The organism is Citrobacter sp. C13, from assembly GCF_014596815.2.
Lineage (GTDB): Bacteria > Pseudomonadota > Gammaproteobacteria > Enterobacterales > Enterobacteriaceae > Citrobacter > Citrobacter portucalensis.
The window spans coordinates 1146812-1204482 of the sequence record NZ_CP115024.1; the positions used below are offsets into that span (position 1 = coordinate 1146812).

Sequence of the window (57671 nt, forward strand, 5' to 3'; positions counted from 1 at the left end):
GGGCAGATGCAAAGCAAAGGCCAGCGGCAGCAGGATCGCCACGCCGTTGATCGGCCCAAGGCCGGGCAGCAAACCCACAATGGTGCCGACAAAACAGCCTATCAAGGCGATGACCAGGTTTTCCGGTGTCATTGCCACCGCGAAACCCTGAGAAAGATAAATCCAGGTATCCATCGTTTCTCCGTTAACCCAGCCAGGCGCCGAGTGGTAAGGTGACGTCAAGCAGTCGGTCAAAGGCATACCACAGCAGAATGCCGAGCACCGCGCCGGAAATACCCGCAGCCGGGATGGTTGCACCGAACAGCATGCCAATCACCACGGTGAGAATGGCGGTGGCGATGGGAAAACCGAGCCACTCAAAACCCCAGGCGTACATCAACAGAACAATGACCATCGTCAGCAGCTTTTGCAGCACGTGGCGACGGGGCCAACTGATGGTGTCCGGATGGCGCAACAGCAGCGCCACGGCACAGACCAACATCAGACCGATAATGCCAAGCGGGAAGGGACGCGGCCCTACGGGTTCATAGCTGTATTCGCTGCTGATTTGCCAGGCCACGAACAGCCCGGCTATGCAGAGCAACAGCCAGATACCTGCAAAAATACGATCACTCATCATCTTTGCCTCTGCGTTTACTTCGCCAGACCGAAGGCTTTCGCCTGCTCACGATAATCCGTGACCTGCTTTTTCACGTAGTCGTCGAGCTGTTTGCCACTCATGTTGAATTCAAACAGACCGCGCAGATCACGCTGCTTTTTAAACTCATCGGTCTGCTGGAGTTTGTTAAAGGCATCAACCCACCACTGATACTCGGCGTCGCTGACTTTTGGCCCAACGTAGAAGCCACGAATGATAGGCCACACGAGGTCATAACCCTGCTCTTTGGCGGTTGGCACGTTGGCTAACTGGCCCGGCAGGCGTTCATCAGAGAACACCGCGAGCACGCGGATTTTGTCGCCGCTGAGGTAAGGCACCATCTCACTGAGATCGCCGGAAACCACCTGCACGTGATTGCCCATCAGTGCGGTAACCGGCTCGCCACCGCCTTCAAAGGCCACATAGCGCATCTTGTGTGGATCGACATTGGCTTTTTGCGCCAGCAGCGCCGACTTCATCCAGTCCTGGCTACCGATAGAGGCACCTGCACCAATGACCACGCTGTTAGGGTCTTTTTCCATTGCCGTCAGCAGATCTTTCAGCGTTTTCCACGGTGAGTCCTGGCGCACGGCAATCATGCCGTAGTCGGTACCCACACTTGCCAGCCAGCGGACATCATCCACGCCGTAGCGACCAAACTTGCCCTGTGACAGGTTCAGCAGTGAGCCGCCGGAGAAGGCCACTACGGTTCCCGCTTCAGCCGGGCGTTGAGCGACGATCGCGTTATAGGCCACGGCACCAACGCCACCGGGCATGTAGGTGACGCGCATCGGTTTTTCGATAGCGCCGGTTTCCATCATGCTCACCTGAATCAACTTACAGGTGAGATCGAAACCGCCGCCGGGTTTAGCAGGGGCGATACATTCAGTGCGCGATGGCGCTTGTTCCGCCAGTACAGAGGTACTCATCAATAAAATGCTTGCAGTAAGGGTACGAAGTAACTGTTTTTTCATTGTTTATCCTCACGCCGGAAAACCGGATTTTCGGGTACGGAAGAAGATTTTTGTGATTATGTGAGCCGATGTGTAGCAGTTCGGTTGCGTGATTGTTAAAACATTAACCTTTCAATTCCCTTTCAATGCGGCAGAAACTTTACAGGATGTGATATGCGTCTCTTATTAGCGGAAGATAACCGTGAGTTAGCTCACTGGCTGGAGAAAGCGCTGGTGCAAAACGGTTTTGCCGTTGACTGCGTGTTTGATGGCCTGGCAGCCGACCATCTTTTACATAGCGAAACGTATGCGCTGGCGGTGCTGGACATCAATATGCCGGGGCTGGATGGTCTGGAAGTCGTTCAGCGGCTGCGCAAACGCGGGCAGACGCTTCCTGTCCTGCTGCTGACGGCGCGTAGCGCGGTGGCCGATAGGGTGAAAGGGTTGAACGTCGGAGCCGATGATTATCTGGCAAAGCCGTTTGAAATCGAGGAACTGGATGCCCGGCTGCGGGCCTTGCTGCGTCGCAGTGCGGGACAGGTGCAAGGCATACAGCAACTGGGGGAGCTGGCGTTTCACGATGAAGGCTATTTTCTGTTGCAGGGGCAGCCGTTGGCGCTCACACCACGTGAACAGGCGCTGTTGACGGTGCTGATGTACCGTCGGTTGCGGCCGGTTTCACGTCAGCAGTTGTTTGAGCAGGTCTTCAGCCTGAGTGATGAGGTTAGTCCCGAAAGCATTGAGCTGTATATCCATCGTTTGCGCAAAAAGCTACAGGGAAGCGATGTGCGTATTGCTACGCTGCGTGGTCTGGGCTATGTGCTGGAGCGTAGCGATGAAGTGGGTTAAACCCCAATCGTTGTACCTGCAACTGCTGATGTTTCTGGGCTTGCCGCTAATGTTGCTGTGGGGTCTGTCGGCATTTAACAGCTATGTCAGTGCGCTACAGGCGGCGACCCAGGCGTATGACCGCACGCTCCTTTCATCCGCCAGGACCGTTTCCGAGCGGCTGGTGGTGCGCAATAAACAGCTGGAAGTGAACGTGCCATGGGTGGTGCTGGACAGCTTTGAATTGAATATGAATGACCGACTGTACTACAAAGTGGTTGATCCGGCGGGGAAGGTTATCTCTGGTTATGACGATTTACCGGCGATGCCGCCAGCTACCTCGCGCACGCGGCTTTATCCGGCGCTGGCATGGTTTTATCACACTGAATATCGCGGTGAGGCAATCCGCGTGGCGCGTCTGCTGCAGCCCGTCAACGAAGGCGGCATTGTCGGCATGGCGGAGATTTATGTTGCCGAAACGCTGCAATCGCGGCGCTATCTGGCGCGACAGCTGCTGTTTTCCTCGTGGGTTTCGCAAGGGCTACTGGTGCTGCTGACGCTGGTGCTGGTTGGCTGGCTGCTGCGCCGGGTGCTGCGCCCGATGCGCCAGCTTTCATCGCTGATGGTGCGTCGTGAGCCAGGCCTGCTGACGCCGCTGCCGGAACTGCTGCCATGGTCGGAAACCCGTCTGCTGATTGTGGCTTTCAACCGTTATCTGGACCGACTTCGCGGTCTGATCTCTCGTCAGGAGCGCTTCAGCGCGGATGCTTCCCATCAGCTCAAAACGCCGTTGGCGGTACTGAAAACTCAGGCATCGGTGGCTCTCGCCAGCACCGAACCGCGGCAATGGTATGAGAGTTTACAAGCCATGAGTAGCACGCTCGATAATACCATTCAACTGACGGAGAGGCTGTTGCAGTTGTCTGCGGTGAAGCGCAAGGAGCAGGGGGAAAGGCATTTCTCGCCGGTTAATCTGTATGAGGTGGTGCAAACCAGCTGTTTTACCCGACTGGCGCAGTCGCGTAGTAAAGGGATCGATCTGGGCTATGAAGGGGAACAGGACGCGGTGTGGGTCGAGGGAGATGAAGTGCTGCTCGGTGAACTGTGTGGGAATCTGCTGGATAACGCACTGAAATACACGCCGTCACAGGGGATGGTGACCGCCCGACTGCAACGAGAAGGAGAGGCCGTGGTGCTGGTGGTCGAAGATAGCGGACCGGGCATAGATGAGCAGATGGTTCATCAGGCTCTGCTACCGTTTCATCGTCTTGATAACGTAGGCAATGTCCCAGGCGCCGGGATCGGCCTGGCGCTGGTCAATGATATTGCTCGCCTGCATCGCACGCATCCTCAGCTAACGCGTAGTGAGACATTAGGTGGGCTGAGGGTTCAGGTACGCTTTTTAAGCGTTACCGTATGAGGTATTCATGGTGATGATATTTGTTGTTTAATTATAATAAAAAGTAATTAATTGTATTATTAATATCATTTGAAATGTTGTCTTAAGGCAGCTGTTTTTATTTTAATTACTGTATTAAACAGTAATGCTAAAGTGATTCAACGTCACTGAAACAATACTTTTGTGCAATTTATCATACATAAAACACTTTTTCATAGACCATGAGATGTTATCTGTCAATAGCGATAATGTTGTTAAAGGTTATCTTTTTTGCTGAGGTAGATAAAACTTCCATTGATATCAACTGCATTAAAATCATATAGATACGATTTCACTGGAGAGGGTTGTCACAGTAATGAGTATTATTTTTTACATTTACTGACAATGTGCCATTGCGTTTTTTAGACTTGTGATATAATTAGCAACATGAAATGAGAAAAAAACAATTAAAGATCAATAAATAATGGGCTGAGATATGCTTAAAAAATCGCTAAAGATTAGCAGCCAGGGATATCCAGTCTTTTTAAAACTGGTCGATTTCATTGTTATCAATGTGACGTTAATTTTTAGCGCCCATCTGCTGGGTTTGATGCCCTTTAACACCATTGCCATTTTGAGTCTTCTCTTCTCCATCTTTTTCTTGCTGTTTGCTGAATACATTAAAATGTACCAGCAAAAGATTAAGACGATCGGTTTACGTAATCAAAAGCGCTTGGTTTTTTGTACGCTGCTGGCGATTTTTTTTAACGAACTGGTCAGTATGACGGTGGCTGAACCTGAGTCACTGGGCTACTTAGACAGACTGCCTTCCCCTTTTTATTCAGCCATTATTTACTGGTACTTCATTCCATTACCTTTTCTTTACTACATTCGTTTTTTTATTTTTAAGTATTCAACGAAAAAGAGTATACGGGTGGCGATTATTGGTCTGACCGACAATGGTCTGGCCGCAGAAACCGCGCTAATGAATGAATACGCCAATATCACATTAGATCTGGCCTTTTATGATGAGCGCGCCTTATCTCGTTGTGGCGATGTCGTTGATAAGGTTAAAAGTCCCTTTCGTGGTCCGGTTATCAATCTGGTCGAGGAAGCCAAGAAGGGAAACATAGACGAAATCTATATTGCTTTACCGATGGTTGCTTTACATCGCATTCGTCACTTTTTGGCCATGATGTCAGACACCACCGTAGATACCTATATTGTCCCTGACTTTTATACCTACAGTAACAACATGTCCAAGTTACGATCCATCCACAATCTGCAAACGGCTTTGTTGAATAAATCAGATTTCGGGTAAGTCTCCCCCGTAGCGGGTTGTGTTTTCAGGCAATACGCACGCTTTCAGGCATACCTGCTTTCGTCATTTTGTTCAGCGCTCGTACCAGGGCCATAGCCTCCGCAACCTGACCATCGTAGTCACGCAGCGTCAGTGACCCCCCGAACAGCTGTTTTACCCGGTACATCGCCGTTTCCGCTATCGAGCGACGGTTGTAATCTGTTGTCCATTTCCACCGCGCATTACTCCCGGTCATTCGCTGATTAGCCACTGCACGGTTACGGTCTGCATATTCACCGGGCCAGTAACCCGCACCTTTTCGGGGAGGGATAAGCGCGCTGATTTTCTTACGCCGCAGTTCATCGTGACAGAGCCGGGTGTCGTAAGCGCCGTCTGCCGATGCTGCCCTGATTTTTCTGTGAGTCTGCCGGATAAGACCCGGGAAGGCTTCTGAGTCCGTCACATTGTTCAGCGACAGGTCTGCACAGATGATTTCATGTGTTTTGCTGTCAACTGCCAGATGCAACTTTCGCCATATACGACGGCGTTCTTTGCCGTGTTTTTTGACTTTCCATTCGCCTTCACCAAAGACCTTCAGCCCGGTGGAATCAATCACCAGATGCGCGATTTCACCCCGGGTGAACGTTTTGAAACTGACATTAACCGACTTTGCGCGCTTGCTGACACTGGTGTAATCCGGGCAGCGCAACGGAACATTCATCAGTGTAAAAATGGAATCAATAAAACCCTGTGCAGCCCGCAGGGTCAACCTGAACACGCGTTTAATGACCAGAACGGTGGTGATGGCGAGATCAGAATAGCGCTGAGGTCTTCCCCGTGATGAAGGCGTTGCCGACTCATACCAGGCCTGAATAGCTTCATCATCCAGCCAGAAAGTTATAGAGCCACGGTTGATGAGGGCTTTATTGTAGGTGGGCCAGTTGGTGATTTTGAACTTTTGCTTTGCCACGGAACGGTCTGCGTTGTCGGGAAGATGCGTGATCTGATCCTTCAACTCAGCAAAAGTTCGATTTATTCAACAAAGTCTCTGCAAACTATCGGTATCTTTAGTTCACCTTTTGAGGGGGCTGGCTCGTTTATTAAGCGGGCGGAAGATTTGGTTCTTGGCAGCGTCATTATGGTGATGATTTCCTCCCTGATGCTGGCGATTGCCATTGGTATCAAACTCACGTCCCGTGGGCCTGTTTTTTTCAAACAGGACCGCTATGGCTTGAGCGGGCAAAAAATTAAGGTCTGGAAGTTTCGTTCTATGCGCGTCATGGAGAATTCCGATACGGTTATTCAGGCCACTAAAAACGATCCACGGGTAACCAAATTCGGGAGCTTTTTGCGCCGCACTTCGCTGGATGAACTTCCGCAATTTATTAATGTTTTGCAGGGAAGTATGTCGATTGTCGGTCCCAGACCTCATGCGGTTACGCATAATGAGCAGTACCGCAAACAGGTCGAAAATTACATGATTCGCCATAAAGTTAAGCCAGGGATCACTGGGCTTGCGCAGATCAACGGGTTCCGCGGGGAAATCGATGCGCTTTATAAGATGGAAAAAAGGGTTCAGTACGATATTGAGTACATTCAAAACTGGTCGTTATGGCTGGATATAAAAATTATTATTAAAACTATTTTCAAAGGATTTGTCGGTAAGAATGCATACTAAATTACTCGTTATTACCGGAATCGTGATATCGCAGTCCGCATGGGCTGATTTAACACCGAAATCACACATTGGCTTTGCGGGGATAGACTTCCAGGGCAAGGTCGCTGTGGACTATGGTTATAATGATAACGTGTCTTATCAGCCACATAGCAGCGATGCTATCGGTTCCTCGTTTCAGAGTGCTGCGCCCGTTCTGAGTATGATTGGAGAGCGTGGTCAGGATAAGTATTTGCTGATGTACTCTGGGGATTATCGTAACTACTCAAGCGATTCTGCTGATAACTACAACGATCATTTTTTCCGTTTTAACGGTGCCTGGCGTTATGGGCTCATGCATGGCTTAACCCTCAATCTGGAGGATTCGCTTGGGCATGAATCCCGCGGCCGTGATATCACCGAGGGTTTTCTACCGAGTCAGTTTGAGCAGTATGGGATTAAATCTCCGCTTACGACGAATTTTATCAATAGTGAATTGCGCTACAGCTACGGTGCGCCTGATGGTCGCGGCAAAGCGGAACTGGCGTTGTTATACAAAAAACTGACTTTCGGTAACACCTCTGATGTTCGGGACAGCAGTGAGGACTTCTACAATTATATTCAGGAACAGGAATGGCATGAAAATAGCCTGATAGCGGAAGTTTTTGACCAATACTCATCCAGAACGCGCTTTCGCTATAGCTTTATTACTAACCAGCGTCGCTATGATAACAACTCAGATAAAGACACTAATGAGTATTATTTGCTGTATGGCCTGAAGTCGCAGTTGACGGGGAAAACCAATGTCGACATGAATATTTCATGGCTGTATAAAACATTTGAAAACAACGCAAACTCGCATGATTTTAATGGTCTAAACTGGGACATAAAAGCGGAGTGGAAGCCGTTACAGCAGTCTGTTTTCACGGCCCATTCTGCGCAAAGCATTAAAGACCCATCGGAAGTTGGGGGATATATTTTAGTGACCCAGTATGGCCTTTCTTACCAGCATTTCTGGTTAGGTACTCGTTTTTCTACTTTATTGGACTACTCATTCACTTCGGAAGACTATAAAAAACAGAACAAGGATCGGCATGATAAAGATGGCGTGTTTAGCGTCACCATGAGCTATGACTACACGCCGTCGGTTAATTTTGAGATTAAATATCAGATAGATACATTAAATTCGAATAAGGATACTGACTCGTTTTATATCGGTCCCAACGACAATCAGGAAGTCATTAGAACGTTGGGTTATGATAATTCTATGATTATGCTTAAAGCTAAGGTTCAGATCTAAAATGAAAATAATAGAACTGTGCGCGGTTTTGCTATTCAGTATCCTGTTGGTCGGATGCACAGCGTCCAGCCCGCGATTAATGGACGATCCTGCTACTGTTCAGCAGGATTACCAGCTTGGGGCGGGGGATACGGTCAATATCGCTGTTCATGGTCAACCCGATATGACGATGCGGTTTATTTTGGATAAGAGCGGGGAAATTAATTTCCCGTTTGTTGGTGCTCTTAAATTACAAGATAAAACCGTTGATCAAGTGACTAAAGAATTAACTCAACGCCTGACCGGAGATTATTTTACATCTCCGATGGTGACGGTGAGTATTGCCGAGTTCCGCAAATACTATGTTTCAGGTGAGGTAAAAAGTCCAAATGGCTTCGCCTATGAGCCAGGGCTTACCGTCGAGAAATCTATTGCGCAGGCGGGTGGATTTACAGATCGTGCTGACCGAAAAGATATCAACATTCGCCTGTCAGGGAGCAATCAGCTGCTTGAGAATGTCGATTTAACGCACTCTGTTCATCCTGGGGATGTCGTGATTATTGGCATGGGGTTCTTCTGACGATGAAACTATCAATAGTGGAAAACGGCAAAAAACGAGAAAGCAGTGTCGAATTCTCCCGCTTTGCCAAAGAGCTGAAAAAGAACGCCTGGAAAATCGCGCTGGCCGGTATCGTTGCCGGGGTCGTCGCGTATCCGTTAATCAGCATGATGTCTTCAAAGTATGTTTCAACGGCGACGGTGCTGATTAAGGCGCAGGCTGATAACGTTTCTCCGTTTCCACAGGTTGATGGTTTCGATTCAACGCGCAGTGGTTACTACGAAACACAATATGCGTTGATGCATTCACGTATTGTGCTGGAGCAAGCCGTACGTGATATGAAGCTGGATGAAAACCCGGAGTTTACCGGGGAAAAAGCCGGTGCTCAGGGGGCTGATAGCAATGAAAGTCGACAACTGAGAATGGAGCAAGCGCTGAAAACGCTGGCGAAAAATCTGAATGTCATTGGTATTCGTACGACGAACCTGGCGTCTATTACCTATGAATCAACGTCCCCTCAGGTTGCGGCTGACATTGCGAATGGCGTCGCGCAGGCTTTCATCAACTACACGGTGGAGCAGAAACGCCTGAAGGTGGAGAAAGCTCGCGAACTGAATTTTGAAAAAATGGAAGAGATTCAGAAGTCGATAGCTAAGCAAAAAGACGAGATGGACAGCTATCTGAAAAATGCCGGGCTGCTGACCTTCCGCGGTATCGATGGTTTTGAAACCGAGCAGTTAAGTATCGTAACCAATCGCCTGGCCGATGCGACCCAGCGTCGGGTTGCCGCTGAATCCGTCTATAACGAGGTGAACGGGGGAGGTAAGTCCATTGAGAGCGTTATCTCGCTGCCTTCGGTCTCTAACCACGCTCAGATCCAGGATTTGCGCATTGCGTTGATTCAGGCGCAACGAACGTTGTCCGAACAGCGTAAAGTCTATGGGCCAAAAAATCCTGCCATTTTAAAAGCAGAAGCCGATGTTCAGTCGATCCAAAGCCAGACCGGACGAGTGTTGGGCGAGCTGAAAGTCGGTTTACGTCAGCAACATCTGGCGGCGCTGGCGGACGAAAAAAACTATCAACAACAGGTGGATGAGCAGAAAGAGATCTTCCAGAAAATGGCGTCAAAGCGGGATGCCTGGAACAGTCAAAAGCTGTCGTTAGATAAAATGGAAGACCTGTATAAATCGCTTTATCAACGTACTCAGGAGCTGTCGCTGTCCGGCGTGAATGCCGATGCGGTGTTATACGACCCTGCAGTACCCGCGTTAAAACCGGCGAAACCGAATAAATCTTTATTGTTGCTGATGGTGGTCATGCTGGTGGTGGTGTTCAGCATCATGTATTTCATTGTCAAAGCGGCAATGGATAACTCAATCGGTACCCTCAGTCGCATGAAAAAACGGCTCAATGTTGTTCCGCTGGGTGAAATTCGTCGTTTTAGCGGAACCTCAGGGCGTGCGCAGGTGCGGGACATGATCATGAAGAACCCGCTGAATGCCGATATTGTGCACGGTATCCGTACCCGGATTATGCTGGATAGTCGACCTTTACAGACGTTCGCCGTGGCGTCGACGGAGCACGGCGATGGGCGTTCTTTGTTGGCGAATCTGTTAGCGAACTCTTTTAGTTTCGACCAGAAAACACTGCTTATTGATGCAGATTTCTTTAACACTGGTGGGCTCACATCCGAGCTGGCGTCAGCTACATCCGCAGGCTTAGCGGAACTGCTGCGCGGGGAGATAGAGCTTGAACAGGCGAGGATCAAACTCAGTGATAATCTCGACTTTATTCCACACGGCAAGAACACCATCTCATCTTTACTGATGCTGTCGCCGGAGCACGTTGAACCCATAATGCGAGAGCTGAAATCGCATTATCAGCGCATCATTATTGATGTTGCTGCCGTGAATCAGAGCCTGGATGTTCAACTGATCAAACGTGCCGTCGATGGCGTTGTTTTCATTGTGAAAGCCGGGGTGGGGTCGGCGGGACAAATCGCCAACGCGCTGGATAAGATCGAGGAAAATAACGGCGTGGTGATTGGTGCGGTGCTCAATGCAGTTGAAGAAAAGGATCTTGAGACGCAAGAGGGTCTGCGATCACTGAACTTCAGTACCGATCAACTGATGGCAACGCCAGGCCGCGTATGAGCCTACTGAAGAGCGCTTCCACGATAGCCGGTTCATCAGTCATCTCGCAGTTGATTGGTGCACTGTCTATTTGGTTGATTTCACACAAGTACGATATGGCTGAAGTGGGGCTTTATGCGCTCAACTACAGCATCGCCGTGGTGGGCGCTCAGGTGTGTACCTTTGCATCACAGCTGTTAATTCCTAAACAGCAGGATGACGAACTGGTGCAGAATGTCGTGTTTTGCTTAATACAAAGCACGATCATTGCCTTACCGTACGCCGTACTCACCGCGTGGCTGTTTCACCAGAACATCCTGTTTCTCTATTTGCTGACGCTGGCAACGGCGTGGGTTTTAATCTCGGAAAACCTGTCGCTACGCACGGCCAACTTTCGTTTTCTGATTTTCCAGCGTATTTCTGTTTCTGTGGTCGTTGTACTTTCCGTCCTTCTTACGCACCATGTACAACTATTTTATTGGTCGTGGGCCTGCGCGACGATGGTGCTGACCATAAGCTGTATTTTGCATTCGTTTGATATTCGTTCGGTGGCGGCCAGACATCTGCGACCCGCCAGTAATTGGCATTTTTTCAAACAGAATATTCATCACATTACCAAAGTGGGCAGCGCGGAAGTGTTGGCGATGGCCAGCAGCAATTTGCCTATTATGCTGATTAACTTTTGGTTCTCGGCGCTGACGGCGGGTTATTTTTCCGTGGTTAGCCGCTTTTGCCTGGCTCCGGTGGTGATCATCGGGAATGCGGTGCGCAATACTATTTTTTCCAAATGGTCTATCGACTTCAGAAATAATACCTTTAACTATCAGGAGTATACTAAGGTACGTATGCTATTGCTGGTATTAGGGGTTATCTGTACCCTTGGGGTTTTTATTTTCTATCCGATTGTGATGCGCCTCGGTTTTGGCGAAGACTGGATTAACTCCATTGAGACGTCACGCTACATGTTGCCCTATTTGTTCCCGGCGCTGGCGATAAGCCCTCTGACGGTGATAGAGCTTATTTTTGGTTCCCATCGCTATTTTCTGCGCATCCAACTGGAACAGCTGGCGATTGTACTCTTCGCTTTTGTTGTGACGCCCTATTTTTATAAAGATTATGCAACGTCGGTCATCTTGTTTTCTTCACTGACATTTATTCGCTACGCCTTCATTTATCTAAAAATGAATAAGCGAGCCAATCTCCTGAAAGACAAGCCGGTGATACTATGACGCTTAATACCGGATACTATTTACAGGTTTATACCTTTGTCACGCTGATCCTGTGTGGCCTGGTGCAATACTTTACCGGCATGCAGTCAGTGCTGTGGATACCTTTTTTCCTCACCTTATTGATGGTGGGATTATTGGTGATGCAGACGCGTGATGGCTCCTTACATCTGGATGCCCAGGAGACGATTGTCCTGGCATTGTACTTTTCGTTTCTGGTGCTGGCTGGAGCATCGACGCTGATTCAGGGCGGGATCACCGTAGCGATTGTGGCATTTAAAAACGAAATTGCGCTGTCGCTGGTGATGATCTGTTTGCTGCTGGGCTTTTGCCGGGAATCACAGATTTACCGCGCAACGCGCTATCTGTATTGGGTGTTTTACGCGCAGATTCCGGTAATGATTTATCAGGTGTTACTGGTCGTTCCCCAGCGCGTCGCGGTGCGTGGTGAAGATGAGAAATGGGACTCCGTGGTTGGCACGTTTGGCGGTGACCCCATGGGGGGCGGGAATACTGCCGCAATGGGCCTGTTTTGCCTGTTAATTATGTTGTTAAAAGTCTCAGAATATAAGCATGGACTCACCACGTTCAAATCCATGGCGCTGCATATTGTTCTCGGTATCGGGTTATGCATCATTGGTGAAGTAAAGTTTGTCATTCTGCTATCGCCTATATTCCTGGCGTGGGTGTGGCTTTCACCGAGCTACGTCAAAGACGTTAGTAAGGTCAATCTGAAGACGTTATTGGTTATTGTGGCGGGAATGCTGTTGCTTATTAGTCTGTCGATTGTGATCCTCGCGTACTATTATTCTACGGCGTTCGGTGGCGATCCATCGAAAAGCTCGTTAAGTATTTTTATCGACTCCTTAAGCTATATCTTTGATCCGAACTACATTATGTCTACCGGTGAGTTAGGGCGCTTTACGACGTTCCTGTTCTGGTTGAAAAATAACGATCTGTGGGGGCTTTCAGGAACGTTATTTGGCTACGGACTCAATGCAACTAACAGTGGTAGTACGGTGTCGCCGGGCTTTTTGAATATTATCTACAACTTAATTCTTGACTCGACTTCCCTGAGTATGCTGCTGTGGGAAGTGGGGGTGATCGGCACGTTGCTCTTTATTAGCTTATTCATTTATATCCTGAAGGTTTGTCAGCCAAAGCCATTACTGATGCTTGAGCAACTGGACCAGCAGGATCTTCAGTTGTTGAGCTTTGCACCGGCGTTTAACGCTTTTGCGATTAGTTGCTTAATTAGCTTACCTTATAGCCAGATACTGATGATTACACCGATGTTACAATTCCTGTTCTATTTATCACTAGGATCAAGTTTAGTGATTCGTCGAACCGTCCTTCGCTGCGTAGGGTAATTGTATGGACCAAAAACCGTTTATTTCAGTGAGTATTAAAACACTCAATGAATCTAAATGTATTGAGAAGACGATTGACAGTATCCGTAAGCAGCTTATTGATTATCCACACAAAATTATTGTGGCAGATAGTCTGTCAACGGATAACACCCAACAGCTTGCGATCGATAAAGGGGTGACCGTAGTGTCCTTAACTGACCCTGGCGATCGCTGCTGTGGCGTCGGGCACCAGTTAGGTTATCTGTATAGTGAAGGGGATTATCTGCTGCTGATGGACGGCGACATGGAACTGGAAGAGGGCTTTGTGGATCAGGCGGTCGCGTTTTTGCAGGCCGAACCAGAATATGCAGGCGTTGCGGGAACCGTTGAAATGGACGATGCCGTTAACTATGAATTTAAATCGCGTAAGCAACGCATTAATAAAATCTATCCACTCGGGGATAGCGATCATCTGGGTGGCGGTGGGCTGTATCGTCGGTCGGCAATTGAAAAAATTGGTTATCTTACTAACCGTAATTTGCACGCGTATGAAGAGGCTGAACTGGGCCTGCGTTTAATCGAAGCAGGCTATAAACTGCGGCGCCTGGATATTCCTTACTTCAGCCATACGTCACATACGCTGCCGACGTTTAAGATGCTGGCGCGGCGCTGGACCAGCGGTTATTACCAGGCACCGGGTGAGCTTTTGCGTTGTAGTTGGGGGAAGCCCTGGTTTTCCCAGTCATTCAACATCGTGAAGAATGAGGCGGTATTTGCGCTTTACCTTATTCTCTTATTTGTGGCGCTGCTCAGTTTAAATATCAATGTGTTTGCCGTTGCGCTTCTACCATTACTGGCGTTTGCTTTGTTGAAGATTGTGCAAAACCGCTCGTTAACAGATGGGCTGCAAAGCGTTATTAATTTAATCGTACGCTCAGCGGGGCTGATCAAAGGTATTTTTTATCCGGTACGCGATCCGCTGACTCCGCCTAACAGTAAAATCATTCATGAATAACCGGGGCAGGCGCCATGAAAGTATTATTGGTTAACAAGTTTTTTTTCATCAAAGGCGGCGCGGAAACGGTTTATTTTCAAGAGCGCGATATGCTGAAACAGGCCGGAGTGCAGGTTATTGATTTCTCTATGCAGCATGAGAATAATTTCCCCTCGGATTATACGGATTATTTCGTCAGTAATGTGGACTACCACAAAGCGAGCAATCTGCTGGGTGGTATCAAAACGGCGGTTAACTTTATTCATAATTCGCAGGCCTGCAAAAAAATGCTGGCGCTTTTAGAAAAAGAGCGCCCGGATATCGTCCACTTTCACAACATCTACCATCAGTTAACACCGGCGTTGATTAAAGTTGCGCGCAATTTTGGCTGCAAAACGGTGCTGACTGCGCATGACTATAAGATTGTGTGCCCCGCGTATTCCATGCTGCGCGACGGCAAGGTGTGTGATTCCTGTATTACCGGAACGGTTTTCAACGCCTTCAGGTATCGTTGTCAGGAAGGTTCAGCCTCAAAAAGTTTACTGCTCTCCCTGGAGGCAACCTGGCAGTACATTGCACAAAACTATCAGGCACTGGATGTGATTGTTTCACCGAGCGTTTTTTTACGCGGTGTTTTGCTGCGCACGCTGCCAAATTCGCGCATTGATGTCATCGTCAATGGCGTTGATGATAGCCGTCCCCTGGCCGAAGTAAGCGATGAAGGCTATATGCTGTACTTTGGCCGTCTGAGCCGTGAAAAGGGCGTGGCAACGTTGTTGGCAGCGCATAAAAAAATGCGGAACAGAGCGCCGCTGAAAGTTGTGGGGCACGGTCCGTTGCATGATGAATTAGCCGCCAAATACCCTGATGTTGATTTTTTAGGTTATGTGCAACAAGGGGAGGCGCTCGATAAGCTTATTAAGCATGCGCGAGCGGTGATCCTGCCTTCAGAATGCTATGAAAACTGTTCTATGGCGATATTAGAAGCGATGTCCTTAGGCAAACCGGTTATCGGGTCGCGCATCGGCGGTATACCGGAACAAATTCGTGACGGTGTCGAAGGGATTTTATTCGAACCGGGTAATGTGCATGAGTTAGCCAATGCGATGGACGCTCTGGCTGACTCGCCTGAGAAGGCGAGGAATATGGGCTTACAAGGTCGTGCACGGTTGAGTGAAAAATATGCGCTGAGTAAACATATGGATACCCTACAGGCGCTGTATAAAGAACTGCTGAGCAGGCCATAGTATGAGTAAAAAAATAACGGTTTTTGGAACGCGTGGTATTCCCGATGTATTGGGTGGTGTGGAGACACACTGTCAGAATCTTTATCCTGCCATTAAACAGCAGTTCGACGTGGATATTTGCGTGATCGCTCGCTCGCCATATGTAAATTACAAACTATCGGTATATAAAAAAGTCGAAACCTACGCGCTGTGGGCACCCAAAAAGCGCTCGCTGGAAGCTATTGTCCATTCCGTTATAGCGGCGTTTAGGACACGTATCGACCATTCGGATATTGTGCATGTCCATGCTATCGGCCCTGGCCTTGTGATCCCACTCTTACGCGTGATGGGTAAAAAGGTGGTTTTTACCCACCACGGGCCCGATTACGATCGCCAGAAATGGGGATATGTAGCCAAAAAAATATTGTTGCTGGGTGAGCGTTGGGCGGTGAGATATGCCAACGAGGTGATTGTGATTTCTGAAGTTATTAATCAACTGATCCAGAAAAAACACGGTCGCTATGATGCGCATTTAATTCACAATGGCGTGAACGAGCCGCGGTTATTATCACAGCTCACCATCGACAATACGCTCTCCCGCTTTGGGCTGCAGCCGAAAAACTACCTCGTGGTGGTTGGGCGGTTTGTGGAAGAAAAAGGGATGCATGATGCCATCGCCGCTTATCAACACAGTGGTTTGACCATACCGTTAGTACTAATTGGCGATGCGGATCATCCGACCGAATACAGCGTGCGCCTCAAAAAGCTTGCCGCCGACACGCCAGGTGTTGTGATGACTGGTTTTTTACGTGGTGACGAACTTCAGGCGGTGTTTTCGCAGGCTAAATTGTTTGTGATGCCCTCATACCATGAAGGATTGCCCATTGCGCTGCTGGAGGCAATGTCATTTTCTCTTCCGGCCGTCGTCAGTGATATTCCGGCTAACCTTGAAGTTCAACTGCCCGCCGAGGCCTATTTTAAGGTGGGAGATGTAACCGGTCTGGCTGAAAAATTAGGCCAAGGGGCAACAGCAAATAGCGTGGACTATGGTGTATATTTGCAAAACTACAATTGGCATGAAATCGCCAAAAAGACGGTTAACGTCTACCACTCCATTGATAAAGATATAGGTTAATTTTGACCAGTCCTCAAAATCGTCCTCCTGCCATCGAACGGTTTTACGCTCACCTTGATGAGCGGATAGCGGAGGAATTGACCCCTGAACAAAAAGAAGGGGTGGAAAAAGCGCTCCTTGCTACAACCCTGACTTCGCGGCATCAGATCGATATTCGCAGAAGCTTTCCTTTTTTCAGTAAGCGTTATTATCTGGTTTTTTTGTTTGGCAGAGATTTACGCCGCCAGCATCGCCAGGAATCAACCCTGTCGAGAATGTTGCTCACTTTTTTGCTGCTGATTGCCGTGCTATTCGTCACCTGCTGCATATTGCTGACGCTGTATATGATCAAATCCGCGTTAGGTATTGATGTGTTCCAAAATTTTCACGTAGGTATCTGGGACTGGTGGTTAAGTCTGAAAGACCGCTAGCGTTAACAAATTGGTGGAGGACGTCTTTGCGATGAAGCGTAAATGGGTTTGTGCGTTGTTGTGCATGTTTTTCCCGCTGACGGTTATGGCCGCATTGACGACCGTTACCCCCAAAGCATTGACGGGCCCGTTAACCAATCCGGGGATTGGCGTGGCAAGTTTTCATCAGGGATACGGTGAAACGCTGGGGCTGGCGGACTATCCCAATACCGGATTTGAATACGAGCGTTTTTACTGGCGGGATCTGGAGCCAGTCGAAGGCCAGTACAATTTTGCGTTGGTGGATGATGCCTTTAAATACGCGGCGGCACATCGCCCTGCGATGAATGTCGGGCTACGCTTTATGGCTCTGGCAGAGCCGGAAAGCGGTTCGCAAATTCCTGACTGGCTGATTAAAAAAGGCGTGAAAGGAACCTGGACGCCGGATAAAAAGACATTTGCCCCGGATTTAGACGATCCTCTGTTTATTCAATACAGTCAGCGTCTGTTGAACGCATTTGGTAAGCGCTACGATGGTAATGAGAATCTCGCGTTTGTTGATATTGGCATGGTGGGATCGTGGGGAGAATGGCATAACAGCAACTTCCCGAACCTGAAGCCATTACTGGAGCGATACACCACGGCGCAACTGGATCGCTACGTCGCGATGCACTTTTCTGCTTTTCCGGTGACACCAAAAACCATGCTGATAAGCGGCGGTCAAAGTCTGGCGAATGCCGTGGCGCGTGGGGCTGGGTGGCGTGCGGACTGTTGGGGGGACCTGCGCGTATTTTCGGACACCTGGAACCATATGGCTGATGATTACCCCCAGCGATTGCTGGCTGCGCAGCAGAGTTATTCAGGGTTCAATGACGTCTGGAAACGTGCGCCGGTGAGTCTGGAGATCTGCTCGTATATGCAGGACTGGAAGAACACCTTTCACTATACACGTGCTGAAGTGCAGGGGATTTTTGACTGGGCGGTCAAGCAGCACGCCAGTACCATTAACCTGAAATCGAGAACGATACCCAGCGACTATCGACCGATTGTCGACGATGCGCTGACCAAATTGGGCTATCGATTTCGCCTTGCGTCCCTGAGTCATGAGTCCGTGTGGGACAGCGGACAAACGCTGACATTAAACAGTACCTGGTACAATGAGGGTATCGCACCGATTTATCTGCCTTACATGCTGGCATTCCGGGTCGTAGACAGCGCCAATAAGGTGGTGGCACAGGGGAATTCCGCGGAGGATATTCGCCGCTGGCTCCCCGGTAAGTATCAGGTCAGTTATGCGTTATCTATGCCAGGCCGACTGGCGAAAGGGCAATACGCGATTGAGGTTGCGATGCTGGATAAGTCGGGTGCGGCGAGAATTAACTTTGCCAATGAAGGGAAGCAGAGCAGCGGCTGGTACCGGGTGTCAACAATAACGGTACGCTAGTCAGACACAGCAGCGAGCCTGACGGTCAGGCTCGCTGCTGAGAACATTAAATTCGATACCCATTCGGGTTATTTTTTTGCCAGTTCCAGGTGTCACGCATCATTTCATCAAGGTTGTAGATGGCCTTCCAACCTAGCTCTTTGTATGCCAGCGATGGGTCAGACCAACATTCGGCAATATCTCCGGGTCTTCTGGCGACAAACTGATAGTTTATTTTTGTCTGCGCCGCTTTTTCAAACGCCTCAATCAGATTAATTACGGAATAACCGACACCGGTACCGAGATTAATCACTTTGTAAGCCGCGCCTTTGTTCTGGCAATCCAGCGCGGCTAAATGACCGGTCGCCAGATCCATGACGTGAATATAATCACGCACACCGGTACCATCAGGGGTTGGATAATCATTACCGTACACAGACACGGTTTCCAGCTTACCAATCGCGACCTGGGAGATATACGGAACCAGGTTATTAGGGATACCGTTAGGATCTTCACCAATCCGACCTGATGGATGGGCGCCAACCGGGTTGAAATAGCGCAGACAGGTAATGCGAAAATCGGGTTGTGCACGTGAGAAATCGGCCAGAATTTGTTCGACCATCAACTTAGACGTGCCGTACGGATTAGTGGTACCACCCGTGCGCGATTGCTCGCTCAGCGGTACGCTTTCTGGATTACCATATACCGTGGCAGATGAGCTAAAAATGAAACGATTAACGCCAGCGGCCAGCATCTCATCCAGTAAAACCAGCGTTCCGGTAACGTTGTTTTCATAGTAGGCGAGGGGCTCTTTTATCGACTCTGAAACCGATTTGAGTCCCGCAAAATGAATGACATCGGTGATGTTATGGTCGGCGAAAATGTTTTTTAATGCCTGCCTGTCGAGAACATCGGCGATATAGACAATGGGCTCTCTTCCGGTGAGTTCCGCGACCCTGTCCAGCGAGATTCTGCTGGCGTTCGCCAGATTATCGATGACTACGACATCATCGCCTCTTTCCAGTAGCGTTAACACAGTATGTGAACCAATATAACCTGCACCACCAGTGACAAGAATTGCCATACAGACTCCAGATAAACGGGGATTGATTCACGCCAGTACCATAGAGAACGCGTTATTGGTAACGTTTGGTAAGGTAATAATTGCGATACCTCACCATGCATTTATAAGAAATTTTTTTAAGTATAGATAAAAAGCTGAATTTGTTTATTTTTGTATCATAAACAATATAGTTATTTGAGAAGTTCAGCGTGTGGACGCCGTCACTGTGGTTGATCGACGAATTGATTTGTTCGATCAGAGTTTCAGCAAAATTAGTGTCGTTTAGTGTCACTAATTCTTTGATATAGATTGATTTTCCATAAGTTTCAGGCGTGCACTCCTGTGTAAGGAAGTACATTTTATTTTCGACCTGATAGGAGGCACCTGCACCTCGATGATGGGGATTGCTCACCTTCAATGAGGGGGTAATCCGCTGCCATTGTCCATAAATATGATCTGCTGAATGAATAATTATTTCGTTATCCATCGTGGTGGACAACAGATAACAGGTTTCATTAATTGAGATAAATACGTTGTCGGTTAATTGGGTATCAGAGATTAAAACTTTAACTTGCTTCCAGCGTGCAGGGAACTCAATTGACTGAAACAGTATTACCTCTTTTCTTTCTGAAGACTCGGGGATCATGAACAGTTGATCGTTGATATGTATCAGATAAGGGAATGACAAATGACACTGTAAGTCGTCAAAGCCTTCAAGCCTAATATCTTCAAGTTCGACCAGTTCACGGTCAAGAACGCGACATCGTAGCGTGCCTTTTGAGTTGCGAAAGCTAAGAGCTTCATAGAAAACATACAGTTTATCATCTTTTTCAATCAGAAAAGGATCGGCCTGAAATGTATATTTCTTTTTTAACTGCTGCGCAGTGGATTTGCTTAATATCTCCAGAGTGTTGTCGGGGAATGAGTGTGTACCATTATCCTTAATAAGCATGATGTCCCACGACTCATGATAAAATAACTTATCCATTATTCTTTTTATTTTTGTTTGCATTTGCACCTGATCCTTTTTATCGCCAGCACCATGTATGAACAGCTGTTTGCGACTCAGTGAATGAGCCTGTCGCAATGTTGTATAAATGTGCGAAAACCGATGTGGAACACCAGTGCCTACTTTAAAACTAGTCGCAAGCCCGTTTTTTGTCCACTAACAGAAATAGGGAGAGGAGATGTCCAGAGCATCCTTGCTCCAGTGGGGGAATTACTCGAAATGCACCTGCGGGTTATCTGCAAGGGAAACGTAGGTTTTGCTGTTTTTATCCAGGGTACGGATTTCACCGCTTTCGATGTCATACACCCAACCGTGCAGACGAAGCGCATTATTGCGCAGCCCAACCGCGACACAAGGATGCGTTTTAATGTTGTTAAGCTGTGCGATAACGTTCTCTTCCACCATGGCATTAACTTTATCGATTGGGCTATCCCAGGTTTTTTTATCGACCACGGCTTTCGCGGCATCGGCATAGTGCAGCCAGTGAGCGACAGCGGGCATCGGATCCAGGGGCTGGCTATCGGCAATGGCTTTCATCGCGCCACAATTGGAGTGACCGCAGATGACGATATCCGTTACGCCAAGTGCGACAACCGCGTATTCGATGGTTGCGGATACACCACCCGGCTCCGGACCAAATGACGGTACGATATTACCGGCGTTGCGGATAACGAAAAGCTGTCCTGGATCTTGCTGAGTAACGAGTTCTGGTACCAGGCGGCTATCGGAACAGGAGATGAAAAGTGCCTTAGGATTCTGGCTGGATGCCAGGCTGCGGAAGAGTTCCTTGCGTTGAGGGAAAATCTCTTTTTGGAAGTTGAGGAAGCCCTCGATGATATGTTGCATAGCAGTGTCTCTTGTCTCTGTTTAAGCAGGTTATGATGAAGATCACACTTTCCAGTTTAACACCAGCCGACAGAAGGGAAAGACTTTATAGCAGTTCAGCAACATCTTTGGATAATTTTGCCCACCGTGGCAGGGCAAATCGTGTGATGTACGCTATGCGTTTTGCCATTTCTGGTATGCCGCTTTTAGCCGGTTCATCGCTTCTACCAGTACCGGGCGTGGGCAGCCAACGTTGAGTCTCATGTGCCCCTCTCCACCGGGACCATATTGCGCCCCAGGTGACAGGCCAAGCCTGGCGTCATGCACAAAAAAAGCGCTTAGCTGCTCATCGCTGAGATCCATTTTTTCCGCATTCAGAAACAGAAGATACGACGCGCCGCCATACACAATGGAAATCAAGGGACAGTACTTTTCGATTTCACTTTTTACAAACGCTACATTGTCGGCCAGATAGGCCAATAATTTCTGGTGCCAGTCGGCGCAATGGGTAAAGGCGCTGTAAATGGCCGCCTGCTGCAATGAATGGGTCTCTGCAAGGTAGCAGTTATCCAGAAAGTGGTAGAACTGATGGCGTAATTCATCATTCTTAATAATGGCGATTCCGCCCTGGATCGCCGCCGTATTGAAGGTCTTGCTGATGGAAGTAAGCACGATTGACCGACTATCTGGCGCTTCATCAACAGTAAAAAACGGCAAATGGCGCTTTCCTGGCAGGGTTAAATCACTGTGCACTTCATCAGACAGAATGATGACGCCAGCCTGCTGGCAATAGTGGCTTATTTTTTCCAACGTTTCCCGCGACCACACCATTCCACCTGGATTATGCGGTGAAGGGAACAAAAACATTTTGCACTGCTTGAGTTTCTCGCTGAAATCATGCCAGTCAAATTCATAGTGCCCGTTTTTCTCAATGAGGCGCGTCTGAATCAAATTCCTGCCGCTGGTGTTTACCAGATTAGGATAGGGATCATAGATTGGCGTACAGGTTAAAATATTATCGTCTGGACGGGTAAGCGCCATTAAAGAGAGTACGATAGTTTTTATAACACCGGGAATAAAATGTAACCAGTGTGCCTTGATATCGGCATCATACTGTTGTGCATACCAATGAATAACAGATTCTTTCCATTGTGGATAATCCAAGTTATAGCCTTGCACAGGCTGCGATACCACCGAACGCAGCGTGCTCATGATTGGCTCTGGTGTCGCAAAATCCATATCTGCAATCCACAGCGGTAATACATCGGTGGTACCGTACATCTGTTGTAATTGCCCGTATTTGCGACAATTAACATCCCTTGTGACAATATCATCAAACAAAGACATTGTTGACTCCTGGAAGTCTCTGAAAATAGTGTAAGCAACGCAAAAGCGAAGAATGTTTATGTATATCTAATGGATATATTTAATTTACCCTGGTGATAGCTAAGATTTAGCTATTTAGTAGTTTATGATTTTTGCTCAACCATATTCTCAGTGGCTTCATTGGGCTCATATTTAGCAATGCCAATACCGGTTGCCGCCCACAGTAGGGCAAAGATGACGCCGCTGTAACAGAGGATTGCCCAGGGCAAGTAATCAAGCGTGGCAACGCCCAGCATAGTGGCGCAATAAACGCCTGAGGCAGACCAGGGGATAATCGGTTCAACAACGGTTCCGGCATCTTCAGTGGTTCGTGAGAGGTTTTTTGCCGCAAGACCTCGTTTTTTGTACTCCTCTTTAAAGGCATCACCGCACAGCAGCAACGGTAAGGTCCCATTTGCCGTGCAGGCACAGATGGTAAATGTCGTCACAATCGTGGTAGCCACCAGGCGGAATGTGGATTTAACGCCTTTTGTCAGCGCGTTTATCACGGTGTGCAGAGAGCCTGTCGCACTCATTGCCCCGGCAAAGCTAAAGGCGCTGAAAACGGTAACGAAGCTGCTAAACATTGAAATAGCGCCGCCTCGCTCCAGTAAGCGGGAAACATCGGAAGACAGTGTCGGCAGATTATCTCCGGTAAGCATTGCGAGCTTAAAGCCACTGACAACGGATTCGCCGACAGAGGATGCCGTGAATTGCTGAAAGACTAACGCCAAAATCATTGAGACTATCGTAGATAAAAAGAGCATCGGAATGGGCGGTCTTTTTGACAGTGAGCCATATAAAACGATGATCGGCGGGAGTAGCAGCAGAATATTAAAGTGATAAATCTGACCAATAGAATTCATCAAGTTGGTAATGTTTTCTGGCGCGCTGGACGAGGCATCAATGCCCATGCCCATATAGCTGTAAACGACGCAGCAAATAATAAAACCCGGGCCGGTAGTCCACAGCAGGTGGCCGATATGCGAGTACAGGTTTACCCCGGCAGCCAGTGCAGCCATGTTGGTTGAATCAGAAACCGGTGAGAGCTTATCACCAAACCAGCAGCCTGAAACAATAGCACCAGCGGCAATGGGCAGCGAGACATTCAGACCAATCGCTACGCCAATCATGGCAATACCAACGGTCCCGATAGAACCCCAGGAGGTACCGGTGCATACTGAGATCAGTGCTCCCAGCATAAATGCCGAAATATAGAAATACTGCGGATTAATCCACTTCAGACCATAATAAATCATCATTGGAATAGTGCCTGACACCATCCATGCGCCAATTAAGAAACCGATACTGGCGACGATTAATATGACCGGCAGCGCTTCAGATATTTTATTGCAAATAGATTGTAGAATGTCCTCCCATGTATAGCCGTGAGCGATGGCGATAAATGAGGCGGTTGCCGTTCCCATCAGGATCATGGGCTCAGCTCGAATATTGAAGATAAAATATCCGATACTAATCCCGCCCAGCATGACTACCATGGGTAAAACTGACCAAAAGAAAGACAATGGCTTTCTGTTGTTGGCGGTGCAGTTATTTAATTCCATAATTCCATCCCAATCGTTAATGGTTGAACACGTCAAATAAATACCTGCTACAGGTCACTCATGTCTGAGCAACATAGTTGCCAGAGTTCATGGCTGAACCCTATTTTATTAACTGCCGCAGATTATCTTTTTTGACCTGCTATTCTGGTGCTTATATTTTAGTAGTAAGGTAAGAGAACGTTTGGTGAATAAATTACCCCTCGGCATAAGGTGAATGATGTCGGCGTTGTTGACTCAATTTTCGATACTGCTGTGGCGGCATGCCGACGTATTTATGGAACGAGCTGTAAAATCGACTGCTAGAGCGAAAACCTGCAATTGTAGCGATATCCAGAATTGTTTTATCCGTATCGCTGAGTAAAGCCCGCACATGGTTAATGCGCATCGCGGTAATATACTGTTTCATCGTCAGTTGCATCACCCGATGAAAAATACCCATCGCATAATTGGGATTGAGCTTAACGTGTTCGGCAATAGCATCAACCGTAAGCTGTTTGTCGCAGTTGGCGGCAATAAACTCCAGCATCTGGCTGACGTAAAACTGTGAATGCCGTGAAATACTGTTTTTCTGGGTGCGCGACGTTTTGTTACCCAGTACCGGCCGCCAGCCAGCGAGGCTAAAGCGCTTGAGCATTAGCGCGATTTCATCAATGGCTAACTGGCGAATTTGTTCGTTATCGCTATTGAGTTCATTCTGCCAACGCTGCACTTCAAACGCGCTTAGCTGCTGTGAAGCCAACGAAGTAATCACCATCCCGTGGGTCACGTGATTAATCAGTTCCCTGTCCAGCGGCCAGGACAAAAACAGATGCATCGGTAAGTTGAAGATGGCCATCTGTTTACAGTGCCCGGCATCCGTGAGTTGGTGGGGAGTACAGGCCCAGAACAAGGTGATAAAACCCTGTTTGCTCTTCACCACTTCGTCATTAAAAAGATACTCCACATCACCATCAAATGGCACGTTCACCTCAACCTGGCCATGCCAGTGGCTGTAGGTCATGGCCAGCGGCGCCCGCAGTTCGACATCCATACGCTGATACTCTGAATAGAGCGCCAGCGGACTTCGCGACTTTTTCTCATAGCTGCGACACATATGGGGGTCGAGCGGCAGCTGCGGGGTACTTTTTGCCATTATGGTTGGGTTCCTGGATAGTGATTCCGGCCATGGGGTAACGCCAAAGCATGAACATAGCTTAACCGAAAAAAAACGTCGTTTTCTCTCCATTTTCGCGAAGTTATTCCCAAAAACTCAGATCCTGTGCCTGTCGCTTGCCGATCTGAGATATCGGGAATGGTGAGCTTTAATCTTAAAAGCGCTCAATCATAAGGGACTTTGCAGTACCTGACGGATGCGGCGCGGGTACCTTATCTGGGCCTACTAAAGCCTGTAAGCCGTAGGCCTGATAAGCGAAGCGCCATCAGGCATTGATGACCAGTAGCTTGCATCATGCGGACTTTATCGTTAAGAGGGGGAGGCTCACAAACCGTACAGTTTTATTTTTCTATAGAGCGTGGCAATGCTGATCCCCAGTTCTGTCGCGGCTTGTTTTTTTCCCTCAACGCTTGAGCCGAATCGCTGGATGACGTTTTCGATAGCTTCCCTTTCCGCCTGTTTTCCTTTGCTGGCAAGCTGACGGGGTTGCGCGGCCATCGTCGTTTTTCTACCGTCAGCGGCGGTGAGCAGGTAGGGGGGAAGATGGCTGGCGTTGATCCCGGCGGCTTCTCCGCGCATCACAAAAATGTATTCGATCACGTTGCGTAATTCACGAATGTTGCCCGGCCAGTGCCAGGCATAAAGGCGGTTAATAACGTCATCAGGCAGTTTTTGCGGTGGTCGCTGGTAACTGACCGAGAACTCATCGGCAAAATACTGTGCGAGGACCGCGATATCAGCCCGGCGTTCACGCAGGGAAGGAAGTACCAGTGGGACCACGTTCAGGCGATAGAAAAGATCTTCGCGAAACTGATTATTCTCCACCATCGCATTAATGTTTTTGTTGGTCGCGGCAATAATACGCACATCAATATTGATGGTGTTATTTGAGCCAACGCGGGTGATCGCCTTTTCCTGCAAGACCCTGAGCAGCTTGGCCTGCAGGTGCAACGGCATATCGCCAATTTCATCCAGAAACAGACTGCCGCCGTTGGCCAGTTCAAATTTTCCCATTCGTCCTTTGGGATCGGCCCCGCTGAATGCGCCGCGAACATAACCAAACAGTTCGCTTTCCAGCAGTTGTTCGGGGATAGCCGCGCAGTTGATTGTCACGAAAGGCGCGGTTTTACGTGGACTGCTTTGGTGAATGGCAAAAGCCACGACCTCTTTCCCCGAGCCACTTTCCCCGGTGATGAGCACGCTGGCGTAACTGTTGGCGATTTTACCGATGGTGCTTCTGAGTTGCTCCATTGAGGGAGAGTGACCAATCAGTCGCACCTGCATGTCGGACTCATAAGGGGATGGAGTAAGGTTACTCAGGTAGTCGTGGGCATCACGAAAGATAACCATGGTTAAGCGATCGTTATCCTGCGAGGAGAGCGAAATTTGTTTGCACAGTACATGATGTTTCTGACCTTCAAGCGTCAGCCACGCTTCTTCATCGCCATACAGGCTATCCCCGGTTGTTTCAATGGTCAGTGGTAATCCCTGAACCTCACGGTTGAGGATGCGATCGGCTGAATGATTGGCATGCCAGATAAGCCCCTTGCCATCAATCGCCACCACGCCGCGGTCCATAGCATCGATCAGACGCCGAAATGCGCCAAGCGTTTCCTGCGCGCGTAAACGCTCCAGGCATTCAAAGACCTTACTGGAGATCATTACGGCGATTTGCTCAATAAAGGTGATAAATTTATCAATCTGGCTCAGTAACGTGTCACGCTGTGCCTGGGTTGAGCAAATAATCCCGATCACGCCAATCACGCGATTATTGAGAAAAATTGGTGCGTTCAAATCCAGCATTTCAGAACAGTAGTGGTGTTTTTCACATAACTGACACAGCGGATGCTCGCCGGGATTTTTGATCAGTACCGTTTCTCGCACCTGCAATACGTGACGATAGATGTAGCCATTTTTGGCCACGTTCTCATTGAGCATATGCCGGTATTTCCCGGTACCCGCGATGCGCATTAAAGATTCATCAATGATTTCAACGTCCGTGCCCGTTATGCCAGAAATAGCGTCGGCATAATTGCATATATCATCCTGAATATTGCTGAGTACTGAAATCATGGTACTTCTCCGGCAGTGTGCGCATTTCTCAAGGAAAATGATAAATAGGCGAAGCAATGCAAAAATGATTTGCGAAAAATCAATCTATCACGCTGTTTTTGGATGTTTTTCTTATTTTATCTTCAGCGATCACACTATTTATCAATAATGAGAATTTATCAAAATGAGGCGATAAACTGACGCAGTGATATTTTTTGGTGTCAATTTTTAATTCTATTTAATTCATTGAAATCAAAGCCTTTATTAAAATGCTTTTAAGAATTTACTAAATTTATAAAAAGCTGGTAAGCATTTTGCTCTATTGCCAATACCGATAACGGAAATATCTCTGTATTGCACCAATTACAGGGAATGAAATACCAGGACAATGAGGTTTTATGATGCAGGAAAACTTATCATTTTTTATTAACCAGACACCGTTTACCGAACATCCGAATGCGCCGTTGGCACCGTTTAGCCGCCAGGAACTGGTAAAAGCGTTGAATTTTCATCGGTCTATTCCGGGCTACGCGCCGACGCCGCTGTATACGCTACCGGCGCTTTCACAAAAACTGGGCGTAAAAAATATCTACCTCAAAGATGAATCTCAGCGTTTTGGCCTGAAAGCCTTTAAAGCGCTGGGTGGCTCCTATGCGATGGCGTGCCATATCGCTGAATTAGTTGGTAAGGATATCAGCGAACTGCCGTTTGACGTGATGACCAGTGAAGAGGTACGCCACGATCTGCAAACCGTCACGTTTGCCACCACTACTGATGGCAACCACGGTCGCGGCGTGGCATGGATGGCGCGCCAACTGAAGCAAAACGCCGTGGTGTATATGCCGAAGGGTTCTTCGCAGCAACGTCTGACCTCTATCCGTAACGAAGGCGCTACCGCTGAGATCGTCGATATGAACTATGACGATGCGGTTCGTATGACCGCAGAGCAGGCCGAAAAGTACGGCTGGATTGTGGTGCAGGATACCGCTTGGGAAGGATACGAAAAGATCCCGCAGTGGATTATGCAGGGCTACGGCACGCTGATGCTGGAGGCGATAGATCAGCTGCATCAGGTTGCGCCGACGCACATTTTTGTGCAGGCAGGCGTCGGGTCGTTTGCCGGAATGGTTCAGGGAATGGTGACGGCAGCCTGGGGGGAGAATCGCCCGAAAGTGATCGTCGCCGAAGCGTTAATTGCCGATTGCCTCTACCGCTCAGCCCGTTCGAAAGAGGGAGATGCCATTGCGGTGGGAGGTGATTTACAAACCGTGATGGCCGGTCTCGCCTGCGGTGAGGCGAACAGTATCGGCTGGAAACTGCTGCGCGATTATGCCAACGCATTTGCCTCCTGTCCTGATGAAGTTGCAGCGTTGGGCATGCGCATGTTGGGCAACCCGTTGGCAGGCGATCCACAGATTATTTCGGGGGAATCAGGTGCGGTTACTACCGGTCTGCTGGCGCTGCTGATGACCTCGCCTGAACTGGCGCAAACGCGTGAGCAACTGGGGCTGGATGCGCACTCTCGTGTGCTGTTAGTCAGCACCGAAGGGGATACCGACCCGCAACAATATCTGGATATTGTCTGGGGCGGTCAGTACCCGGGCATCAACAAATAATTCCCTGATTGAGAGATATAACGGAGAAACCCATGTTATCTGCAAACCGCATTGAAGAAGTCATTAAAAACTGTCAGGCACTGATCCAACAAAAAAGTTATTCCGGTCAGGAAGGGGAAGTGGTTAATGCCATAAAAACAATGATGCAGCATTACCAATTCGATGACATCCACGTTGATAAGTACGGCAACATTGTTGGCGGCATTGTCGGCAACCAGCCGGGGAAAACGCTGGTTCTCGATGGACATATCGATACCGTGCCGGTGACTGAAGAGAAGTGGTCCCGCAACCCATACGGCGGCGATATTGAAGATGGCAAAATTTATGGTCGCGGCACAACTGACATGAAAGGCGCCGTGGCGGCGATGATCTCCGCCGTGGGCTTTTTCGGTCAAGACAATCAGCGAAATTTTGCCGGGAAAATCTACGTTGCGTGCATTGTGCACGAAGAGTGTTTTGAAGGTATTGCTGCCCGCCTGGTCAGCGAGCGCTATAAGCCAGACTACGTGATCATTGGTGAAGCTTCCGAGTTAAACCTGAAAATTGGTCAGCGTGGCCGTGCTGAGATTGTGGTCGAAACCTTTGGTAAGCCCGCACACTCCGCTAACCCACAGGCGGGGATTAACGCAGTGTACAAAATGGCGCAATTGATCGACAAAATTCGCACGATCACGCCGCCGACGCATCCGGTTCTGGGGCCTGGTATTCTGGAACTGACCGACATTAAATCTTCGCCGTACCCGGGAGCCTCGGTGGTACCGGATTACTGTCGCGCAACCTACGATCGCCGTTTGCTGGTGGGTGAAACCAAAGAAAGCGTGATTGCTCCGCTGGAAAATGCGCTTGCTGAACTTATTGCTCAGGATCCGCAGTTTAAGGCCCGAGTGTCCTACGCGGTGGGTCAGGAGTCTTGCTATACCGGCGCCACGATTGAGGGAGAGCGTTTCTTCCCTGGCTGGGTGTACGACGAGTCCGACGAATTCGTGCAGGCAGCGTTGGCGGGCATTCGTGAGGCTGGCTTTAATCCAACCATTACGCAGTACTCATTTTGTACCAACGGCAGCCACTATGCGGGCGAAGCGGGAATCAAAACCATCGGCTTCGGTCCTTCACGAGAAAACCTGGCACACACCATTGATGAGTATATCGAGATCGATCAGTTAACCGGCTCGGCCAGCGGCTATTACAGCATCATCCAGACACTCTATCGCCAATAAAAATAAAGATAACCACCTCTTACCTTACAGGCGGTGTCGCTCAGCAGCACCGCCATGGAGAATAACGATGAAAACCATTTTCAAAAACGGAAATGTAATCGATGGGACGGGCAGTGAAGGCAGAATTGCCGATGTGATGGTTGATGAAGGACGTATTGTCGAAATCGGTCAAATTGAGGTTGGCATCAATGAACAGGTAATTGATGCAACAGGAAAAATTATTTGCCCTGGCTTTATTGATACCCATACGCACTCTGACCTGTCGGCCATTATTAACCCCGCGCTATCGGCAAAAATTCGTCAGGGTATTACTACCGAGCTATTGGGTCAGGATGGCGTCGCCTTAGCGCCGCTACCTGAAGAATATATTCCAGCCTGGCGTAAAAATATCGCCGGACTGGATGGTGACACCGACAAAATTGACTGGAAATACAAAAATACAGACGGTTATCTCAATCTGCTGGCATCGCGTCATCCGGCGACAAACCTCGCGTATTTAGTTCCTCATGGCAACGTGCGCATGGAAGCGATGGGCCTGGATGGGCGTCCTTCAACCCGTGAAGACGTGGCGAAGATGTGTGAAGTCCTTGAGCGGGAGCTAAAAGCCGGGGCATTTGGGCTTTCCACCGGACTTATCTATATGCCTTGCGCCTTTGGTGATACGGCCGAAATGATTGAACTGTGTAAGGTCACAGCGAAATATGACGGGATCTTTGTGGTGCATCAGCGCAGCGAAGCTGACGATATTATCAACTCAACCCAGGAACTGATTGATATCGCCAAAGCCACCGGCGTCTGGCTGCATATTTCGCATATGAAGGTTTGCGGCAAGAAAAACTGGGGGCTGATCGACCAGATGCTGGGCATGCTGGAACAGGCGCAGGAAGAGGGAATTCGTATCTCTTTCGACCAGTATCCGTATGTGGCGGGCAGTACGATGCTTGGCGTGATCCTGCCGCCGTGGGTTCACTCCGGTGGTACGGACAAATTACTTGAGCGTCTCGCCTCGCCCGAACTGCGCGCCAAAATGATTGACGATATTCAGCAGGGGATTCCTGGCTGGGATAACTTTATCGATTTTGCCGGCTTGGACCAGATTTTTGTCACCAGCGTGAAAACGGCAAAAAATCAGGATGCTGTCGGTTTGAACCTCGTTCAGTTGGGCGAGCTGCGCGGAAAAGATCCGTATAACGCCACCTTCGATCTGCTCTTTGAAGAGGAAAACGCCGTGGGGATGGTCGACTTCTACGGTACCGAAGAGCACGTGATTAAGTTTCTCTGTCGACCTGAGCAAAACGTCTGTACAGACGGCTTAATGGGGGCAGGCAAACCGCACCCGCGCGTGTTTGGCGCATTCCCTCGCGTACTCGGTAAATATGTCCGTGAAGAGGGATGTCTGAGCTGGGAAGCGGCAATCCGCAAGATGACGGGAAAACCTGCTGAAGTATTGGGTTTACAGGATCGCGGACTGCTGAAGGTAGGTTATGCAGCGGATATTGTGATGTTCGATCCGAACACAATTACGGATAAAGGCACTTTTGTGGAACCCAATCAGTACCCGGAAGGGATTGAAATTGTCATGGTTAATGGGCGTATTGCCTTAATCAATGGCACGGAAAGTTATGCCTGTAGCGGTACGGTTATTAGAAAACAATATTAATAAATAACGCTAAACACGCATGGATCTATCGCGACTATTTATGGCCGCGGTAGATCACTACACCCTAAGGACATCACAATGAACCTACAAACGTCTTTACCTTCAGGTAAACCCAAGACCTGGAAAGCAAGATATACCGTCCTGACCCTGATCTGGCTGGCGTGGCTGCTCTCTTTTCTCGACAGAATGGTGATGAGCGTTTCGCTCCCTTATATTGGTAAAGATTTAAATCTTGATACGACTCAACAAGGTTTAATTATTAGCGCCTTTTTTATTGGTTATGCCGCGTTTCAAATTCCCGGTGGATTACTGGCAGATAAGTTTGGCTCGCGCAAAATCATGGCCATTGGTATTGCATGGTGGTCTGTGTTCACCAGCTTAACCGGCGCTGTGCTGACGCTGCCGCTGATGTTAGCAGTACGGTTCTTCTTTGGTATCGGTGAGGGATGTTTCCCGTCGGCCTCATGGAAGATGATATCAACCTATTTCCCGTCGAAAGAGCGTGGCCGCGCCACGGCGATTCAGTCAACGGTGAACACCTTAGGCCCAGCGCTGGCGGTAGTTGTGGCGGCAAGCATCATCGGGGCATTTGGCTGGCACATGGTTTTTATCGTGCTGGGTATTCCCGGTCTGTTTATCGCGGCAGGTATCTACTTATTTACGCGTGACAACCCGAAAGATCACCCTGCCATTACGCAGCAAGACCTGGCTGAGCTGGCTGCTGACGATCAGGGGAGCCTGCAAAACACCAGTGCTATCGCGTTTAAAGACGTACTCAAAATGCCGGTGCTCTGGCAAATGGCCAGCATCTGGTTTTTGTTTGATATCACCTTCTGGGGTTTTTCAACCTGGCTGCCAAGCTACCTGATTACCGTACGAGAATTTTCTCTGGCAAAGACCGGTGTCATGGCGGCCATACCTTTCCTGTTCGGGGCAGGCGGAACATTATTAGGCGGTTATTGCTCAGACAAATTCAAACCCCAGCGTAAAACGCTGTATGTTGTAACCTCTGTTATTGCCGCGGGATTCCTGTATCTGACTTTCAGCGTGAGCAGTGCAGATATGGCGGTGGTTTATCAGTGTGTCTCAGCCCTGTTCATGTTCTTTGCCATGGCGACGTTCTGGGGCATTCTGATGGATACGATCCCGAGCAACATCATGGGGCGGGCATCCGGTATTGTTAACTTTGGTGGCCAGATGGCAGGGGTTGTATCAGCGCCGATCATCGGCTGGCTTATCCAAAGCAGCGGCGGAAGCTATAACAGCGCCTTTATCTTTATGATTGCTGCACTGTTGTGCTCAGCTGTCGTTACGCTGACAGTCAAAAGTTCGCACGCAGTGGGGGCGTTGCCCAGTAAAGCCTGATTAATGTTTCTCTCTCTTGTGGCTCTGCTGTTCCAGAGCCACATTAAGGATGACGGAAATAAGTGATTTAGAGCCTATCCCATTAGGCTCTTAGTGGAAACTCAGGAATCGGTTGGAAAGAAATGCAGAGGATCTTTTAATCGTTTTCTCTAAGGAAAACAGTATAGGATTTTGTAAACTACAAAAATGAGATGTTTTGTTATCTCTTTTATCTATAACAGGAAAGGGGTAAAAAACCTTATTTTTAGGGAAGCATTCTGTATAAATGCTCATATGGTTTAATACTTCGCTGTTCAATGGTTTGGCCTTGTTACATATCTCGTTGGCGAATGCACTGCATTTGCTGCAATTACAACGACATGCAGAATAGTCAGTCGAGATGAGGGAATCATTATTGCCAATATTAAATCCTAACTTTCCTCGCCGGATATAAGCATCCATTATTCCACTGGCTTCATATTTTAGCAGTAATCCCTCCCGTTCACTCCGCGTTAAAGATGGCGATAATATATAACTCAGCAACAAGGTGGTTCTTTCATTTATGGATGGATATATATTTAAATTGTTGATCTGTTTCGTCTTAATGATGAAATAGGACGCGATGACAAAGCCAAGGCATCGAGCGGTGCTCATCTGCAGATCCCAGTTGTCTTTTTGTACGGTATATTCGTATGTTACAGGCATGAGTGAATGTTCGTACGCTAAAAAGTCGGCAATAAACTCCATGGTCCTGATATACGGAAGTTGGTTGCCATTCATCTTGATGTATTGATGTTGGTAACACATCAAATGAACCAATTCATGAAAGAAAACAAAGTTCATAAAAGATCGGGCGGTGTTAAGAGAAACCTCTACTGAATGTATGTCAACGCGATTGGCTATAATGCATAGTGCTGTATCGGCTAAGGCTGTGTGTTTAAATATGGAGGCAAGATCGAGACTGATGTTTAAGTTGTATGCTCCCGCAACAATAATTACCCATGAATAGAATCTGTGATTAATTGCAATATATGCAATATCTTCGTGGATAACTATCTGGATTAATGGTTCATTTTCGTTAACAAAACCCCATACGGTTTTGTTCACCGGGATGAGTGAGTCTTTACCCAGCCATGCTTCGATCATCAAATCCAGCTCAGTAAATGAGTACCATGTAATATCGGTATCAATATCTTCAGGTGAACACCAGGATTGATAAGGCCATGCGTCAGGCATTGTGTCAGGGAATACAACATTGTTTAATGATTCTCGTATTTGATTCATTTTGCTATACGCCATCAATCAATTGCTTTGCTTACTACCAGAAGCGAAACGTAAGTTGCTGTTCTGGTAACCTATTTTTCTCCTTAGAATGTGAAAGTGGTGCTTTTAACGTTGGCCGGTTTTTCTTCCCGCCAGGTTGTGCCAGTGTACGATCCCTCTGTGTTTACAGTTTCTCCAAAATTCAGGTTAGTAAAATTGTTATCACCCGAAAGTATGAAAAAATGCGCTATCTTATTTTTTTAGCAGCGCATCGATGTAACCTGGAAATTTGAAAATGCGCTGTTTCTGCTTTATTTAAGCATAAAGACAAGTGTAGGATAATTTCATATAGAAATAAAATTAACAAAAAACGGTCGTAGGCAACGTATTGAAAAATAATATTTGTTTGTAATGTAAAGTTGCTGGCATAGAAATATGCATGGGAATGTTCAACGTAAGCGGCTATTTGATGGCGGCTTTCCACCATGCCACCCTAACGGAATGTTCGTCAGATGAGGGGCATTTTCCGTATTTTTACGGTTCTAATGATTACTACGCTATTGATATTAATAACTTTGTTAAGAATGAACCCTAATAAATGAAAGGCCTGTCCTACATGTGTAGGAATTTTCCTTTACGTTGTGTTAATGATTTGATATTCACAAAGGTTCAAAGTTTAATTTTTGTAAATCAAAATGTTATTTTTATGATTTATTCATTCGAATTATGAAAAAATAATAAAATATACGCGTGGCTATGCTAGAATTTTCCTCTTAAAGTCTTGCGTTTATAAAACATAATATTGAAGACTCATCTGCTCTATAGCCATCGCCTCTCTTTATTTATCGGGATTCTTATACGCAATGAACGCGATAATCGTTGACGATCACCCATTGGCTCGCATTGCCATCCGCAACTTACTCGATACCAATGGTATCGCTGTGACCACCGAACTCGACAGTGGGGATCAAGTGGTTCAAACCGTTGAAAAAACCAAACCGGAGCTGTTGATTATCGATGTGGATATTCCGGGTATCAGTGGCATCGAAGTGCTGGAGCAGCTGAGAAAGCGGCACTATGCTGGTGTAATCATTATCATTTCAGCCAAAAATGAATTTTTTTACGGCAAACGTAGCGCCGAATACGGTGCCAACGGATTTGTGAGTAAAAAAGAAGGTATGAATAATATTCTTGCCGCAATCGAAGCAGCAAAAAATGGCTATAGCTATTTTCCCTTTTCCCTTGAGCATTTTACTGGTTCATCCGTCAGCGAGCAGGATAAGCTTGATACGTTGTCGAACCAGGAAATGAGAGTATTGCGTTATATCCTTAATGGCATGGATTACAGCACAATTGCCAGCAAAATGAATATCAGTAATAAAACGGTAAGTACCTATAAAAGCCGGTTGATGGAAAAATTAGATTGTTCATCATTAATGGAAATTTATGATTATGCGCAGAGAAATAAAATAGGATAGAGTAATGCTGGAACGCTTTTTTATTTTTTTGATGGTCATCTTTACCATCGGGTTGTCTACGGGTGTAAGCTCAGCTCGGCAAGTTGAGCTAAAAAGTAACTATAATACCTCAGTGCAAAATATCGGCTTGAACAGGGAAGAAACAAACTGGTTAGCGCATAAAAAAACCTTGGTTGTTGGCACCTGGTTACCGGAAGTCTCCCCCATTGTTTATCAAAATAGCGGTGAATATTATCGGGGCGTCAACGCGGATTACCTTGCGTTAATGCAAAAGAACCTCAATCTAAAAATCATTATAAAGCAGTATGATAATGAGCAAGAGGCGCAGGCCGCGCTCGCCAATAACGATGTTGATACGCTGATAACCCAACTGTCACGACGCCAGGATGTTGGCGGAAATCTGTTGCGCACTTCGGCATTGCTGACCACATGGCCGACGCTTGTAACATCGCTAAAAAACACTCTGCTGCCGCTGACCACGAACCATCAGGTTAGCGTCGCGTGTGTGCGGGATTGCCCTTTTCTCGATGTTATCCAGGGGGCTTTTCCTGAGGCTAAAGTCTCATTTTATGACGACGAGTATCAGGCTATGGCGTCGGTAGTGAATGGCGATAACCAATATTATATTGGTAACAATATCACCAGCAGTCATTGTATCTCTCGATACTTCTCACAATCACTGGTTATTACGCACTACTTTGATAAGCAAGAACAATATAATTATTTTGTCGTTAACGAAGATCAGCCTGTATTAAGAAATATTCTTGATGGTTTCATTACGTCAATCAGTAATGAAATTCATATGCAAGTCATGCAGAACTGGCTGAACCGCGGCAACCTTGCCTATCTGAATGCGCCTATTCCTTTCACCGATCAGGAAAAAGCGTGGTTGAAGAAAAAGCATGTTATCCGCATTTTAATCAACCCAGATTACTCGCCCTATACGCTGGTCGATCGCAGTGGTGAGTTACGCGGTATTGTTGGTGATTTGCTGAATATTATTCATCTGCAAACGGGGCTCGATTTTGAACCCATTTTAGCTAGCTCCAAAAGTGAGCAGACAAAGCAAATAAGCGGCGAACAGTGGGATATGTATCCCACTATCACGCTAACTCATCAAAACCCGAGCAATTCGGCCTTTAGCGATCCGCTGATGAATGTGGCATTTGTGATGATCACTTCCCGTGAGGAAACCGCCGACTCGCTACTGGAGAAGCCGATACGCATTGCTTTGCCTGCCGGGCATGTGCTGGAAAGCGAGCTGAAGCAACGCTATCCGCAGGCCACCTGGGTGAATGCGGATACTGGCAGCGTTGCGATGGCCATGGTCAAGGAGGGCAGCGTTGATGCGGCAATCGCTACCGAATTGTCGGCAAGATTTATGGTCGATCATTACTACCAGAAAAATATGCACTTTTTTAGACTTCCAGATATGCCTGGTGCGTCGGTAAGTTTTGCAATCTCTCCCCGCGAGCCGATGTTGAAGTCTGTTATGGATAAAGCGCTGCAGGCCATACCGCCACGTGAAATTTTGCAGATGACAGAGAGGTGGTCGAAAATTTCCAATACGCAGGTCGATTTCTGGAGTCGATATAGCAAACAGTTCTATCAACTGGGGGTATTCGCCCTGCTGCTGATAGCGATCAGCCTAATCTGGGGGATCTCACTCTCCCGTGAGGTAAATAAAAGGAAACAATCGCAGCGGCTACTGGAAGAGCAGCTTCATCTCAAAGAAGCATTATCTCAAGAACTGGAAAACGAAAAGAATAAAGCGATTGAAGCAACCAAGGCCAAAAGTCGCTTTCTGGCAAGTATGAGCCATGAATTACGTACCCCGGTAAGTTCGATTGTTGGCTTTGTGGAATTACTGTCGAGTTCAGAACTCAGCCCGGCACAGCGAAAAGAGGCGATTGCCCTTACCGGGGCGACGGCCCAGTCATTGCTTGGGCTAATCGGTAAGATTCTGGATGTGGATAAGATAGAGTCTGGTAAATACCAGGTTGTTCCTCAATGGACGGATCTCTCGCAGCTCATTGAATTGCAGTGCCACTCTTTCGATGCTTTAGCCAGACAGAAAGGTATTACGCTGGCTTGCGTTAGCCAGTTGCCGGCAAACGAACGGGTATTTGTCGATCAGCAGGCTTTGCGGCAAATTCTCACCAACCTGGTGGGCAATGCGTTGAAGTTTACCGAGCAGGGCAGTATTCATGTGACGGCCCGTTTGACGCCTGACGGGGAGAATCACGGTACCCTGACCATCGCCATTAGCGACACCGGTTGCGGGATTAGTGAAGAGGAGCAGGCGGGATTATTTCATCGTTACGCTCAGGGGCGCTGCGGGCGTCAACAAACCGGTTCCGGTCTGGGGTTATTTATCTGTAAAGAACTGGTGACGCTGATGGGTGGGACGCTGGAATTGATGAGCGTCCCGTTGCAAGGAACCACGTTTACCATAACGCTGCCGGTTGAAACGGCTCGACAGTCGATTGTACCGGATGGCGATGCGCCTGGAACTCTGTTACCGCTGCCGTGTCTGTCTATTTTGATTGCAGACGACAACCCAACCAATCGCCTGCTGCTCAAGCGACAGTTGAATGCCATTGGCTACAGCGTGGATGAAGCGTGTGATGGGGAGGAAGCAGAAGCCAAACTGGCGAAGAAATCGTACGATCTGCTGATAACCGATGTAAACATGCCGAAAAAAGACGGGTTTGATCTCGCGGCTTCGCTACGTCGTCAACAGCCGAATTTACAAATATGGGGACTGACGGCCAGCGCACTTCCACAGTCACGCGATCGATGCCTGCAAAATGGTATGAATTTGTGCCTGTTCAAACCTGTGTCGATTCAGACACTGACCCATGAATTGAGTAAAATCGAAACTGGTTATGCGTCTCCTTGTACAATCCGGCATTTGAAATTCAATGTGTTGACGGAAAATACCGGCGGCGATCGCGCACTAATGAACGAGATCCTTGAGACATTTCGCGAGGCAACGCTGAATGATATACAAGCGGCTGAGAAGGCCGTTCTGCAAGATGAACCTCAGCTGTTTTTGCGCGCTCTTCACCGGTTGCATGGCTCGGCGCAAATTCTGGGCATCACTGCGCTACAAAACCTGTGCGAACCTTTCGAATCCAGACGACATGACGATCTTCCTCTGGCAGTACGCCAGGAGGCATTGCAGAAGATTATTGCTGTTATGCGGGAAATTGAGATTGAGATAGACAGTCTGATTAGCCATTAATCCCCCTGATCGGGTAGCCGTAGCTGCCCGATCAGGAGAGAAAGTCCTGGTTCAACACTCCGTAGTGCTGAGTACTACTGGCCTGCGCCGATCATCTCGCTATCGACCACAATGCCATCTTCAGCACCTTTTAACACAAGGTTTGCTTCATAGTATTTACCGGAAGACAGCAGTTTTTGCGCGCTGGCAACGGCTTTACGAGTCTGATTCAGAGGCATCAGGTATTGGGTCTGAAGCACGCTGATACCAGCCAGTTGCAGGGTATCCACTGCACCTTTCCAGTCGCCTTTGGCCATTTTGCCATTAGCTGTTTTGATAGCAGACTCTTTGGCCGGAGTAGCAATATAGTCTTCTGACAGCGCGATCGTAGCGTTAATAACCACGTACTGATCGTCAATCATCTTGGCTTTAGGCGCAGCTTTTACAAATTTCGCCCAATCTTTGCTGTCGCCTGCCAGCAGGGAAGCGGCGTCATCGGTTAATTTTTTAGCGCTGTCAGGCTGTCCATGAAACAGGGCCAGACGAGCAAGCTGAATATCACGCATCGCATTTGCGCCTTGCACTGCGACCTGCATAACATCGGCAGCTTCTTTTTGTACATTTGCGGTAGCAGCTTGCGCCGCAGTGGTTGTGGTAGCAGTAGCAGCCATCACTGGTGCTGAACCCATCATGGTTGCAAGCACACCCGCAAGAATAATCTTTTTCATTACTTTCTCCTGAATAAATTTGGTATATGTCACCAAACGCAATAAGCATATTAAATAATATTAAAGAGCGAAATCAGAGCCGGGACAGAATAATGACCGTTTAATCCTACACGTGTCAGATGTCTGACATGTGTAGGAATATACGTATAGCGACATTCTCTTGTTCTTATATACGCTTCCTTAGCGGAAGTCTTATCATTCCACTGTAAGTAACATATGTTGAGTGAGTAATAATTCTTGTGTCAACAGGTTACATTGCGTTTATGTATAACGGAGGATGTATGTTTGTTTTTAATCAGCGTAGCCTGAGAGCGTTTAATGAAAAAACACTCGTTCATTATAAAAAGCACGCGACGATTATGGCGGTGCTGATGTTGATTTGCGGCATCTGCTGCTTAATTTATCCGATTGCTGCAGGTGTTTATTTAAGCTATGCAACCGGCTTTATGTTCCTGGTATGTGGTTTCTATTCTATTTATAGCCTGTTTAGCTCAGGTAAAAAGCAATTGAAAGCCAAATTTACCTATGCCTTTTTTGCTATCGCGTGGTTACTGCTGGGTTACTGTTTCCTCGTGAATCCTGTGATAGGCATGAATTCATTGGCAATGGTATTTTGCTGCCTGTTTATTCTGGGGGGGATTTTTCGTATCGCCTCTGGGGTCAAACTGTTCCGCAGTCCGGGTTATGGATGGAACATTTTTATTGGTATTTTTGACCTGCTTATTGCCGGCGTATGGCTGAATATGGATCCCGACAGATCGTATGTATTTACCTCAATCTTTATTGGTGTCGAGATGATCTTTAGTTCTTTAGCTTTTATCAGTCTGCGTAGAAATGCGACGCTGGTTAAAACTGATAAGCTCGCCGATAAAAATTAATGCTACTTCTGGAGCGCATAGTGAATATTAAGATGATGGTTTCTGCAGCTATTCTTGTGACCTCTATTATGGCGCCAATGACCCGTGCTTTGGCTACTCAGGCAACGGAAGCTGCGCCACAAGATATGACCTGTAAAGAATTTGTTGATATGAGTCAGCAATACAAGACGGCAATTGCCTTTGTGATTGTTAATAAAAATTCGGACTTTAAAGGCGATGATTATGTTCCCCTGCATGAGGTGGAAACGGAAGCTGTACCGAAAATGGTTAAAATGTGCCATCAGCATCCGAATACAAAACTGGGTGAACTGGCTGTAAATCTGAAAGGTTCCGGTCTGCACTATTGATTAACCGTTTTGATAGCCTGGCATTCGTTAGAACTGACAACCTCTGTACCTACCCCAGTCGTTCCCTACAAAAAATCCGCGTAATGCTTACCCTGCTATCCACGAGAAATTCTCTGGATAGCCGTGCCCGCTAATAACCGTAGACCTGACAAACGAAGCCCTATCCCTGGGATTTAATAATCTAAACCCAGGGATAGGGCAGGGGATCAGCGTCGAGCTTTAAATCGCGCTAACGTATTTTCAACGAGGACAAAGAACACTGGAACAAAATAGATTGCCAGTACCGTCGCGGCCAGCATCCCTCCGATAACCCCCGTACCGACGGCATTTTGCGCACCAGAGCCCGCGCCGTTGCTTATTGCCAGCGGAATAACCCCCAGGATGAAGGCCAGTGAGGTCATCAGAATTGGACGTAAGCGCATTTGCGCGGCTTCCACTGCAGCTTCAAGCGGCGTTTTCCCTTCTTTCTGCATAATCTCGACGGCAAACTCGACGATCAGAATGGCGTTTTTAGCCGACAGCCCCATGGTGGTGAGCAGGCCTACCTGGAAATAAACATCATTGCTCAGGCCGCGCAGATCGGTAGCCAGTAAAGCGCCGACCACCCCGATTGGCACAACCAGCATCACCGAGAACGGGATCGACCAGCTTTCATACAGTGCCGCCAGCGCCAGAAACACGACGATCAGCGAAATGCCGTACAGCATTGGTGCCTGGTTTGTGGATAGCGCCTCCTGATAAGACAGACCGGTCCAGGCATAGCCGACGCCTGCGGGCAGTTTATTAATCAGCGATGCCATAAATTTCATCGCATCACCACTGCTTTTCCCTTCAACCGGCTGGCCCAGAATTTCCATTGCGGGTTGACCGTTGTAGCGTTCAAGGCGAGGAGAACCGTAGGTCCACTCGGTGGATGAGTAGGCGGAAAGCGGCGTCATTGCGCCGGAGGCGTTACGTACGTACCAGTGGTTGATATTGTCCGGCAACATACGGAACGGCGTATCGGCCTGGACATACACTTTTTTTACGCGCCCCTGGTTCAGGAAATCATTAACATAGCGACTACCAAACGCGGTGGAGATGGTCTGATTAATATCTGATAACGCAACGCCCATAGCTTCAGCCTTTTTGGCGTTGACGTGAATGCGGAACATCGGTGTATCTTCCAGGCCGTTCGGACGTACCCCGTCAACCTCACCGGATGACTGGGTGGCCAAAGCCAGAAGCTGGTTCCGCGCCTGCATCATTTTCTCATGCCCAAGATTACCGTTATCCAGTAGCTCCATATCAAAACCTGAAGCCGTCCCCAGTTCCGCGACTGCGGGTAAATTGAACGGATAAACGACGGCATTATTGATGGTGCTTAAGGCCATCATTGCCCGTCGAATAATGGCGGTAACCGAGTTTTCTTCGCCAATGCGTTCTGACCAGGGCTTCAGGCTGATAAACGCCAGACCGTTGTTTTGTCCCTGGCCGCTGAAACCAAATCCGCCAACGGTGAAAACAGAAGCGACGTTTTTCTGTTCTTTTGTCAGGTAGTAGTCGGTTATTTCTCCGAGCACTTTGCTGGTGTTCACCATCGTTGAACCCGAAGGCAATTGTGCCGTGGTCATGAATACCCCCTGATCTTCTTCAGGCAGAAAGGAGGTCGGAGTGCGTAAAAACAGCACAATCATGCCCGCACCAATGACTAAATAGACGACCATATAGCGGCCTGTGCGACGTAGCAGTCTACGGGTGCTGTCCGTGTAGTGCTGAGTGCATTTCTCCATGAAGTGGTTGAAACGGGTAAACAGAAAATGTGTGTTTGCTTTTTCTCCCTCGTGAGATTTTAACAGCATGGCGCAAAGTGCTGGCGTCAGGCTCATTGCCACAAATACCGACAGCAGCATGGAAGAGATTAAGGTGATGGAAAACTGACGGAAAATCTCACCCGTTGCTCCGCTCATAAACGCCATCGGCATAAATACGGCGGATAACACGACGGCAATACCAACCAGCGCCCTCTGGAGTTGGCCCATTGCTTTATGCGTTGCCGCTTTTGGGGACAAGTGCTCTTCAGCAATAATACGTTCTACGTTCTCAACCACCACGATGGCATCATCGACCAACAGCCCTATCGCCAGCACCATGCCAAACATCGTGAGCGTGTTAATCGAAAAACCGGCGACGTCGAGTATTGCAAAGGTGCCGAGGATAACCACCGGAACGGCGATAGTGGGGATAAGCGTCGCGCGGAAACTTTGCAAAAACAGATACATGACGAGGAATACCAGAATGATTGCCTCGATCAAAGTATGAAAAACACCCTGAATCGAAATCTCGATAAACGGCGTGGTGTCATAGGGATAAACGGTTTTCATACTGGCCGGAAACCAGGCCGATAATCTGTTCAGCTCTTGTTTGACCGCCTGGGACGTTGCCAGGGCATTGGCGCCAGCGGCAAGTTTAATCGCAATCCCGGCGGCGGGTTTGCCGTTGTAACGTGCAACCGTTGCATAATTTTCCGCACCCAGCTCAATGCGCGCGACATCGCGCAGCAGAACCTGAGAACCATCTTGCTGAACTTTAAGGAAGATCTTGCCAAATTCATCGGTCGTTTGCAGACGCGTCTGGACGATTATCGACGCATTTAACTGCTGATCGGCTGACTGAGGCATGCCCCCCAATTGCCCGCCAGATATCTGATTATTCTGCACTTTGAGCTGGGTAATGACGTCCTCGGGAGTGAGGTTATACTTGTCGAGCTTTTGCGGATCCAACCAGATGCGCATGGCGTATTGAGAACCGAATAACTGCACGCTCCCCACCCCGGCAGTGCGGCTTAGCGGATCTTTAATGTTCGAGGCCACATAGTCGGCAATATCATATTGGCTCAGGCTGTTATTATCAGAGATAAAACCGGCGACCATTAATATATTGCTACTGGATTTATCAACGCTGATCCCTTGCTGTTGTACTTCCTGCGGCAAGGAAGGCATCGCCAGCTGTAGTTTATTCTGTACCTGAACCTGCGCAATATCGGGTGACGTACCCGTTTTGAAGGTCAGGATAATCGAGGCATTACCTGCCGCATCGCTGGTGGATGACATATACATCAGGCCATCAAGACCATTCATATTCTGTTCAATCACCTGGGTGACGGAGTCTTCAACGGTCTTTGCGTCAGCCCCTGGGTAGGCAGCGCTGATGGTAATGGTTGGGGGCGCAATTTGTGGATATTGGGCGACAGGCAGGTTCATTATCGCGATACCGCCCGTAAACATCATGATAATAGCGAGCACCCAGGCGAAAACCGGGCGCTCAATAAAAAAGTTGGCCATGAAGAAAGTGTCCTTAATGCCTGAAATATTACTGTTCAGCTACCGTGTCAGATGTGTTCAGTTTTGAAGGGAGGACCCGGGCTTTGATTCCCGGACGAATTCTTTGTAATCCGGACACAATGACCCGATCGCCAGGACGTAATCCCGCGGTCACTAACCATTGATTACCAACGGCCTTCACTGCGTTTATTTCACGCAGTTGCACTACGTTTTCCTGGTCAAGGATCAGCGCGGTGGCTTTTCCTTGCTCGTTATGCGTAATTCCTTGCTGGGGGACCATCAACACGTTTTGTTGACTGCCTTCGTCCAGCAACGCCGTGACATACATACCGGGTAAAATTTCACCTTCAGGATTGGGAAATACGGCGCGCAGGGTTACCGAACCGGTGGTCTCATCAACAGCGGGATCGGAAAACTCAAGCGTACCGGTATGGCGATAGGGTTTGCCGTTTTCCAGCATCAGCTCAACCGGAATTTTGCCTTGTTGCTGGGCGATTTGGCCGTTGGCTTTCTCTTCTTTCAGGCGTAAGAAGTCCTGTACTGACTGGGTTAAATCAACATAAATCGGATCTAATCTCTGAACGGTGACCAGCGCGTTTTCCTGATTGGCAGTAACCAGGGCACCCACGGTCACGGAGGATTTACCGCTGATGCCATCAATGGGCGAGGTAACATTGGCGTATCGAAGATTGATGGTGGCTTGTTCAAGATCCGCTTTAGCGACGGCAACATTGGCTTGCGCTTCATTAAGCTGTGAACGCGTCGTGTCATAGTCCTGGCGGCTGACGTAATTGGATTTTATTAATGCTGACTGCCGATTGAGTGTCTGACGAACATTATTGGCGGTAGCCTGTGCCTTTGCCAACGCACCTTTGGCTGAGTCCAGTCGTGCCTGCAGCGGGGCTGGATCAATTTGATACAGTGACTCTCCTTTGCTGACTTTATCACCTTCAATAAAGTTGCGTTTTATGATGATCCCACCAACCTGAGGGCGTATTTCGGCGATCTCGAACGCAAGCGCACGACCCGGAAGTTCGCTTTTAATATTTACTGAAGAGGGCGCTAAGGTAACAACGCCGACCTCGGGCTCCATAGCGGTTTTTACTGCAGGTTTATTATCGCAGGCGGTGATGATGACGCTACTAAAGAATAATGGTATCAACAGTAAGCATTTTCTGTTCATAGTAATCCCTGAATAATGTGTAAACACAAATGTTCTTTTATTGCATGCAGGGTGGGGGAGTTGTCGGTAAATAACAAAAGATGGTCAGGCATGAGAAGGGTAAAGCCCATTTCTTCGCTAAAGCATTAGCGGTTAAAAATTATATGTAACAGGAGGAATGCATGTTAAGCGAAGGATCTCATGAAGCAGGATGGCGCAATAAGATAAACACGGGGTGATGAGAGGGGGTGTTTGCCAACACCTGACTCCGGAATATAGTCGCGCCATCTTACCTCTGGGATTATTTCACTAGCTCCGGAGTTACCTGAGTGACTGTATTGGCGTAGTAAGGCGCTCCCCACATCGGCTCAGGCCAGAATGCGCCGTAACCATAATCCCACATGTTATAGGTGGTGTTGACAGACTCAGTTAAATGCCAAACCTGGATTCCTTGTAAATCAACTTTAACAAAGTTGTACGGGACTTTGTTGATGAATCCTGACTCATCTCCTTGAATTGTTCCCAAAATAGTCACGAAATGGTTTCTGTAGTTTACCGGATCGAGGAAACCTTTCTGCTGGGCAAGAATACGTCCCTGATAACTCGCGTCTATTTGTGGCTTAGCAGAGTCGTTCAGTGGCAGAACGGCGATTTCCAGCAACGTATCTTTTTTGGTGTTAATCACATTGATGACTTTACCGCCAAAACGGGCCTGCTGACCGGTATATAAACCGGGCTGGTTATGCACGGAGATAAAGTTTTTTTGGATATCGGGTTGATTATTACCTTTGATATTCTCAGGAATGGAAGCACATGATGCCAGGGTGAAAGCAAGGGCAATAATCATCAACCCTTTTGTATTTTTCATTTTACTTTCCTGCTTAAAAAAGACAGGCCTATAGTAAACCTTTGCGTATTATTGTCAGCACGCGCATTGTTGATTATCTAATATTAATATAATTGTAGCTTATGGTAATAACGGATTGTATTTTAGCTGGTCGTTGGATGAGGACGATATTTTCAACGACCATAAAAGTAACGGCAGAGATCACGCTGGCGGGAATGTAATAAAGCGGATCGTCAATTTTCGCGGTGCTCATCACCCGACAGAATGACCGTTTTCATGGCTTCCGTCACCTAGCCGGTAAGCCAGCGCCACCACTAGCGACTGCACCAGGCACAGCGTCGCAGACTGGGATCGAAACGCGTCAACCTGCGCCTCTTTCACCACAAAGCAGAGATCGCTGAATGTGGCCAGCGGGCTTATCTGGCTGTCGGTAATCACGATCTGGCGCGCGCCGGCATTGGCCGCAGTTTCGCTGACCATCACCGTTTCTTCCGCATAAGGTGAGAAGCTTATCGACACGACGATATCGTGCGCTTTGATGCGGTTAATCTGCTCGCGCAGCATTCCGCCCATTCCGTCGAGCAAAATAGGGCGACACTCAAGATGGCTCAGGGCGTAGGTGAGATAGGCCGCTACGCTAAACGAACGACGCAGACCTGCAATGTAAATGGTGTCGGCTTCTGCCAGCAATTGTACGGCGCGTTCCAGCATTTCAGGTTCGGCACGGGCTGCCAGCTGCTGGAGCGCCTGGGTATTCGAACGGGCGAACTCCTGCAGGATATCGAGCGGGGTTTCCGGTACGGCTTCGCTTTCCATCTCACGGAACATGCGCGCGCGGTCGCTGTAGCTGGCGGTTTCCTCTACCAGGTTCATACGAAACAGCTGTTTCATTTCATTGAAGCCGGTGAAGTCAAAAGCATTGGCGAAGCGGATCAGCGTAGAGGGTGGCACTCCGGCACGTTCAGCAATGACGGCAACCGTATCAAAGGCCACGCTATTGGTATTATCCAGCACATAGCGGGACACCTGCTGCAACCTCTTACTCAGGCTATCGTAGCGATCGCGGATTTGCTGCTGCAGCTCGTTCAGGCTGGTTGCTGTTGTCATTTTACCTCCTGGTACATAGTTTTATGATTCTAAACGCAAAACCGCGTCTTTGAAATGTCACTCATTCATCTGGCTGTAAAAACGAAACAAAAGCTTCAGGCTTGCCGTTCGCTGAAACGTTCTGCCAGTGCACGCTAATCATGCGATTCCGCTTGTTAACATAAAAACCCATCCTTGATCACATTAATCATTATTTATTTTATTTCAACTTAAAATGGAATGTTTGTTTCATATATAGTACACAGATAACAGTGTTCAGGTAACAGTCACGTATCAACAGCGAGAGGTTAAGGATGGAGACAGTAGCGAATTTTATCCACGGCGAATGTGTCACCGGTTCAGGCCAGCGCGTTCAGGCAATCTTCAACCCGGCCACCGGCGAGCAGATCCGCCAGGTGGTGATGAGTACGACACAGGAAACCGAGCAGGCTATTGCGGCAGCGCACGACGCATTCCCCGGTTGGGCGCGTCATTCTCCGTTAAAACGTGCGCGAGTGATGTTCCGCTTTAAGGCGCTGTTGGAAGAAAACATGGAGAGGCTGGCTCGCATCATCAGCGAAGAGCATGGCAAGGTATTCTCTGACGCAGTTGGTGAACTGACCCGCGGCCTGGAAGTGGTGGAGTTTGCCTGCGGCATCCCACATCTGCAAAAGGGCGAACACTCAGCCAACGTAGGTACCGGCGTTGATAGCCATTCGCTGATGCAACCGCTCGGGGTTTGCGTCGGGATCACGCCGTTTAACTTTCCGGCAATGGTACCGATGTGGATGTTCCCCATCGCGCTGGCAACCGGGAATACCTTCGTGCTGAAACCCTCAGAAAAAGACCCTTCTCTCGCCCTGGCTCTGGCCAAACTGCTGCAAGAAGCCGGATTGCCAGACGGCGTGTTCAACGTTGTGCAGGGGGACAAAGAGTCCGTTGACGTGCTGTTAACTGACCCGCGTGTGCAGGCTGTGAGCTTTGTCGGCTCTACGCCGATTGCGGAATACATTTATCAGACGGCATCGGCCCACGGTAAGCGTTGCCAGGCGTTAGGTGGCGCTAAAAATCACTGCATTTTAATGCCGGATGCCGACATGGATATGGCAACCAATGCCATTATGGGGGCCGCTTACGGTGCGGCGGGTGAACGCTGTATGGCACTCTCCGTGGTGTTGGCGGTAGGGGACAAAACGGCAGATGAGCTGTGCTCGCGACTGGAAAAACAGATTGCGGCGCTGCGTGTCGGGCCGGGGCTTGATCAGACACCGGAAAACGAAATGGGACCGCTTATCTCCTCGGTACACCGTAATAAAGTGCTCGGTTATATCGACAGTGGGGAATCGCAGGGGGCCAGCCTGCGCGTGGATGGTCGGCGTTTTAGCGTTAAAGGCCATGAGCAGGGCTATTTTGTCGGGCCGACCCTGTTCGATAACGTCACGCCGGAAATGACCATTTATAAAGAGGAGATTTTTGGGCCGGTGCTTTCTGTGGTGCGCGTAGCAGATTACAGCAGCGCGGTGGAACTGATTAACCGTCATGAATATGGTAATGGCACGGCAATTTTCACGCGCGACGGCGGCTGTGCGCGTCGCTTCTGCGAAGAAGTGCAGGCGGGCATGGTGGGCGTGAACGTTCCAATTCCAGTGCCGATGGCGTTCCACAGTTTTGGCGGCTGGAAGCGGTCCATTTTTGGTGCGCTTAACGTTCATGGTAACGATGGCGTGCGCTTCTACACCCGGATGAAAACCGTCACCGCACGCTGGCCGGAGATGCTACAGGACACAGGGGCAGCGTTCTCCATGCCAACGCTGGGCTGACAGGAGGGTTTATGCAAACCGAACGTATGACCATGGCTCAGGCGCTGGTCAAATTCCTTAATCAACAATATGTCTGTGTCGATGGCGAGGAAACGCCCTTTGTCGAGGGCGTCGCCACCATCTTTGGTCACGGTAACGTGCTCGGTATTGGCCAGGCGCTGGAGCAGGATCCCGGTCATTTGCAGGTGATGCAGGGATGTAATGAGCAGGGAATTGCGCACATGGCGACCGGATTCGCCAAACAGCATCGGCGCCAGCGTATTTTTGCCGTGACGTCATCGGTTGGGCCGGGGGCGGCGAATATGGTGACCGCCGCGGCAACCGCGACGGCGAACCGTATTCCGCTATTGCTGTTGCCTGGCGATGTCTACGCCAGCCGTCAGCCGGACCCGGTATTGCAGCAAATTGAGCAATACCATGACCTTGGCATCAGCACCAACGACTGCTTCCGCCCGGTCTCGCGATACTGGGACCGGATTAACCGCCCGGAGCAGTTAATGAGCGCGATGCTAAACGCGATGCGAACGCTTACTGACCCCGCAGATACTGGTGCCGTAACTATTTGCCTGCCACAGGATGTGCAGGGAGAAGCCTGGGACTATCCGCAGAGCTTCTTTGCGCGCCGCGTTCATTTGATCGAACGTCGCCCGCCCGACCCGCAGCGTATGGCGATGGCGCGGGCGCTGATTGCCCGCAAACGCCGTCCGCTGGTGGTATGCGGCGGCGGGGTACGATATTCCGGCGCGCATGAGGCGTTTCGTACGTTTGTTGAAACGCTGCAACTGCCGTTTGCCGAAACTCAGGCCGGAAAGGGAGCGCTGGTTAGTGACCACCCACTTAACCTCGGAGGCATTGGGGTAACTGGAGGGATGGCAGCGAATCAGCTCGCACCGCAAGCCGATCTGGTAATCGGCATCGGTACGCGCCTCACCGACTTTACCACCGGTTCGAAAGCGCTGTTTTCTCATCCGGAGGTTGAGTTCCTGCTGCTGAACGTGGCGGAGTTTGACGCACTGAAGCTTGATGCCACTGCGCTTATCGCCGACGCCCGTACCGGGCTTACGGCATTAACTGAAACACTGAAAGACTACCGCAGCGATTGGGGGAAGGAGGTCGCCCAGGCGCAAGAGGCCTGGCGCGATGAGTGCCAACGTTTATGGGAGCGCGACTGGCGTCCCGATGACGAACCCGAAGTGGCTGGGCATCTTGACGCTCAGTTGGCGGAATATGGCGACACGCTAAACACCAGGTTGACCCAGACGAAGGTGCTGGGGCTTATCAATCAGCACATTGAAGATAACGCTATCGTCGTAGGGGCCGCCGGATCGCTACCTGGCGATTTACAGCGTATCTGGCAGGTCAAAACCCCGGACAGCTATCACCTGGAATACGGTTACTCCTGTATGGGCTATGAGATTGCGGCTGCTATTGGAGCCAGGCTGGCGAAGCCGCAGCAGCCGGTATATGCCATGGTGGGGGATGGCTCGTACATGATGCTGCATTCCGAGCTACAAACCGCCGTCCAGGAGGGGATAAAAGTCACTATCCTGCTGTTTGATAACGCCAGCTTCGGGTGTATTAACAACCTGCAGATGGGGCATGGGATGGGGAGTTTCGGTACGGAAAACCGTCACCGTAACCCGCAAACCGGACGGTTGGATGGGCCGCTGGTGAAGGTCGATTTTGCCAAAAACGCGGAAAGCTACGGCTGTCGGGCATGGCGTGTACATGACGAGCAAAGCCTGCTGACGGCGCTGGAAGCCTCCTGTGCGCATTCGGGGCCTGTGCTGCTGGATATCAAAGTCCTGCCGAAAACCATGACCCACGACTATGCCGCCTGGTGGCGCACTGGCGATGCGCAGGTGGCAGAATCTCCGTCGGTGCGAAAAGCGGCTGAGCAGACGTTAGAGCAGGTGAAAAACGCACGTCAGTACTAAAAGCGATTAATGCCGGATGGCGCTGCGCTTATCCGGCCTACAGCGAATTCTACCCCCAGGCCGGATAAGGCGTTAGCGCCGTCATCCGGCAACCTGCGACAACGAAATTTTCATTTCATTTTTCCTTTTTCTTCATCCATCGCCTCCTTCCTGAACGGAAGGGGGCCAATTCCTGCATCTTCCCTGTTGTTATGTTGTGATATTGATAACAGATTTTATCTCGATCATCTCAAAAGTGTTAACTTGCACTCAAAAACATAATTTTCACTATTTATAAAAATGAAATAAATGTTTTATTTAAGGGGTCGTTAGTTCATCGCATTCACCAACACCGGGAGCCGTTATGTTTAACATTGCTTTACTGGGCGCTGGCCGAATTGGCCAGGTACATGCAGCTAACATTGCCAGTCACAGTGCTACTACCCTCTGGTCCGTCGTCGACCCGAATCAGGAATTTGCCACCCGTCTTGCCACACAGTACCAGGCTCGTTTGCAAAGCCTGGATGAGGCGATGACGGACCCTAACGTTCACGCCGTGCTGATTGCCTCCGCGACCGATACCCATGCGGATCTGATTGAAATGGCCGCCCGCCACGGTAAAGCCATCTTCTGTGAAAAGCCGGTCCACCTGGATCTGGCCCGTGTACGCGACTGCCTGAAAGTGGTCAAAGAGTACGATGTACCGTTGTTTATCGGTTTCAACCGCCGCTTCGATCCACAGTTTCGCCGTGTGAAAACTGACGCACTGGCCGGGCGTATCGGAAAGCCGGAATCGCTGCTGATCATTTCCCGCGACCCGTCGCCGCCGCCTGCGGAATACGTGCGTGTGTCCGGCGGTATGTTCCGCGATATGACTATCCACGATTTTGATATGGCGCGCTTTATCATGGGCGAAGAGCCGGTTTCGGTGTATGCCCAGGGCAGCAATCTGGTGGATCCGGCGATTGGCGAAGCGGGCGATATCGATACCGCGTTCATCGTACTGAAATATGCCTCCGGCGCGATGGCGACCATCGTCAACAGCCGCCGTTCTTCTTACGGATACGATCAGCGCCTTGAGCTGCACGGCTCTGAAGGACTGCTGTGCGCGGGCAACATTCTCGAAAACCAGGTGCAGCACTACGCGAAGACCGGCTGCGCCAGCGCGTTACCTGAACATTTCTTCTTGCAGCGTTATAAATCGGCCTATGCCGCGGAATGGGAACACTTTGTTGCGGTACTGCGCGGCGAAGCGGTCCCTGATTGCAGCGGGGACGATGGCGAGCGTGCGCTGTATCTGGCGGATAAAGCGCTGGAGTCACTGCATAGCCAACGTGAAGTTCTCCTCTGATTGTCACCACAACCTACCCTACACAGAGAGACATAATAATGAAAAAACTGATCTTAGTTGTCCTCATCGCCATGACATCCGGGGCAGCCATTGCTGAAAATGAGCAAATTGTTTTCAGTACGCCAAACCTGGCGATGCCATTTGAAGTTCACATGCAGCGCACGGCGGTGAAAGCCGCAAAAGAAATGGGCGTGAATTTACAGGTCCTGGACGGGCAGGGTAGCTCGCCAAAACAGGTCGCTGACCTGGAAAATGCCATAACTCGTGGCGCACAGGGCTTTATTGTTTCACCAAACGATGTCAACGCGGTGTCCAGCGCGGTAGATGAAATTCAGGATGCGAAACTGCCCGTTGTTACCCTTGACCGCTCCGTTGACAGCCAGAAAAAAGTGCCGCACTTCGGCGCGAACAACTACAAAGGCGGCCAGGCGATTGGCGACTTTGTCAAAACCAAATTCCCTGACGGGGCAGACATTATTCTGCTGACCGGCCAGCCAGGCTCCTCCTCCAACATTGAACGTACTAAAGGCATTCGCGACAGCCTGAAGGCGGGTGGTGAAAAGTACAAGATCGTTGCCGATCAGACCGGTAACTGGATGCGTTCTGAAGGGATGCGCATTGTCGAAAGCGTTCTGCCTTCGTTGCCGAAGCGTCCGCAGGTGATCCTCTCTGCTAACGACGATATGGCGCTGGGCGCGATTGAAGCGTTACAGGGACAAGGACTGAAACCGGGTGAAGTTCTGGTCACGGGCTTCGATGCTGTGCCGGAAGCACTGGCGCGTGTGCGCGACGGCTGGCTGGCAGTGACGGCGGATCAGCGTCCTGGCTTTGCGGTGAAAACGGCCATGAGCCAGTTGGTGAATAACGTCCGTGAGAAGACTGCGATCACCGGGGCTGACTACCCGCCAACGCTTATCACCAAAGAGAATTTGCAGCAGGCCGAGCGTATTAGTGAGGCCGGTAACTGATTTATACACGTCATCCTTCAAGCTGCCTCTGTGTTGGCTGCATCTGCTCACCCCAGTCACTTACTTGAGTAAGCTCCTGGGGATTCTCAGACTTGCCGCCTTGATGCAACTTGAATGATTTTGTGTATATCTGGAGCCGCCGTTACGGCGGCTCACTCTAAAGGAGGAGCAGACCGATGTCGCAACCCTTACTGAAAGTGACCGACCTGGCGAAAAGCTTTTCCGGCGTTTGGGCGCTGAGCAGCGCACAGCTGACCGTTGGAGCAGGCGAAATTCATGCGCTGTTAGGTGAGAACGGTGCCGGAAAATCGACCCTGCTGAAAGCGCTGGCGGGCGCACAGCCGCAAACACGCGGGGATATTTGGTTCAACGGCGAAACATTGCCGGTAGAAGACTCTCCGGTTGAGCGGCAGAACAAGGGCATTATCACGATTTATCAAGAGTTTAATCTGCTGCCCAATATGACCGTTGCCGAGAATATGTTCCTCGGACGCGAACCGCGCAAACGCAATCTGATTGTTGACGAAAAGGCGGTAAACCAAGAGGCGCAGGTGATTCTGGATTACCTGCAACTGAACGTTGCGCCAACCACGGCCGTGGCCCGACTGAGCGTGGCGCAGCAGCAAATGGTGGAAATTGCGCGGGCGCTGACGCTGAACGCAAAGCTGAACATCATGGATGAACCTTCCGCCGCGCTGAGCGACAGCGAAGTGGAAAGTCTGCACCGGGTGGTGCGGGAACTTAAAGGGCGTGGCGTGAGCATTATCTACGTCACCCATCGCCTGCATGAAGTTTTTCAACTCTGTGACCAGTTCACCGTTTTTCAGGATGGACGTTTTACCGGAAACGGTGCGGTTGCACAGACCACCGTAGAACAGCTGATCCGCCTGATGGTGGGGCGCGATGTGGCTTTTAATCGCCGCCCGGCCAGCGAAACTCACCATGAAGATAAACCTGTGCGTCTGGCGGTAAAGGGGCTTAGCCGCGAAAAACCGCCGCTGGATCCGCATGGCATCGCGCTGCACGACATTAGCTTCCACGTGCATGCTGGCGAAGTGTTAGGCATTGCCGGACTGGTGGGTGCCGGACGCACCGAAGTGGCCCGCTGCCTGTTTGGCGCCGACGGTTTTACTTCCGGCAGCTTTGAACTTGATGGCGTGCCATATCAGCCGCGCGATCCGCTGTTTGCGCTGGATCAGGGGCTGGCGCTGGTACCGGAAGATCGCAAAAAAGAGGGCGCGGTGCTTGGGCTGTCGATCCGCGACAACCTGTCGCTCTCCAGCCTCTCGTCACTACTGCAGTGGCGTTGGTTTGTGAATACCCGCAAAGAGGATGCCCTGATCGAGTCTTACCGCCAGGCGCTGCAGATCAAAATGGTCAACAGCGCGCAGGAGGTGCGTAAGCTCTCCGGCGGTAATCAGCAAAAAGTGATCCTCGCGCGCTGCATGGCGCTTAACCCTCGGGTGCTGATCGTGGATGAACCAACGCGTGGCATCGATGTTGGCACCAAATCAGAAGTCCATCAGGTGCTGTTTGATATGGCGAAAAAGGGCGTGGCGGTGATCGTGATCTCCTCCGATCTGCCGGAAGTTATGGCGGTTTCCGATCGGATCATCACGTTGAGTGAAGGCCGGGTGACTGGCGAGATCCACGGCGATGACGCCAACGAAGAGCGGCTAATGACGATGATGGCCATCAACCACAACGCCCTGAATGCGGCATAACGGAGTGATTCATGACGCAGATTATTTCTAAAACGCAGGTTCCTGCCAAACGCGGCGGACGTCTTGATCCCATTGCCTTTTTTGAGCGCTTTGGGGTACTGATTTTCATGATCCTGCTGCTGATTTTCTTTCAGTTGCAGAACAGCAATTTTCTTTCTGAACGCAATATTTTCAACATCCTGACCGAAGTCTCCATCTACGGGATCATGGCTGTCGGGATGACATTTGTCATTCTGACTGCCGGGATCGATCTGTCGGTGGGGTCCATCCTGGCGGTCTGCGCCATGACCGCCGCGTATGTGATTAAGGGCGACAACTTCACCACCGTCGACCCGAACGCCTGGGGCGGCATGAGCTGGCTGATTGGCCTTGGTATCTGTATGGCGATGGGTACCGCGATTGGTTTTCTGCATGGCCTCGGCGTGACTCGCCTGCGTCTGCCGCCGTTTATCGTCACCCTCGGCGGGATGACCATCTGGCGCGGCCTGACGCTGGTGATCAACGACGGCGCACCGATTGCCGGTTTCGACGCGGGATACCGCTGGTGGGGACGCGGCGAACTGCTCGGTATCTCCATTCCAATCTGGATATTCGCGCTGGTGGCGGTAGGCGGTTATCTGGCGCTGCATAAAACCCGCTGGGGGCGCTTCGTGTACGCCATTGGCGGCAACCCGGAGGCGGCGCGTCTGGCAGGGGTCAACGTGAAGCGCGTGCTGGTGAGTGTCTACGTACTGATTGGCTGTCTGGCGGGGCTGGCGGGCTTCATCCTCAGTGCTCGTCTGGGAAGCGCAGAAGCGGTCGCCGGGATCTCGTTTGAGCTGCGCGTCATCGCTTCGGTGGTCATTGGCGGCACCTCGCTGATGGGCGGCTACGGGCGTATTGGCGGCACCATTATCGGCTCGATCATCATGGGCATCCTGATTAACGGTCTGGTGCTGATGAATGTCTCGGCTTACTACCAACAAATTATTACCGGCTTAATTATCGTTCTGGCGGTGGCGTTCGATACCTACGCCAAGAGCCGTCGCGGCGCATTGTGAGGATCATGATGAAAGAAGTTCGTATTGGATTGATTGGCACCGGGTATATCGGCAAGGCGCATGCCATTGCCTATGCTCAGGCCCCGACGGTATTCAACCTGCGCGGCAAACTGGTGCGCGAAATGGTGGCGGAAGTCACGCCGGAGCTGGCCGCCGAGCGGGCGCAGGCGTTTGGCTTCAACCGCTCAACCGGAGACTGGCGTGCGCTGGTGGCTGACCCGGCCATTGATGTCGTGGATATCTGTTCTCCTAATCATCTGCACAAAGAGATGGCGCTGGAAGCGATTCGCCATGGCAAGCATGTGTACTCAGAAAAGCCGTTGGCGCTGAACGCCCACGACGCGCGTGAAATGGTTGAAGCAGCACAGCGGGCAGGAGTGAAAACGCTGGTGGGGTTCAACTATATGAAGAACCCAACGGCGCAGCTGGCGAAAGAGATCATTGCGTGCGGAGAAATTGGTGAGGTGATCCATTTCTACGGCACCCACAACGAAGACTACATGGCCGATCCGCTTGCGCCGATCCACTGGCACTGTTTTAAAGAAACGGCAGGTTTGGGAGCGCTTGGCGATCTGGCGGCGCATATCGTCAATATGGCGCAGTACCTGGTTGGGGATATTCAGCAGGTCTGCGGCGACCTGAAGATCGTGGTGCCACAGCGTCCGGCGAAAGTCGGTTCCTCGCAAATGGTGACGGTAGAGAACGAAGATCAGGCCCACGCGATGGTGCGCTTTGCAGGCGGTGCGCAAGGGGTGATTGAAACCTCCCGCGTTGCCTGTGGCCGCAAGATGGGGTTGTCGTATGTGATTACCGGGACCAAAGGAACCATCAGTTTTACCCAGGAGCGCATGGCTGAGCTGAAGCTCTATCTGCATGACGATCCGGTCAACCGTCAGGGGTTTCGCACTTTACTGGTTGGCCCGGCGCACCCGGACTACGGCGCGTTTTGCATGGGAGCCGGGCATGGTATCGGCTTTAACGACCAGAAAACTGTGGAAGTACGCGACCTGGTGGACGGCATTGCCGCCGATGCACCGATGTGGCCGGACTTTGAAGAAGGCTGGAAGGTGTCGCGCGTGCTTGACGCTATCGCACTCTCGCACCAGGAAGGCCGCTGGCTGAACGTGAACGACATTGTCTGAAGAGGTATCAACGTGGAAAAGCAGTTTGATGTGATATGCAT

General features: G+C 49.5%; 46 protein-coding genes and 1 pseudogene (2 of these 47 running past the window's edge). 30 read left to right on the plus strand and 17 right to left on the minus strand.

Annotated features, from left to right (window positions below):
• The 3 genes in view from IB222_RS05485 to IB222_RS05495 are tightly spaced (at most 14 nt apart) and all read right to left on the minus strand, a layout consistent with a single transcriptional unit that may run on beyond the window.
• On the minus strand, positions 1-174 hold the beginning of the coding sequence (locus IB222_RS05485; protein WP_003826025.1) for a tripartite tricarboxylate transporter permease. 1341 nt of this gene lie to the left of the window's left edge; the window shows 174 of its 1515 coding nt (coding positions 1-174); its start codon is at positions 172-174; its stop codon lies beyond the left edge, outside the window.
• 10 nt (positions 175-184) lie between these two features.
• The gene (locus IB222_RS05490; RefSeq protein WP_100247225.1) at positions 185-619 is read right to left on the minus strand and encodes a tripartite tricarboxylate transporter TctB family protein; all 435 of its coding nucleotides are present in this window, start codon (positions 617-619) and stop codon (positions 185-187) included.
• A gap of 14 nt (positions 620-633) precedes the next feature.
• Positions 634-1611, minus strand: coding sequence for a tripartite tricarboxylate transporter substrate binding protein (locus tag IB222_RS05495; RefSeq protein ID WP_003826029.1), 978 nt, complete (start codon positions 1609-1611; stop codon positions 634-636).
• A 153-nt stretch (positions 1612-1764) separates the two neighbouring features.
• Between IB222_RS05495 and tctD the strand changes: the two genes are divergently transcribed.
• From tctD to IB222_RS05510, 3 genes and pseudogenes are all read left to right on the plus strand, one after another.
• The gene (gene tctD / locus IB222_RS05500) at positions 1765-2439 is read left to right on the plus strand and encodes a transcriptional regulator TctD (RefSeq protein WP_003826032.1); all 675 of its coding nucleotides are present in this window, start codon (positions 1765-1767) and stop codon (positions 2437-2439) included.
• Positions 2426-3838: a sensor histidine kinase gene (locus IB222_RS05505; RefSeq protein ID WP_057067654.1), complete on the plus strand. Its 1413-nt coding sequence runs from the start codon at positions 2426-2428 to the stop codon at positions 3836-3838. The genes tctD and IB222_RS05505 overlap by 14 nt, the downstream gene beginning before the upstream one ends.
• A gap of 454 nt (positions 3839-4292) precedes the next feature.
• Positions 4293-5087: pseudogene (locus IB222_RS05510) on the plus strand (undecaprenyl-phosphate glucose phosphotransferase); the annotation flags it as partial.
• 55 nt (positions 5088-5142) lie between these two features.
• On the opposite strand, the gene IB222_RS05515 reads toward IB222_RS05510, so the two are convergent.
• Positions 5143-6066, minus strand: a complete 924-nt coding sequence (locus IB222_RS05515; RefSeq protein WP_032624899.1) for an IS5 family transposase — start codon at positions 6064-6066, stop codon at positions 5143-5145.
• Here IB222_RS05515 and IB222_RS05520 point away from each other — a divergent pair.
• From IB222_RS05520 to IB222_RS05570, 11 genes are read left to right on the plus strand one after another with little or no spacing between them, the layout of a single operon-like run.
• Positions 6055-6774 (plus strand): exopolysaccharide biosynthesis polyprenyl glycosylphosphotransferase, encoded by a 720-nt coding sequence (locus IB222_RS05520; RefSeq protein ID WP_348925735.1) that lies wholly within the window; start codon positions 6055-6057, stop codon positions 6772-6774. The genes IB222_RS05515 and IB222_RS05520 overlap by 12 nt on opposite strands.
• Positions 6764-8050, plus strand: coding sequence for an outer membrane beta-barrel protein (locus IB222_RS05525; RefSeq protein WP_125112809.1), 1287 nt, complete (start codon positions 6764-6766; stop codon positions 8048-8050). The genes IB222_RS05520 and IB222_RS05525 overlap by 11 nt, the downstream gene beginning before the upstream one ends.
• A 1-nt stretch (position 8051) precedes the next feature.
• Positions 8052-8609, plus strand: a complete 558-nt coding sequence (locus IB222_RS05530; protein ID WP_149385072.1) for a polysaccharide biosynthesis/export family protein — start codon at positions 8052-8054, stop codon at positions 8607-8609.
• A gap of 2 nt (positions 8610-8611) precedes the next feature.
• Entirely contained in the window at positions 8612-10741 is a 2130-nt protein-coding gene (locus tag IB222_RS05535) for a tyrosine-protein kinase domain-containing protein (protein WP_149385071.1), read from the plus strand.
• Positions 10738-11949 carry an oligosaccharide flippase family protein gene (locus IB222_RS05540; RefSeq protein WP_149385070.1) on the plus strand — a complete coding sequence of 404 codons (1212 nt, stop codon included), beginning with the start codon at positions 10738-10740 and terminating at the stop codon, positions 11947-11949. Before IB222_RS05535 ends, IB222_RS05540 begins: the two co-directional genes overlap by 4 nt.
• Positions 11946-13316 carry a hypothetical protein gene (locus IB222_RS05545; RefSeq protein ID WP_003826045.1) on the plus strand — a complete coding sequence of 457 codons (1371 nt, stop codon included), beginning with the start codon at positions 11946-11948 and terminating at the stop codon, positions 13314-13316. Before IB222_RS05540 ends, IB222_RS05545 begins: the two co-directional genes overlap by 4 nt.
• A 4-nt stretch (positions 13317-13320) precedes the next feature.
• The gene (locus tag IB222_RS05550) at positions 13321-14310 is read left to right on the plus strand and encodes a glycosyltransferase (RefSeq protein WP_125112806.1); all 990 of its coding nucleotides are present in this window, start codon (positions 13321-13323) and stop codon (positions 14308-14310) included.
• A gap of 14 nt (positions 14311-14324) precedes the next feature.
• Positions 14325-15536 carry a glycosyltransferase family 4 protein gene (locus tag IB222_RS05555; RefSeq protein WP_125112805.1) on the plus strand — a complete coding sequence of 404 codons (1212 nt, stop codon included), beginning with the start codon at positions 14325-14327 and terminating at the stop codon, positions 15534-15536.
• Position 15537: 1 nt separating this feature from the next.
• Positions 15538-16650, plus strand: coding sequence for a glycosyltransferase family 4 protein (locus IB222_RS05560; protein WP_057067649.1), 1113 nt, complete (start codon positions 15538-15540; stop codon positions 16648-16650).
• Positions 16651-16652: 2 nt separating this feature from the next.
• A complete protein-coding gene (locus tag IB222_RS05565; RefSeq protein ID WP_003826052.1) occupies positions 16653-17060 on the plus strand; it encodes a hypothetical protein in 408 nt (135 codons plus the stop codon).
• A 31-nt stretch (positions 17061-17091) separates the two neighbouring features.
• Positions 17092-18483, plus strand: coding sequence for a DUF4832 domain-containing protein (locus tag IB222_RS05570; RefSeq protein ID WP_149385069.1), 1392 nt, complete (start codon positions 17092-17094; stop codon positions 18481-18483).
• A 46-nt stretch (positions 18484-18529) separates the two neighbouring features.
• Here IB222_RS05570 and galE read toward each other — a convergent pair whose 3' ends face one another.
• From galE to IB222_RS05605, 7 genes are all read right to left on the minus strand, one after another.
• Complete coding sequence (gene galE / locus IB222_RS05575; protein ID WP_149385068.1) at positions 18530-19546, minus strand: UDP-glucose 4-epimerase GalE; 1017 nt, start codon at positions 19544-19546, stop codon at positions 18530-18532.
• Positions 19547-19598: 52 nt separating this feature from the next.
• Positions 19599-20537: a hypothetical protein gene (locus IB222_RS05580; protein ID WP_126317533.1), complete on the minus strand. Its 939-nt coding sequence runs from the start codon at positions 20535-20537 to the stop codon at positions 19599-19601.
• A 207-nt stretch (positions 20538-20744) separates the two neighbouring features.
• On the minus strand, positions 20745-21380 hold the full coding sequence (locus IB222_RS05585) for a carbonic anhydrase (protein WP_149385067.1): 636 nt from the start codon (positions 21378-21380) through the stop codon (positions 20745-20747).
• A gap of 153 nt (positions 21381-21533) precedes the next feature.
• Entirely contained in the window at positions 21534-22706 is a 1173-nt protein-coding gene (locus tag IB222_RS05590) for a PatB family C-S lyase (protein WP_149334859.1), read from the minus strand.
• A gap of 122 nt (positions 22707-22828) precedes the next feature.
• Entirely contained in the window at positions 22829-24289 is a 1461-nt protein-coding gene (gene nhaC / locus IB222_RS05595; RefSeq protein ID WP_003826063.1) for a Na+/H+ antiporter NhaC, read from the minus strand.
• Between the two features lie 193 nt (positions 24290-24482).
• Positions 24483-25421 (minus strand): transcriptional regulator MelR, encoded by a 939-nt coding sequence (gene melR / locus IB222_RS05600; protein WP_003826064.1) that lies wholly within the window; start codon positions 25419-25421, stop codon positions 24483-24485.
• 345 nt (positions 25422-25766) lie between these two features.
• The gene (locus IB222_RS05605; RefSeq protein WP_149385066.1) at positions 25767-27515 is read right to left on the minus strand and encodes a sigma 54-interacting transcriptional regulator; all 1749 of its coding nucleotides are present in this window, start codon (positions 27513-27515) and stop codon (positions 25767-25769) included.
• A gap of 380 nt (positions 27516-27895) precedes the next feature.
• Here IB222_RS05605 and dpaL point away from each other — a divergent pair, with 380 nt between their 5' ends.
• From dpaL to IB222_RS05625, 4 genes are all read left to right on the plus strand, one after another.
• The gene (gene dpaL / locus IB222_RS05610) at positions 27896-29110 is read left to right on the plus strand and encodes a diaminopropionate ammonia-lyase (protein ID WP_020996285.1); all 1215 of its coding nucleotides are present in this window, start codon (positions 27896-27898) and stop codon (positions 29108-29110) included.
• Between the two features lie 32 nt (positions 29111-29142).
• Positions 29143-30327, plus strand: coding sequence for a YgeY family selenium metabolism-linked hydrolase (locus tag IB222_RS05615; protein WP_149385065.1), 1185 nt, complete (start codon positions 29143-29145; stop codon positions 30325-30327).
• A 67-nt stretch (positions 30328-30394) separates the two neighbouring features.
• Positions 30395-31987, plus strand: a complete 1593-nt coding sequence (locus tag IB222_RS05620; RefSeq protein ID WP_008785573.1) for a D-aminoacylase — start codon at positions 30395-30397, stop codon at positions 31985-31987.
• Between the two features lie 78 nt (positions 31988-32065).
• Positions 32066-33352 carry an MFS transporter gene (locus tag IB222_RS05625; protein WP_003826074.1) on the plus strand — a complete coding sequence of 429 codons (1287 nt, stop codon included), beginning with the start codon at positions 32066-32068 and terminating at the stop codon, positions 33350-33352.
• Positions 33353-33442: 90 nt separating this feature from the next.
• On the opposite strand, the gene IB222_RS05630 is transcribed toward IB222_RS05625, so the two are convergent.
• A complete protein-coding gene (locus IB222_RS05630; RefSeq protein ID WP_126956682.1) occupies positions 33443-34615 on the minus strand; it encodes a hypothetical protein in 1173 nt (390 codons plus the stop codon).
• Positions 34616-35457: 842 nt separating this feature from the next.
• Between IB222_RS05630 and evgA the strand changes: the two genes are divergently transcribed.
• Positions 35458-36072 carry an acid-sensing system DNA-binding response regulator EvgA gene (gene evgA, locus IB222_RS05635; RefSeq protein ID WP_008785570.1) on the plus strand — a complete coding sequence of 205 codons (615 nt, stop codon included), beginning with the start codon at positions 35458-35460 and terminating at the stop codon, positions 36070-36072.
• Between the two features lie 4 nt (positions 36073-36076).
• Complete coding sequence (locus tag IB222_RS05640) at positions 36077-39319, plus strand: transporter substrate-binding domain-containing protein (RefSeq protein ID WP_149385064.1); 3243 nt, start codon at positions 36077-36079, stop codon at positions 39317-39319.
• 74 nt (positions 39320-39393) lie between these two features.
• On the opposite strand, the gene IB222_RS05645 is transcribed toward IB222_RS05640, so the two are convergent.
• Positions 39394-40026, minus strand: coding sequence for a YfdX family protein (locus tag IB222_RS05645; protein ID WP_149385063.1), 633 nt, complete (start codon positions 40024-40026; stop codon positions 39394-39396).
• A 281-nt stretch (positions 40027-40307) separates the two neighbouring features.
• Between IB222_RS05645 and IB222_RS05650 the strand changes: the two genes are divergently transcribed.
• On the plus strand, positions 40308-40904 hold the full coding sequence (locus IB222_RS05650) for a DUF308 domain-containing protein (protein WP_003826082.1): 597 nt from the start codon (positions 40308-40310) through the stop codon (positions 40902-40904).
• Complete coding sequence (locus tag IB222_RS05655) at positions 40904-41251, plus strand: HdeA/HdeB family chaperone (RefSeq protein WP_125112795.1); 348 nt, start codon at positions 40904-40906, stop codon at positions 41249-41251. The genes IB222_RS05650 and IB222_RS05655 overlap by 1 nt, the downstream gene beginning before the upstream one ends.
• A 206-nt stretch (positions 41252-41457) precedes the next feature.
• Here IB222_RS05655 and IB222_RS05660 read toward each other — a convergent pair whose 3' ends face one another.
• The 4 genes from IB222_RS05660 to IB222_RS05675 all read right to left on the minus strand — a co-directional run bounded on the left by IB222_RS05660 (position 41458) and on the right by IB222_RS05675 (position 47690).
• Positions 41458-44574 (minus strand): efflux RND transporter permease subunit, encoded by a 3117-nt coding sequence (locus tag IB222_RS05660; RefSeq protein WP_149385062.1) that lies wholly within the window; start codon positions 44572-44574, stop codon positions 41458-41460.
• 28 nt (positions 44575-44602) lie between these two features.
• Positions 44603-45757 carry an efflux RND transporter periplasmic adaptor subunit gene (locus IB222_RS05665; protein ID WP_149385061.1) on the minus strand — a complete coding sequence of 385 codons (1155 nt, stop codon included), beginning with the start codon at positions 45755-45757 and terminating at the stop codon, positions 44603-44605.
• Positions 45758-46037: 280 nt separating this feature from the next.
• The gene (locus IB222_RS05670) at positions 46038-46604 is read right to left on the minus strand and encodes a Slp family lipoprotein (RefSeq protein ID WP_148361590.1); all 567 of its coding nucleotides are present in this window, start codon (positions 46602-46604) and stop codon (positions 46038-46040) included.
• 231 nt (positions 46605-46835) lie between these two features.
• A complete protein-coding gene (locus IB222_RS05675) occupies positions 46836-47690 on the minus strand; it encodes a MurR/RpiR family transcriptional regulator (RefSeq protein ID WP_149385060.1) in 855 nt (284 codons plus the stop codon).
• Between the two features lie 293 nt (positions 47691-47983).
• Here IB222_RS05675 and IB222_RS05680 point away from each other — a divergent pair, with 293 nt between their 5' ends.
• The 8 genes from IB222_RS05680 to iolC all read left to right on the plus strand — a co-directional run.
• Positions 47984-49489, plus strand: a complete 1506-nt coding sequence (locus IB222_RS05680; protein WP_003839780.1) for a CoA-acylating methylmalonate-semialdehyde dehydrogenase — start codon at positions 47984-47986, stop codon at positions 49487-49489.
• Positions 49490-49500: 11 nt separating this feature from the next.
• The gene (iolD, locus tag IB222_RS05685) at positions 49501-51426 is read left to right on the plus strand and encodes a 3D-(3,5/4)-trihydroxycyclohexane-1,2-dione acylhydrolase (decyclizing) (RefSeq protein WP_149385059.1); all 1926 of its coding nucleotides are present in this window, start codon (positions 49501-49503) and stop codon (positions 51424-51426) included.
• Between the two features lie 343 nt (positions 51427-51769).
• Positions 51770-52756 (plus strand): inositol 2-dehydrogenase, encoded by a 987-nt coding sequence (gene iolG, locus IB222_RS05690; protein ID WP_063941009.1) that lies wholly within the window; start codon positions 51770-51772, stop codon positions 52754-52756.
• Positions 52757-52794: 38 nt separating this feature from the next.
• Complete coding sequence (locus IB222_RS05695; protein WP_149385058.1) at positions 52795-53724, plus strand: sugar ABC transporter substrate-binding protein; 930 nt, start codon at positions 52795-52797, stop codon at positions 53722-53724.
• Between the two features lie 176 nt (positions 53725-53900).
• Positions 53901-55448 (plus strand): sugar ABC transporter ATP-binding protein, encoded by a 1548-nt coding sequence (locus IB222_RS05700; protein WP_149385057.1) that lies wholly within the window; start codon positions 53901-53903, stop codon positions 55446-55448.
• 11 nt (positions 55449-55459) lie between these two features.
• Positions 55460-56488, plus strand: coding sequence for an ABC transporter permease (locus tag IB222_RS05705; protein ID WP_003826102.1), 1029 nt, complete (start codon positions 55460-55462; stop codon positions 56486-56488).
• Between the two features lie 8 nt (positions 56489-56496).
• A complete protein-coding gene (locus tag IB222_RS05710) occupies positions 56497-57630 on the plus strand; it encodes a Gfo/Idh/MocA family oxidoreductase (protein ID WP_003826104.1) in 1134 nt (377 codons plus the stop codon).
• A 12-nt stretch (positions 57631-57642) separates the two neighbouring features.
• A protein-coding gene (gene iolC / locus IB222_RS05715; protein ID WP_149385056.1) for a 5-dehydro-2-deoxygluconokinase crosses the window boundary here: on the plus strand, positions 57643-57671 show its start. 1876 nt of this gene lie beyond the right edge of the window; only the first 29 of its 1905 coding nucleotides appear in the window; it begins with the start codon at positions 57643-57645; its stop codon lies off the right edge, out of view.

Coding starts and splice junctions, on each gene's coding strand:
- IB222_RS05505 (WP_057067654.1), top strand. CDS start 2,426: ATGAAGTGGGTTAAACCCCAATCGTTGTACCTGCAACTGCTGATGTTT.
- melR (WP_003826064.1), bottom strand. CDS start 25,421: ATGGCAAAAAGTACCCCGCAGCTGCCGCTCGACCCCCATATGTGTCGC.
- IB222_RS05605 (WP_149385066.1), bottom strand. CDS start 27,515: ATGATTTCAGTACTCAGCAATATTCAGGATGATATATGCAATTATGCC.
- IB222_RS05655 (WP_125112795.1), top strand. CDS start 40,904: ATGCTACTTCTGGAGCGCATAGTGAATATTAAGATGATGGTTTCTGCA.
- IB222_RS05560 (WP_057067649.1), top strand. CDS start 15,538: ATGAGTAAAAAAATAACGGTTTTTGGAACGCGTGGTATTCCCGATGTA.
- IB222_RS05645 (WP_149385063.1), bottom strand. CDS start 40,026: ATGAAAAAGATTATTCTTGCGGGTGTGCTTGCAACCATGATGGGTTCA.
- IB222_RS05620 (WP_008785573.1), top strand. CDS start 30,395: ATGAAAACCATTTTCAAAAACGGAAATGTAATCGATGGGACGGGCAGT.
- evgA (WP_008785570.1), top strand. CDS start 35,458: ATGAACGCGATAATCGTTGACGATCACCCATTGGCTCGCATTGCCATC.
- IB222_RS05490 (WP_100247225.1), bottom strand. CDS start 619: ATGATGAGTGATCGTATTTTTGCAGGTATCTGGCTGTTGCTCTGCATA.
- IB222_RS05695 (WP_149385058.1), top strand. CDS start 52,795: ATGAAAAAACTGATCTTAGTTGTCCTCATCGCCATGACATCCGGGGCA.
- IB222_RS05590 (WP_149334859.1), bottom strand. CDS start 22,706: ATGTCTTTGTTTGATGATATTGTCACAAGGGATGTTAATTGTCGCAAA.
- galE (WP_149385068.1), bottom strand. CDS start 19,546: ATGGCAATTCTTGTCACTGGTGGTGCAGGTTATATTGGTTCACATACT.
- nhaC (WP_003826063.1), bottom strand. CDS start 24,289: ATGGAATTAAATAACTGCACCGCCAACAACAGAAAGCCATTGTCTTTC.
- IB222_RS05495 (WP_003826029.1), bottom strand. CDS start 1,611: ATGAAAAAACAGTTACTTCGTACCCTTACTGCAAGCATTTTATTGATG.
- IB222_RS05665 (WP_149385061.1), bottom strand. CDS start 45,757: ATGAACAGAAAATGCTTACTGTTGATACCATTATTCTTTAGTAGCGTC.
- IB222_RS05585 (WP_149385067.1), bottom strand. CDS start 21,380: ATGCAACATATCATCGAGGGCTTCCTCAACTTCCAAAAAGAGATTTTC.
- IB222_RS05710 (WP_003826104.1), top strand. CDS start 56,497: ATGAAAGAAGTTCGTATTGGATTGATTGGCACCGGGTATATCGGCAAG.
- IB222_RS05555 (WP_125112805.1), top strand. CDS start 14,325: ATGAAAGTATTATTGGTTAACAAGTTTTTTTTCATCAAAGGCGGCGCG.
- IB222_RS05680 (WP_003839780.1), top strand. CDS start 47,984: ATGGAGACAGTAGCGAATTTTATCCACGGCGAATGTGTCACCGGTTCA.
- IB222_RS05640 (WP_149385064.1), top strand. CDS start 36,077: ATGCTGGAACGCTTTTTTATTTTTTTGATGGTCATCTTTACCATCGGG.
- IB222_RS05580 (WP_126317533.1), bottom strand. CDS start 20,537: ATGCAAACAAAAATAAAAAGAATAATGGATAAGTTATTTTATCATGAG.
- IB222_RS05650 (WP_003826082.1), top strand. CDS start 40,308: ATGTTTGTTTTTAATCAGCGTAGCCTGAGAGCGTTTAATGAAAAAACA.
- IB222_RS05630 (WP_126956682.1), bottom strand. CDS start 34,615: ATGAATCAAATACGAGAATCATTAAACAATGTTGTATTCCCTGACACA.
- IB222_RS05535 (WP_149385071.1), top strand. CDS start 8,612: ATGAAACTATCAATAGTGGAAAACGGCAAAAAACGAGAAAGCAGTGTC.
- IB222_RS05660 (WP_149385062.1), bottom strand. CDS start 44,574: ATGGCCAACTTTTTTATTGAGCGCCCGGTTTTCGCCTGGGTGCTCGCT.
- IB222_RS05670 (WP_148361590.1), bottom strand. CDS start 46,604: ATGAAAAATACAAAAGGGTTGATGATTATTGCCCTTGCTTTCACCCTG.
- IB222_RS05615 (WP_149385065.1), top strand. CDS start 29,143: ATGTTATCTGCAAACCGCATTGAAGAAGTCATTAAAAACTGTCAGGCA.
- IB222_RS05570 (WP_149385069.1), top strand. CDS start 17,092: ATGAAGCGTAAATGGGTTTGTGCGTTGTTGTGCATGTTTTTCCCGCTG.
- dpaL (WP_020996285.1), top strand. CDS start 27,896: ATGCAGGAAAACTTATCATTTTTTATTAACCAGACACCGTTTACCGAA.
- IB222_RS05540 (WP_149385070.1), top strand. CDS start 10,738: ATGAGCCTACTGAAGAGCGCTTCCACGATAGCCGGTTCATCAGTCATC.
- IB222_RS05530 (WP_149385072.1), top strand. CDS start 8,052: ATGAAAATAATAGAACTGTGCGCGGTTTTGCTATTCAGTATCCTGTTG.
- iolG (WP_063941009.1), top strand. CDS start 51,770: ATGTTTAACATTGCTTTACTGGGCGCTGGCCGAATTGGCCAGGTACAT.
- IB222_RS05675 (WP_149385060.1), bottom strand. CDS start 47,690: ATGACAACAGCAACCAGCCTGAACGAGCTGCAGCAGCAAATCCGCGAT.
- IB222_RS05545 (WP_003826045.1), top strand. CDS start 11,946: ATGACGCTTAATACCGGATACTATTTACAGGTTTATACCTTTGTCACG.
- tctD (WP_003826032.1), top strand. CDS start 1,765: ATGCGTCTCTTATTAGCGGAAGATAACCGTGAGTTAGCTCACTGGCTG.
- IB222_RS05625 (WP_003826074.1), top strand. CDS start 32,066: ATGAACCTACAAACGTCTTTACCTTCAGGTAAACCCAAGACCTGGAAA.
- IB222_RS05550 (WP_125112806.1), top strand. CDS start 13,321: ATGGACCAAAAACCGTTTATTTCAGTGAGTATTAAAACACTCAATGAA.
- iolD (WP_149385059.1), top strand. CDS start 49,501: ATGCAAACCGAACGTATGACCATGGCTCAGGCGCTGGTCAAATTCCTT.
- IB222_RS05705 (WP_003826102.1), top strand. CDS start 55,460: ATGACGCAGATTATTTCTAAAACGCAGGTTCCTGCCAAACGCGGCGGA.
- IB222_RS05525 (WP_125112809.1), top strand. CDS start 6,764: ATGCATACTAAATTACTCGTTATTACCGGAATCGTGATATCGCAGTCC.
- IB222_RS05700 (WP_149385057.1), top strand. CDS start 53,901: ATGTCGCAACCCTTACTGAAAGTGACCGACCTGGCGAAAAGCTTTTCC.